Here is a 56446-nt window from a genome sequence, read left to right on the forward strand (position 1 = left end):
ACGCGCCTGGTCGGACAGTTTCAACAGCTGCAGCCGGGTGCCGATGCTGCCGTCGCAGCCCTGGAAACCCATCTCCAGCGCAATGACATGGCGGCCCTCACCACATTTGCCGCCAAGGACATGTACCCCGCACTGGACCCGCTGCAGGATGTGCTGGGAGGCCTGGTGCAGGTGCAACTCGATACCGCGCGCGCCGAATACGACCGCGCCGTGGACTCCTACCGCGAGACGCTGCTTTTTGTCGCCAGTGCGCTTGCCGTGGGCCTGGCCTTTACGCTGGTGTTCGGGTCGGTGGTGACACGCAGCATCATCCACCAGCTGGGTGCCGAGCCGAGCACCGCCGCCCATCTGGCGCACAGAGTGGCGCACGGCGACCTCACGGTGTCCATCGCACTCAAGACGGGAGACACCACCAGCCTGATGGCCCAGCTCAAACGCATGCAGGACAGCCTGGTGACCATGATCGCCCTGGTACACCAAAGCTCTGAGAGCGTTGCCAGTGCCGCAGGGCAGATAGCCCAGGGCAACACCGAGCTTTCCCTGCGCACGGAAGAACAGGCCAGCGCCCTGGAAGAGACGGCCGCATCCATGGAGCAGTTGAACTCCGCTGTGCGCCAGAACGCCGACAGCGCCCGCCAGGCCAATGAATTGGCACTCTGCGCCTCCACGGTGGCACAGCAGGGGGGCGCCGTGGTGGCCGAGGTGGTCGATACCATGAAGCGCATCCACGAAAGCTCGGCGCAGATCACCGAGATCATCGGCGTGATTGACTCGATTGCCTTCCAGACCAATATCCTGGCACTCAACGCGGCGGTGGAGGCGGCCCGCGCCGGCGATCAGGGTCGGGGCTTTGCCGTGGTGGCCACCGAGGTGCGCACCCTTGCGGGCCGTGCTGCTGCGGCGGCGCACGAAATCAGGACCCTGATCGGCGCCAGTGTGGAGCGCGTCGAAGCGGGAACGGCACTGGTCGACCGTGCAGGCCAGACGATGCACCAGGTGGTCGACTCCATCCGGCAGGTGACCCAGATCATGGGAGAAATCAATGCGGCCAGCAGCGAGCAAAGCACAGGGGTGGACCAGATCAACGAGGCCGTGACGCAGATGGACCAGGGTACACAACAGAACGCTGCCTTGGTCGAAGAGATGGCCGCGGCCGCAGCCGGCTTGAGCCACCAGGCCCATGGGCTGGTGGAGACAGTGGCGGCCTTCAAGCTGCCAGGAAGGCACTACCCGGCTTTGGCCTTGCCAGGACGCAAGGCCCACCCCGCCCTCCTGGCCGGCGGCTGAAACGCAGACCGCGGCCTCCAATCCGGTGGCGGGTCAAAGCGCCTTGCCGAAGCGCTCGAAGCGCGGCAGAAAGTAGCGCTCGGTATCGGCCGACACCAGCACGCCCAGCGCCCGGCCGATCAGCAGGTGGCGCGGCACCAGGCCGATGTAGCGCGAATCGGCGCTGTTGTCCCGGTTGTCGCCCAGCACCAGGTATTCGCCCACGGGAACCGTCACCGGAGCGAAGCTGCTGCGCGCCGTCACGCCATGCAGCCACTGCACACGGCGCTCGTGGCCCTGCACCTGCTCCGTCATGCGCGTGGCATCGACGGTGCGACCCAGGCCGACGGCCTCCTGCAACGCCTGCGGTGCGTCGTAGTGGGCGGCTTCGCCGTTGATGATGAGCACTTCGTCGCGCATCTCCACCGTATCGCCGGGCACCGCCACCAGGCGCTTGATGAGGCGCGTGCCGTCCAGCGGCGACGAGAAGGTCACTACGTCGCCGCGCCTGGGCTCGCCCATCGGGGCCAGCACCACGTCGGTCAGCGGAATCTTCACGTTGTAGGCCAGGCGGTTGACGAACACCACATCGCCTTCGACCAGGTTGGGCCGCATGGAGCCCGAGGGAATGGGGTTCCAGTCCGCCACCGCCGTGCGGAACAGGCCGAAGCACATCAGCAGCACGAGAAATCCCTTGTTGGCCTTGATCCAGCGTCCCATCGCTCTGCTCCTCTCCAGTGGTTCTTGGGTCGCGCCAGCGCGATGGCGCTGCCGCAACCATCGGAGCCCGGGCGGCGCCGAAGGTTCCCTTGCGGCATGCCCTCAGGTGTTACCCGTGCGCACGCCCTGCCGGACCGGTGCACAATGGACCTGGCAAGAAAGTGTGTTCCGCCAACCCCTTGGATGTGTGATGACGCAGCCCGCCGAGCCCCCGGTGCCGGCGGCCGCTGCCCCCAACCAACCCGCTTGCATGGCAGAACCCCACGCCCTATCGCTGCTGCCCGCGCGCGTGCAGCAATGGCTGGCCCCTTACGAGGCGGATGAACCGCTGGCCGCGAGCTTTCGCGCCCAGCAACTGCAGGCCATGCTGCGCCTGACCCCGCTGGCCATGGCTGTCAACGTCTTCAATGGGTGTTTCATTGCCTGGCGCCTGGCGACGGTGCCGTCCTGGCTCTGGGCCTGGATGCTGGCCCTGCTGTTCGTGGCGGCGCAGGGGCTGCTCGCCTGGCAACGCGCACGCCAGCGCCCACCGCGCCTGCTGGCCTCCCGCAAGGCCATCCGGCGCGCCGCCCAGCACGCCGGCGTGCTGGGGCTGCTGTGGGGCGCCATACCGGCGGCGCTCTTCGCCACGTCCCCGGCGCCGGACCAGATGATGATCCTGGCAATCAGCTGCGGAATGATCTGCGCTGGCGGCTTCGCGCTGGTGACGGTGCCCGAGGCCGCCCTGAGCTATGTGCTGCTGCTCGCGGGCGGTTCGGCCGTGGGCCTGCTCAGGGCGATGGACCAGCCGGGCACGGTGACCCTGCTGGTGCTGCTGGTAACCTATGGCCTGGTGGTGATCGCCTCGGTGCGCGTGATGGCGCGGTCCTATGGCTCGCGCCTGGCGGCCGAGGCCGATGCCGCCCACCAGCAGCAGATCGTGGGCCTGCTGCTGCGCGATTTCGAGGAAAACACCAGCGACTTCCTCTGGGAGGTGTCCAGCGAAGGCACGCTGCGCCATTCCTCCAACCGCCTGGACCAGGCCCTGCGCTACAGCCGCCAGGACGATCCCGACCTGGGCCTGGTGGAGCTGATCGCCCGCACCCACCAGGGCGCAAGCCATGGCGTGGACCCAAGCAACCACCTGCAGGCATTGCAGGCCGCACTGCAGGGACCGCAGCCGTTCCGCGATCTGCTGGTTCCGCTGGTGATCGGCGGCCAGTTGCGCTGGTGGGCGCTCACGGCCAAGCCCATCTGGCGGCTGGACCAGACGCTGCAGGACTGGCGTGGCGTGGGCGTGGACATCACCCACAAGAAGCATGCCGAGGACGAGATGCACCGCCTGGCGCATTTCGACGTGCTGACCGGGCTGGCCAACCGGCGCCACTTCCAGCACCGCCTGCAGCAGCATTGCGCGCTGGACAGCGCAGGGGCTGGTGCTGCAGCCCTGCTGTGCCTGGACATGGACAACTTCAAGCGGGTCAACGACGCCTACGGCCACGGCAACGGCGACCTGCTGCTCAAGACCGTGGCGCAGCGCATGGCGCAGCAGGTGCGCAGCCGCGACCTGGTGGCCCGCCTGGGCGGCGACGAGTTCGCCATCCTGCTGGACGGCGCCAGCACGCGCGCCGAGGTGCAGGTGTTCTGCGACCGCCTGGTGCGCGCCATCGAGCAGCCCTGCGACCTCTCGGGTCTGGCCGTCACGCCGCACCTGAGCATCGGCATCGCCTTCCTGCCGCACGACGGCAACCACGTGGACGCCCTGCTGCACCATGCCGACCTGGCGCTGTACGAGGCCAAGCAGCGCGGGCGTGGGCAGGTGCAGTTCTTTTCCATCGAGATGGACCAGCGTGCCCACCGGCGCATTGCCCTGGAGGACGGCCTGCGCACTGCATTGGCCCAGGGCGAGCTGCACCTGGCCTTCCAGCCGCAATGGCACCTGGCCTCGGGCCGCATCGCGGGACTGGAGGCCCTGCTGCGCTGGAACAGCGCTCGCTTTGGCAGCGTGTCGCCCGTGGAGTTCATCCCCGTGGCCGAGGAAGCGGGCCTGATCCGCGACATCGGCCTGTGGGTGCTCGAGCGCGCCTGCCAGGCCGCGCGCCAGTTGCCGGGGGACCTGGTGATGTCGGTCAACCTGTCGGTATGCCAGTTCGACGATGCCTTGTTGGCCGACAAGATACTTGCCGTGGTGGAGCGCAGCGGCCTGCCGCCGGGGCGGCTGGAGCTGGAGATCACGGAGTCGGTCTTCCTGCAGGACACGGACGACGTGATGACCACGCTGCACCGGCTGCGCCACGCGGGCATGCGCATTGCGCTGGACGACTTCGGCACAGGCTACTCCTCGCTGGCCTACCTGCGCAGCTTTCCGTTCGATCGGCTCAAGATCGACCGCTCCTTCATCGCCCCCATCGAGGGCAGCCCCGAGTCGGAGGCCATCGTGCATTCGGTGATCGAACTGGCGCAGGCGCTGCACATGGAGACCACGGCCGAGGGCATCGAAACCGCCGAGCAGGCCCACCTGCTGCAGGGCCTGGGCTGTGTGACGGGCCAGGGCTTCTACTTTGCCCGGCCGCTGGACCTGGCGGCAGTGACGGCCTTCATCGCCGCGCAGCCGGTGACAGCGAACTGACCTCGGACTATTCGGAGCCAGGCTTGCGCCGCGCCCTCGGATGCGCCGCGTCGTACACCTTGGCCAGGTGCTGGAAATCCAGGCGCGTATAGACCTGGGTGGTGGTGATGTTGGCGTGGCCGAGCAGCTCCTGCACGGCACGCAGGTCGCCGCTGGACTGCAGCAGGTGGCTGGCGAACGAATGGCGCAGCATGTGCGGGTGCACCGGCGTGGTCAGCCCCGCCTGCTGGCTGCGCTGGCGCAGCCGCAGCCAGATGGACTGCGCCGTGAGCCGCGCGCCGCGCTGGCCCAGGAACAGCGCGGCATCCAGGCGCGCCGCGCCCTCGCCGCCGAACGGCCCGGCGCGCAGCGCCAGCCAGGCCTGGAGCGCCTCGATGGCAGACTTGCCGACGGGCACGCTGCGCCGCTTGCTGCCCTTGCCAAAGACATGGGCCTCACCGGCCTGCAGGTCGATCCAGCCGCGGCCCTGGCGCTCGGTGTCGGCGCTGGCCACGGCATCGAGCCCCGCGAGTTCGCCCACGCGCAGGCCGCAGCCGTAGAGCAGCTCCACCATGGCCGCGTCGCGCGCCTCCAGCCAGGGGTCGGCCCCGGTGTTGTCGAATTCGGCCAGGCGTACGGCGTCGTCCACACCCAGGGCCTTGGGCAGGGGCTTGGGCGCCTTGGGCGCGCGCACGTCCTGCACCGGGTTGTGCGGCACCAGGCCCTGGCGCCCGGCCCAGACGAAAAAGCCGCGCCAGCCCGAGAGGATGAGCGCAATGCCGCGCCCGCTGCGCCCGCCGCTGTGCATCTGCGCGACGAAGCGGCGGATGTGCGCCGTCTGCAGCTGCAGCAGGGGCAGGCCCACGCCGGCCGCAAACTGCGCCAGCTTTTCCAGGTCCAGCGTGTAGAGCGTAAGCGTGCGTGCGGCCAGGCGCTTTTCCACGCGCACGTGCTCCAGGTAGCGCAGCACCTGCGGGTCTGTCGCCGGGGTGCCGGCGCCAGGGGTGGCGGATGCGGCGGAGGTCACGTGCACAGCCGTCCGTCCGCCTGACAGCTCAGCGCAGGCGCACCAGCGCCGAGCTGGCCAGCTCGGCAATGCGCGAGAGGAAGTCCGTGCCCATGGTGGCATCGAAGCGCTGGGGGTCGTGCGAGCCCAGCACCAGCAGGCCGAAGGCCGGGGTGGCGCTGTCGATCGCGCCCTGGCGCAGCGGCAGCAGGGCCAGGGACTGGGCCTGCACGCCGTCGGACGTTTCGAGCCAGCCGGCAGGCTCGAAGCCCAGGTTCGGGCCGCAGAAGGGCATGGTCAGCGACGAGGCAAACGCCCGCGCGTCCTCGCTCGCTCCCTGGGCGAAGTCGGCGTCCACGTAGGGGCCGGCCACGTCCCAGACGCGCACGGTGGCCTGGGGCACGTCGAACAGGGTGCGGATACCCTCCACCACCGCCTCGGGCAGGTCAAAGGGCTCTTTGACCTGCAGCAGCGCGCTGGTCCACTGGTGCACCTTGGCCGCAATGGCGGTGTTCTCGCCGCTGTTGCGCACCATGTCCATCACGCGGTGCTCCAGGCCCTTGATCTTCTCGCGCAGCATCTCGGCCTGGCGCTCCTGCAGGCTCACGGCGCGGGTCCCATGGGGGCTGGTGATCTGCACGCTGGCCAGCACTTCGGCGTGGCGCTCGAAGAAGCCGGGCGTGTTCTCCAGGAAGCGGGCGATATCGTCTTCGGTGATGGGCGGGATGTGGGTGCTGGGGTTGGTCATGCTGCGTCCGGAATGTCGATCTGGCCTTCGAATACGGTGGTGGCCGGGCCGGTCATGAAAAGGGAGTCGGAATCCTGCCCGCTCCAGGCGATGGTCAGGCGCCCGCCGTGCATGTCCACATGCACCTCCTGGTCGAGCAGCCCGAGGCGGATGCCGGCGGCCACGGCCGCACAGGCGCCCGAGCCACAGGCCAGGGTCTCGCCCGTGCCGCGCTCGAACACGCGCAGGCGCACATGGCCCCGGTCCACGATCTGCATGAAGCCGGCATTCACGCGCTCCGGAAAGCGCGCGTGGCTCTCGATCAACGGGCCCCACGACAGCACCGGCGCGGTGTCCACGTTGTCCACCAGCTGCACGGCATGCGGGTTGCCCATGGAGACCACGGCCACCGGCACGGTGACAGGCGCACCCTGCACGTCGAACGCCAGTGGCCAGGTACGACCCCTGCCCTGCACCGTGGGGGTGAGGGCTGCGGCATCGAAGGGCACGCGGGGCTCGTCGAGCACCGGCACGCCCATGTCCACCGTGACCCGGCCGTCGGCATTGAGTTGGGGCGAGAGCACGCCGCTGAGCGTCTGCACGCGGATCGTGTCCTTGTCCGTCAGGCCCTTGTCGCGCACGTAGCGTGCAAAGCAGCGCGAGCCGTTGCCGCACTGGCCCACCTCGCCGCCATCGGCGTTGTGGATCACATATTCGAAGTCGATGCCCTCGGCGGGCGAGGGCCGCACGGTGAGGATCTGGTCGGCGCCCACGCCGAAATGGCGGTCTGCCAGGTAGCGGTACTGGCCGGCCGTGAGATTCAGGCGCGCGCGGGTCTCGTCGAGCACGACGAAGTCGTTGCCCGCGCCCTGCATTTTGGTGAAGTGGATCTTCATGCCCGGATTATCGTCGGTGCAAGGCCGGCCCTGCCAGAGACCGTGGCAATGGCAATACCCCCATCGGGCACGGATCGGCCAAGGCGTTTAGGCTAGCGGCTTCATTCTCTTGCGACACAACGAACGAGGAGCCCATGGCAGACATTTCCGCTTTCCCCATCACCCGCAAGTGGCCCGCCCAGCACCCGGACCGCATCCAGCTGTACTCGCTGCCCACGCCCAATGGCGTGAAGGCCTCGATCGCGCTCGAAGAGCTGGGCCTGCCCTACGAGCCGCACCTGGTGAGTTTCGAGACCAACGACCAGACCTCGCCCGAGTTCCTGTCGCTCAACCCCAACAACAAGATCCCCGCCATCCTCGACCCCGATGGCCCGGGCGGCAAGCCGCTGGCGCTGTTCGAGTCCGGCGCCATCCTGGTCTACCTGGCCGACAAGACCGGCCGGCTGGTGCCCCAGGACGCAGCGGCCCGCTATGAAACCCTGCAGTGGGTGATGTGGCAGATGGGCGGCGTGGGCCCGATGTTCGGGCAGCTCGGCTTCTTCCACAAGTTCGCCGGCAAGGACTTCGAGGACAAGCGCCCGCGCGACCGCTACGTGGCCGAGTCCAAGCGCCTGCTGGGCGTGCTGGACCAGCGCCTGGCCGGCCGCCAGTGGGTGATGGGCGACACCTACACCATTGCCGACATCGCCATCCTGCCCTGGGTGCGCAACCTGGTGGGCTTCTATGGCGCGGGCGAACTGGTGGAGTTCGACCAGTTCAAGGAAATCAAACGCGTGCTGGACGCCTTCGTGGCGCGCCCGGCCGTGGCCAAAGGGCTGAACATTCCCGCACGCGGCTGAGCGGTCGATCTCAGCCCATTCTTTCCTGGAGAAAATCCAGGAAGCACGCAATGCGCACGGCCAGCTGCGTGTTGCGGTAGTAGACCGCGTTGATGGGCTGGCGCACGTCCACCGTGTCGCGCGCCAGCACCTGCACCAGGCGGCCGGCCTCGCGGTCGCCCGCGCTCATGAAATCCGACAGGCACACCAGCCCCACGTCCTGCAGCGCCAGCTGGCGCAGGGTTTCGCCGCTCGACGCGGTGAGGCTGGGCACGATGGGCCATTCATCCCCGTGCACGCCGCGCAGCGGCCAGCGGTTGAGTGACTCGGGCTGGTTGAAGCCCAGCAGCGTGTGGCCGGCCAGGTCGGCGACGCCCTTGGGCTTGCCCATGCGCGCCAGGTAGCCGGGACTGGCCAGCACGCGCAGGCGGCTGGTGCACAGCGGCCGCGCATGCAGCGTCGAGTCCTGCAGCCGGCCGATGCGGATGGCCACGTCCGTGCGCTGCTCCAGCAGGTCGATGTTCATCTCATCCGTATTGAGCTCCAGCGTGATCTGCGGGTAGGCCGCGCGGAACGCCGGTACCAGCGGCACCACGGCGTGCAGCATGAAGGGCGTGGCCGCATTCACGCGCAGCCGTCCAGCGGGCTGCTGACGCCGCGCCGCCATGTGCTCCTCGGCATCGTCGATGGACGCCAGGATGGCGCGCGTGCGCTGCAAAAAGCCCTGCCCCTCCTCGGTCAGCTCGATGCGCCGCGTGGTGCGGCGCAGCAGCGTGGTCTCGAGCTTCTTTTCCAGCCGCGCCAGGGCCCGGCTGATGCCCGAGACCGTCTGCCCCAGCTGGTCGGCGGCAGCGGTGATCGACCCGCCATCGACCACGGCGACAAAGGCCTGCAGCTCTTCCAGGGTGGTTTTCATGGATTTCTCCAGCCTCGATTGTTGATTCACAGTCAAGTATCTATCGAGCGTAACCGTCTTTTTCTGCACGACTGAAAAACCCACACTCCTGTCCATTCCCACAGGAGTGTTTCCATGCCCATTGCCTTGCTCGCGCTGACGCTCAGCGCTTTTGCCATCGGCACGACCGAGTTCGTGATCGTCGGCCTGCTGCCCACCGTGGCGGTCGATCTGGCCATCAGCATCCCCTCGGCGGGCCTGCTGGTGAGCCTGTATGCGCTGGGGGTCGCCGTGGGCGCCCCGGTGCTCACCGCACTCACCGGCAAGCTGCCGCGCAAGGCGCTGCTGCTGTCGCTGATGGCCCTGTTCACTGCCGGCAACCTGCTCGCCTGGCAGGCACCGAGCTACGAATCGCTGGTGGCCGCGCGCATCCTCACCGGCCTGGCGCACGGAGTTTTCTTCTCGATCGGCTCGACCATCGCCACCGGGCTGGTGCCGCGCGAGAAGGCCGCCAGCGCCATTGCCACCATGTTCACCGGCCTCACCGTGGCCCTGGTCACCGGCGTGCCGCTGGGCACCTTCATCGGCCAGCACTTCGGCTGGCGCGAGACTTTCCTGGCCGTCTCGGCGCTGGGTGTGGTCGCCTTCACCGGCAGCGCGCTCTTCGTGCCACGCAACATCGCCCACACCCCTCCGGCCTCGCTGCTGCAGCAGGCCCGGGTGCTGGCCGAGCCACGCCTGCTGCTGGTGTATGCCAAGACGGCCATCGGCTACGGCGGCAGCTTCATCCCCTTCACCTTCCTCGCGCCCATCCTCACCGACATCTCGGGCTTCAGCGCCGGCGCGGTCGGCTGGGTGATGCTGGTGTATGGCGTGTCGGTCGCGGTGGGCAACATCTGGGGCGGCCGGCTGGCCGACCGGCTGGGCCCGATCCCTGCGCTGCGCATCGTGTTCGCGCTGCTGGCCGCCGTGCTGCTGCTGTTGCAATTCACCGCGCCGCACCCCTGGCTGGCGCTGGTGACCGTGCTGCTCTGGGGCGCCGTGGCCTTCGGCAATGTGCCCGGGCTGCAGGTCTACGTGGTCAAGCAGGCCGAGCGCTTCACGCCCCAGGCGGTGGACGTGGCCTCGGGCCTGAACATCGCCGCCTTCAACCTGGGCATTGCCGGCGCCGCCTGGGCCGGTGGCCTGATCGTGACGCACCTGGGCCTCATGCACACGCCCTGGATCGGCGCCGTGGTGGTGCTGGGCTCCCTGGCCCTGGCGCACTACAGCGGCGTACTGGACCGCCGTGCCGGCATCCCGGTGCGCGCCAGCGGACCGGTGCCCGTGGGCCATTGAACCTTTTTTTCCCAATCCCTTTGACACGGAGCTTTCCCATGCATTCTTCTTCCATTCCCGCATTCGGCCTGGGCACCTTCCGCCTGCAGGACCAGGTCGCCATCGACTCGGTGCGCAACGCTCTCGACCTGGGCTACCGCCTGGTCGACACGGCCCAGATCTATGGCAACGAGGCGGCCGTCGGCCAGGCCATCGCCGAAAGCGGCGTGCCGCGCGGCGAACTGTTCATCACCACCAAGGTCTGGACCGAGAACCTGGCCGCGGACAAGCTCATCCCCAGCCTCAAGGACAGCCTCGCCAAGCTGCGCACCGAGCAGGTGGACTTGGCGCTGATCCACTGGCCCTCGCCCGGCGGTGCCGTCCCCGTGACCGAGTTCATGGGCGCCCTGGCCGAAGCCAGGGCCCAGGGCCTGGCCGCGCAGATCGGCGTCTCCAACTTCACCGTGGCGCTGCTGCAGCAGGCCATTGCCGCCGTGGGCGCAGGCGCCATCGCCACCAACCAGGTCGAGCTGCACCCCTACCTGCAGAACCGCGCCGTGGTCGACTTCGCCCGCAGCCAGGGCATCCACGTCACCTCGTACATGACGCTGGCCTACGGCAAGGTGCTGAACGACCCGGTGATCGAAGCCATTGCCCGCGCGCACGGCTCCACCACGGCCCAGGTGGCGCTGGCCTGGGCGCTGCAACAGGGCTACGCGGTGATCCCCTCGTCCACCCGGCGCGAGAACCTGGCCAGCAATCTCCTGGCACAGCAGTTGCGCCTCGCCGATGCCGAGATGGCGCAAATCGCCGCGCTGGACCGCGGCGGCCGCCTCGTGAATCCTGACGGCCTGGCTCCCGCCTGGGATTGATTCGGTACATCCCCCTGAGTCGCTTCGCGCCTTCCCCCTTCTCTCGAATTGCTGCGCAATTCGGGAAGGGGGACACTGCCAGCGCGGCGGGGCGGCCCTTGCGCGGCAGTCCCGGCATGGGCAGCGCCAATTTTCTCGGCCTGTGAGCAAGCGACACATGACGTCGTGACGCTGCAAGGAAAGCTTGCCTCAGACGCCTGCCACCACGCGCACGAAGGCCGGCACCACGCCCAGATGGTCGTCGCGCCGCTGCAGCGCATGCACGTCGGCACGCGGCGCCTTGGCCCCTAGAGTTTTGAGCACCACGCGGGCGCCGAACAAGTTGCCAAGCGACGATGGCACCAGGGCCACGCCCAACCCTGCAGCCACCAGGCTCAGCAGGGCCGCCAGCTCCACCGTGGTCTGCGCCACCCGGGGCGCAAAGCCGGCCTGCACGCAGCACTGCACCATGTGCTCGGCATGGGCCGACGAGTCGCGGCGCAGCATCACGAAGGCTTCGCTGCGCAGGTCCCTTAAGGCCAGCGCCTTGCGGGCCGCCAGCGGGTGGCCGGGCGGCAGGGCCGCGACCACGGGGTCGGGCCACAGCAGGGTGCTGGCGAGCTGGTCGTCGTTGACCGCCGTGCGCGAGATGCCCACGTCGATGCGCTTGTCGCGCAGGGCCGCCTGCTGCAGCGAGGGCTGCATCTCGTGCAGCACCACGTCCACGCCGGGGTGGCTTTGCCGGTAGCGCGCCAACGCCGCAGGAAACGGCCCCAGAAAGTGCGAGCCCGAGAGCCCCACCTCGATGCGCCCGGCCTGCCCCTGGCCGATGGCCGCCACCCGCTGGCGCGCCGTGTCCAGCCGCTCCAGCACGGCGCGTGCATCGACCAGGTAGGCCTGTCCGGCCAGCGTCAGCTCCACGCGCCGGCTGGTGCGCACGAACAGCTGGGCGCCCAGTTCGGTCTCCAGCTGGGCGATCTGCAGGCTCAGCGGCGGCTGCGAGACATGCAGGCGCTGCGCGGCGTGCGTGAAGCTCAGCTCTTCTGCCAGGGCGATGAAGTAGCGCAGGTGCCGCAGTTCCATTGATACCCCAAAAGTCTTGATCAAGACCAACAATATATTGGACTGCGGGTTCGCTTGTTTCCACAATACCCCCTGACAACAACACCAGGTGGAGACAAACATGACGATCAAGCACAGCCTGCTGGCTGCCACGCTGGCCCTTTCGGGCCTGGCCTCGGCGCAGGACAACTACCCCAGCAAAGCCATCACGCTCACCGTGCCCAACCCGCCCGGCGGGGTGGTGGACACCTCGGCCCGGCTGCTCAACGAGCCGCTGGCGCGCGTGCTGGGCCAGCCCGTGGTGATCGACAACAAGGCCGGCGGCAGCGGCAACGTGGCCTACGGCGCCGTGGCCCGCGCCAAGGCCGACGGCTACAACCTGCTGATCTCGTACTCGGCCTACCACGTGGGCAACCCGACGCTCACCCCGAACCTGCCCTGGGAGGCCAAGGACTTCACCCCGGTGGCCCTGCTCACCGTGGCCACCAATGTGATTGCGGCCCACCCTTCGGTGCCGGCCAACACCCTCAAGGAATTCATCGCCTACCTCAAGGCCAACCCGGGCAAGGTGAACTACGCATCGCAGGGCAATGGCTCGCTCTCGCACATCGGCACCGAGATCTTCAAGCAGCAGAGCGGCACCTTCATGACCCACATCCCCTACCGCGGTTCGGGCCCGGCCGTGGCCGACGTGCTGGCCGGCCAGGTGCAGGTTTTCATCACCACCCCGCCCTCCGTGATGCAGCATGTGGTCAGCGGCAAGCTCAAGGCCTTTGCCGTGACCGGTACCAAGCGCCACCCCGGCTTGCCCAACGTGCCCACGGTGGCCGAGTCCGGCATGCCCGACTTCAAGCTCGAAGCCTGGGTGGGCCTGTTCGCCCCGGCGGCCACGCCGCCCGCCGTGGTCACCAAGCTCACGGCCGACGTGAAGAAGGCGCTGGAGATGCCCGAGACGCGCCAGCGCGCCGACGCCGCCGGCATCGAGCTGCGCTACCTGCCGCCCGAGGCGCTGGGCGATCTCGTGAAAACTGAAACCGCCTACTGGGCCAAGACCATCAAGGGCGCGGGCATCAAGGCCGACTGACCCGCCAAGGTTTCTCCCTGCGTGATCCCGTCCCCGGCGCCTCCAGCGCCGGGCAGGCAGCGCTTTGCCATTTTTCCTGAAAGACCACCATGCAACGCACCTACCGCATCGGGCAGATCGTGCCCAGCTCCAACACCACCATGGAGACCGAGATCCCCGCCATGCTGCGCGCCCGGGAGCAGATCCTGCCCGAGCGCTTCAGCTTCCATGCCAGTCGCATGCGCATGCAGAAGGTCACCAAGGAAGAGCTGGCCGCCATGGACCGCGACTCCGACCGCTGCGCGCTGGAACTGTCCGATGGGAAGATGGACGTGATGGGCTATGCCTGCCTGGTGGCCATCATGAGCATGGGCCTGGGCTACCACCGCACGTCCGAAAAGCGGCTGCACGAGATCACCGTGGCCAACGGCAAGCCCGCGCCCGTGGTATCGAGCGCGGGCGCGCTGGTCGAGGGCCTGAAGGCCATGGGTGCCAAGAGGGTCTCGGTGCTCACCCCCTACATGAAGCCGCTCACCCAGCTGGTGGTGGACTACATCGAGCACGAGGGTATTGCCGTGCACGACAGCCTGTCGCTGGAGATCGCGGACAACCTGGAGGTGGGCGCACAGGACCCCGCCGCCCCGGCGCAGATCGTGCAGCGCCTGGACACCCGCGGCGTGGACGTGGTGGTGATCTCCGCTTGCGTGCAGATGCCCTCGCTGGCCTCGGTGCAGGTAGCGCAGGACCGGCTGGGCATCCCCGTGGTGTCCGCTGCCGCGTGCACCACCTGGGCCATGCTCAAGCGCCTGGGCCTCGAAACCCGGGTGCCCAACGCAGGCGCCCTGCTCTCCGGCAGGTATTGATCCCCAGGGCAAAGCCCCGCATGTTCCAGCAGCGGGCGGCCGGCAGGTGGCCGGGCAACACCCGATAATGGCCCCATGCCCCGCCTCAGCCAGCAACTCCACCCCCACCGCGAACCCGTACCCACCCGCCTGGCCGCCACCGTGCTGCTGCTGCGCGATGCCGAGGGCGACGGGACGCTGGAGGTGCTGATGACGCGGCGCTCGCCCAACGCGAGCTTTGCCCCGGGCGCCTACGTCTTCCCGGGCGGCGGTATCGATGCGCTCGACGCCCAGTCGCACCCGGTGGCGGACCGCCGCCCGGCCCAGACCGACCTGCACCTGACCCAGGCCATCGCCGCCATCCGCGAGAGCTTCGAGGAACTGGGCGTGCTGCTCGCGCGCCACCCCGACGGCCGCATGGCCGATGCCGCCGACATTGCCGCGCTGGACCGCAGCGCGCCGTTTGCCGCGCAGTGCGAGGCCCGTGGCCTGCGCCTGGCGGCCGACAGCGTGTACCTGCTGGCCTACTGGACGGCCGACCGCGACCTGCCGCGCCGCTTCGAGGTGCCCTTCTTGGCGGCGCGCATGCCCGAAGGCCAGACCCCGGTGGCCGACGAGGCCGAGCAGTTCGAGCCGGTGTGGGTGCGCCCCGCCGATGCGCTGGCGCGGCACGAGGCGGGCCAGTTCTTCATGATCTTCCCGACCATCCGCACGCTGCAGCGGCTGGCCAAGTTCAAGAACACCCAGGCCGTGCTGGACGCCCTCGCGGGCGAACAGCCCCTGTGGGTGAGCTGCCCGCGCGCCGGCCTGCTGGCCGGCAAGGAGTCGCGCTACATGGAAGACGAGATGCCATTCGGCGAGCTGGCGCTGGTCTGCCCCGACGGGCAGATATTGCACCCGCTGGACTGGCAGACCGACCACCCCGTGCCCTTGCTCAAGAATGTGCAGCGCCTCACGGCGCCCAACTCGGGGGTGATGACCGGCCCAGGCACCAACAGCTACCTGGTGGGCGATCCGACCACGGGCTTCATCGCCATCGACCCGGGCCCGGCCGACCTGGAACACCTGGAAAAACTCTGGCGCGCCGCCGGTGGCGATATCCGCGCCATCGTGTGCACGCATTCGCATCCCGACCATTCCCCGGGAGCCGCTCCGCTGCAGGCCCTGTGCGCGCGGGCCGGCCAGAGCGCCCCACCCATCCTGGGCCTGCGCTCGGCCCCCACGGCCCGCGTGGCCAGCACCTTCACACCCGAACGCGAACTGGCCCATGGCGAGCGCCTGGTGCTGTCCACCGAGGCAGCCGATGCCACCACCCACCACACCCTGCTGGTGATCCACACCCCCGGCCATGCGGCCAACCACCTGTGCCTGCTGCTCGAGGAAGACGGCCTGCTGTTCAGCGGCGACCACATCCTCAACGGCAGCACCACGGTGATCGACCCGCCGGACGGCAACATGGCCGACTACCTCGATTCGCTGGACGCGCTGGATGCCGCCTGCGAGCAGCATGGCGTGCACTTCATCCTGCCCGCGCACGGCTACGTGCTGGGCGAAGCGCGCGGCGCGATCGCCCGCCTGAGGGCCCACCGCCTGGCACGCGAGGCCAAGGTGCTGGCTGCCATGCAGGCCCTGCCCCAGGGCAGCATGGACGACTGGGTGCGCCATGCCTACGACGATGTGCCCCCGCGCATGTGGCCCGTCGCCCAGCGCTCGCTGCTCGCCCACGTAGAGCGCATCCGCGCCATGGAACCCGGTAATGACTGAAAAAAATCCTGAAGCCGGCCATGTGCGCCTGGCCAAGCGCGTGGCCGAGCAGCTCAACTGCTCGCGCAGCACGGCCGAACAATTCATCGAGGGCGGCTTCGTGAGCGTCGAGGGCGCCGTGGTCGAGGCGCCCGGCGCGCGCGTGGCGCCGCACCAGAGCGTGGCCGTGGACCCGGACGCGAGCCTGCTGGAGCTCACCCCCGTCACCCTGCTGCTGCACAAGCCCGCCGGTTTCGAGGCGGGCCTGGGTGCCCCGGGCCAGGCTGGCGCCGCCCACGCGAGCCGCAGCCAGGGCGCGACGCCCGCAGTGACTCTGCTGTCCCTCGCCTCGCACCTGCCCGAGGACGCCTCGGGCATCCGCGTGCTGCAGCGCCATTTCCGCCAGCTCGAATGCTTCACCCCTCTGCCCACCGAGGCCAGCGGCCTCGTGGTCTACACGCAGGACAAGCGCATTGCACGCAAGCTGGCCGAGGACATCGAATCGCTGGAGCAGGAATGCCTCGTGGAGGTGGCCGGCGAGATCGCGCCCAACGGGCTGCAGCGGCTGTGCCACGGCCTGTCGTTCAACGGCCGCGCGCTGCCGCCCATCAAGGTGAGCTGGCAGAACGAGACCCGGCTGCGCTTTGCGCTCAAGGGCATCCGCCCGGGGCAGATTCCGGCCATGTGTGAGGCCGTGGGCCTGCGCGTGGTGGCCATCAAGCGCCTGCGCATCGGCCGCGTGCCCCTGGCCAAGGTGCCCGAGGGCCAGTGGCGCTACCTGCAGCCCTGGGAGCGATTCTGATCGGCACTCGTCAGCTATCAAAAGGTGAGCAATCACCATTTCGAGGGATGGCGATCCACCACAGGCCGCTGATACACTGCCCGCCATAACAGGAGGGAGTCCATGGACCATCAGCAATCAGGGGCCGCAGCGGCGCCCGTCTCGGGCTTCGCGGCACAGGAGATCGACGCGCATCCGCTCGAATTCACCGGCAGCGGCGGCGAATACTTCCGGGTCTGGATCGTCAACGTGCTGCTGACCATCCTCACCCTGGGCATCTACACCCCCTGGGCGCGGCGGCGTACTGCGCAGTATTTCTATGGCCATACCCTGGTGGCCGGCAGCCCGCTCGAATTCACGGCCCCGCAAAGCCGCATGGTGAAGGGCTTCATCATCCTGGTGATGCTCACCATCGCCTACCAGATCGCCGTCAACACCGGGCAGGACACGGCGGTCGGCGTGTTCCTGCTGGTGGGCGCCCTTCTCTCGCCCTTCATCTGGGGCAGCGCCATGCGCTTTCGCCTGGGTTCCACGCGCTGGCGTGGCCTGCGCCTGCAGTTCACGGCCTCCTGGGGTGAAGTCTACAAAGCCAGTTGGCCCGTGTTCGCCATTGCCCTGGTGTGGTTCGGCGTGTTCTTCGGCATCCAGTACCTGGCCCCCGAGTCGGCCAACGCCCTGCAGGAGCTGGCAGCCGAAGACAGCAGCGATCCCGGCCTGCCCAGCATGACGGCCGGCATCTGGGGATTGCTGGCCATGGGCCTGCTGCTGTCGATCATGTGCGTTATCCGCCTCGAATACAACTACAAGAGCCTGCTGGTGCTGCGCGCCCAGGTGGGCGCCGAGGCCGGCCGCTGGAAGCCGGTGTACATGGATTTCATCAAGGTCTGGCTGGCCACGGTGGCCGTTTTCCTGCTGTTCGTGCTGGGTGTTGTGGTGGTGCTGGGCGTGCTGGCCGGCGGGACTATGGCCCTGTTCATCGACGATGCCAAAACCCGCTCGTTCGCCTTGATCATGGTGGCCATCATCGTGGGCATCTTCGGCGGTATCTTCATGCTGCTGCTGACTTCCGCGCCGGCACGCGCCTACCGCGAAGCGCGCATGTTCCAGCTGATGTGGGACAACATCGGCCTGAGCCAGGTGGCGCGCTTCAAGTGCGGTTTGCGCACGCACAGCTTTGTGCTCCTGCGCGTCAAGAACCTGTTCCTGACCCTGCTCACGCTGGGCCTGTACCGTCCGTTCGCCCGGGTGAGCGAGTACCGCATGAAGGCCGAATCCGTCACGCTGCACGTCAAGGGTGGCGTGGACCAGGTGACCGGCGCCATGGTGCGCCAGCAGCAGCAGGGGGGCATCGGAGACGCGCTGGCCGATGCCGCCGGGCTCGACCTGATCGGCTGATGGCCGCAGCGACATCCCCTGTGGCAGAACCCGGCGGCAAGCTGGTGCCCGGGCGCTGGTTCGACGGCCTGAGCAGCCAGGCCAAGCCGGTGCTCGTGGGCCTGCAGCCCACGCCCAAGGGCCCATCGCTGGCCCTGCACCCGCTGTCACAACCCGGCGCGACCCCGACGGTGTTCACCTCGGGCGAGGTGGGTTGGCCCGAGGCCTGGAGCGAGCGCCGCCCGCAGCAGCGCGTGGTCGTGGACCTGCGCGACCATGGCAGCCTGGAAATCGATGCCGTGGCCCAGTGGCATGCGGCCCTGGCAGCTGCGGGTGGACGCCCCAGCCTGGCGGGGCGCATGCAGACGCGCTGGCCGGTGCTGCTGGGGGTGACCGCAGTCGCCATCGTCGGCCTGACCCTGTTCTACCGCTACGGCACCCCCTGGGCCGCCACCGAGCTCACGCGCTTCGTGCCCGTCTCCTGGGAAGCCAGCGTGGCCAGCAATGTGCTCACGCAGATGGACAAGGGCACGCTCAAGCCCAGCAAACTGTCCAAGGAACGCCAGGCCCAGCTGCAGGCACGCTTCGACACCCTGGTGCAGCAGGTGCCCACCGGCCTGCAGCGCTACCCGGGTTATCGGCCGACCTACACCCTGTCGTTCCGCTCAGGCATGGGGGCCAATGCCTTTGCCCTGCCTGGCGGCACGGTGGTGATGACCGATGGCCTGGCCAAGGCGGCCGAGAAGCAGGGGCTCGATGACGATGCCCTGATCGGCGTACTGGCCCACGAGATTGGCCATGTGGCGCAGCGCCACACCACGCGCATGATCGTGCAGCAGGGCGTGCTGCAGATGGGCATGGGCCTGGCGCTGGGCGATGTGTCGGGCATCGTCGCCACGGGTGCCTCGGTGCTCACGGGCCTGGCCTACAGCCGCAACCACGAGCGCGAAGCCGACTGCTTTGCCATCGCCCTCATGGGCCACGCCAAACTGCCCACGGCCCCCATGGGCAAGCTGCTGCTGGCGATTGCCAAGGACGAGGACGACGAAGAGAAGGCAGAAAAGAAAAAAACCGCCACTGCAGCCAAGGAAGGTGCCAGCGCCCCGGCCGAAACAACGGCACCCAGGAAGGATTCGGAGGCGCTGGGCACGGTATGGTCCCTGCTCAGCAGCCACCCCGATACCGTGGAGCGCGCCAAGGAGCTGGAGCAAGGGCACGCGCAGCACTGCCCCAAGCCTGCCTGAGGTGCCGGGATGCGCCGGTGAGACCGGCGATGGAATTGATAAGTGTGAAGCGCGCCGATAAGCCGGATTCTGTGCACCGCGGTTGCCCGCGGCGTGACCGCCATTACTCTGGGCCGGGTGTCGCCACACCGGCTCGATGCTACCTACCCGCCAACTCTGCGGAACCACATCAACGTTGGCCTACTTGGTATTGCTGCGCGTAGAGATTGCCCGTTTCACCTCGGGCGCGGAACGCGCCCGAGGTGGCTGTGGGATTTCCCGGCTTGCGCCGGGAACCGTCTGGCTTGCGCCATCCGCAGCCAGCTTGCGCTGGCGTCCCACAGAACACCCCTGGTGGTCCCGTGTCCGAACTCGTCTCTGTTGCTCTGATCCTCACCTCACGGTGGGCAGCCGTTAGCTGCTACGCTGTCCTGTGCAGTCCGGACGTTCCTCCAGTGCCTGGTTTCCCAGATTGCACCAGCGGCGGTCTGGCGCGCTTCACAGGGTGGATTATCGTTCACCGGAGCTGGCGCGTTCCCATGTAAGGTCAAAGCGCGCCAGGTATTTGCGCAGGCGGTCGGCATCGTTGACCACCGCGCGCTGCGCGCGCGAGGCCTGGAACAGCTGGCGCCCCGCCTCGGACAGGGTGCGAGCCTGGCGGCACACGCGCAGCACGGCGGCCAGTTGCAACTGGTCGAACAGGTCCATCGCGTCCAAGGCGTCTTCGCCCAACAGGACGCGCAGATCGATGGCATCGGCAGCCCGGGCACCCAAAAGGCCATCGCGTGCATCCTTGGCCGGCTGCCACAGCCACTGCAGGCGCGCGATCTCGGCCTCCACCAGGGGCAGGCCGATGCGGCCGCTGTCGGCCAGGGTGGCCAGGCGCGTGGCGCTGGCCGATAGGTCGCGGAAGTTGCCGCTCCACAGCGCATCGGGCGACTGGGCATAGCGCAGGTAGACCGTGCGCGCCTCGGCCGAGAGGCGCACCGTGCGGCCCAGTTCCGTGCCGGTGCGGGCCAGCAGGTGATCCAGGTTGGGCTCGATGTCCTCGGGGCGCTGGGCCAGGCCGGGCAGCTGGTAGCTCCAGAGGTTGATGCGCGCATACAGGTCTTCGCGGAAGCGCCCGGCCGCCACCTCGGTGCGCAGGTCGCGGTTGGTGCCGGCGATCAACTCGAAATCGCTGGCCACCTCGCGGTCGCTGCCCATGGGGTAGAAGCGCTTTTCCTCCACCGCCTTGAGCAGCATGGCCTGCTCGTCCAGGCCCAACTCGCCGATCTCGTCAAGGAACAGCACACCCTTGTGCGCCGTGCGCAGCAGGCCCGCGCGGTCGGCCGCGGCGCCCGTGAAGGCGCCCTTCTTGTGCCCGAACAGCGTGGACGCCGCCCCGTCGCCATGCAGGGTGGCGCAGTTCACTTCGACGAATTCGCCCTCCACCTGGTGGCGGGCCTTCTTGAGCTCGTACATGCGCCGCGCCAGGTGCGACTTGCCCGCCCCCGTGGGCCCTGTGAACAGGATGGGTGCGCGCGAGCGCACCGCCACACGTTCCACCTCGTCGATCAGCGCGTTGAAGCGCGCATTGCGCGTGGCGATACCGCTCTTGAGGAAGTCGACCGCATCGCGCTGCTCGGCACCGAAGCGCTGGGCGATCACGTCGTAGCGCGACAGGTCCAGGTCGATCAGCGCATAGCTGCCCGGGTCGCCCATCTGCTGGCGCCGCGGCGGCGAGGTCTGCGCCAGCACGCCCGGGATGCGCCGCGACTCCACCAGCAGGAACAGGCAGATCTGCGCCACGTGCGTGCCGGTGGTGATGTGGGTCCAGTACTCCTCGCGCTCGGTGTCGAAGCGGTAGGCCTGGGTCCAGTCGAAAAGCTTGGCGTAGACCTCGCCGAAATCCCAGGGGTCGGCGATCTCCATGGGGACCAGCCGCACCGTCGTTTCGGGCGAAGCGATGGCGATGTCGTTGCGCACCTGGTGCGCCAGCTCGTGGTGGGCCGGCGTGTACAGCAGCTCCATGCGGTGCACCACCATGTCCTCGTGCTGCACCAGCGAGACGGTGGGCCGCCATTTTTCCCACCGGCCTGCGCCCTTGCCGGAGTCGAGCTGGGTACCGATGAAACCGACGACCACCCTATTCTTGCGCATCTCTAAATTTCTATAAAGCTATCCCCCATTCTAGTTAATCAAGATCCTGGTGCAAAACCAGATCTTCTTGAAAACGAAAAATCCATTTCCAATCAACAGCTTGCAGAAAATTTTGCGCATCGACAGCTGCCTGGCACGCAATTCGCAAATAGAAAAGCACTCGGCGCAAACAGTGAACGCTCACAGGCCAGGGTTGGGGCACAGGCCCGCCCTGCCGGTGCCGGGAGTCCGAAGCTTCAGGCTTTTTGGATTCCCCGCATGCCGCACGCTGCGAGCGCCGGGTGACGGCAGGGCTGTGGAAGCCAGCCCCGAAAGGGGCTGTCGGGTTCGACTCCCGGCCTGCACCACTGGTAGCTCAGTCTGGTAGAGCACCCCTGAAAAGGGACTGTCGCAGGTTCGACTCCTGCCCATTCTTCCGGCCTTCGGGCCGGCTATCGAAGACGGTCGAAAGACCACCCGCCGGACGCGGGGTGAAGGACCAAGGGTTGCGCCGCAGCCTGCAAGCCATTGCCCCGTCAGCGGTGGCGGTTTGTGCCAGCACCCGGCACGGCCCGCGCCCGCAGCCAGCCCAAGCGAAGGCCCTCGGGGCCGCCGCCACGGCGCACTGCAGGGCCCGAGCCGCGCCCCCTGGGACCACTGCCCCGCTGTAACGGCCCCTTTGCAAGAAGTTTGATGCGGCGACCAACGACATTGAAAAAAGAAAGAACGAGGGTAGACACATGCTGAAGATCCAACGCACCACCGTCAAGAAAAACGAACGCGCCCTGCTGCTGCGCAATGGCGATTTCGACCGTGTGCTGCACAGCGGCACGCACTGGCTGTTTGCCGGCCTGGACCAGCTGCGCGTGGAGACCTTCGCGCTGGAACAACCCGCCTTCACCCACGCCCTGGCCGACTACCTGATGGCCCGTGAGCCCGAGGTGGTGGCCGCCGAATTCGTGCGCGTGGAGCTGGCCGAGAACGAAGTGGGCCTGCGCAGCGAGAACGGCGTACTGGTAGAGATCCTGCCCCCTGGCACCCGCCGCCTGTACTGGAAGGGCCAGGTGGAGGTGTCCGTGCAGGTGATCGACCTGAACGCCGGCCCCGAACTGCCTGCTGCACTGGTGGCGCGCCTGACGCAGCCCCAGCTGCGCCACCGCACGGTGACCGGCCTGGCCGGCCTGCTGCAGGTGCAGGTGCCCGAGTCGTCCTGCGCGCTGCTGACGGTGGACGGCAAGGTGGAGCGCCTGCTCGCCGCAGGTGCGTACGCCTTCTGGAAGTACGGCCGCACGGTGGCGGTGGAGCAGGTGGACCTGCGCCTGCAGTCGGTGGAAGTCTCGGGCCAGGACATCATGACCCGCGACAAGGTGGGCCTGCGCATCAACCTGAGCGCCACTTTTCGCTACACCGACGTGCTGCGCGCCTGGAGCCAGTTGCAAAAGCCTGCGGAGCACCTGTACCGCGAGCTGCAGTTCGCGCTGCGCGCCGCCGTGGGCACCCGCACGCTCGATGAGCTGCTGGAGAACAAGACGGTGATCGACGAGGTGGTGGGTGCCCACATGGCCGCCAAGCTCGCGCCCTACGGCATTGCGCTGGAGAGCGCCGGCGTGAAGGACATCGTGCTGCCTGGAGACATGAAGGCCATCCTGACCCAGGTGGTGCAGGCGGAGAAGCAGGCCCAGGCCAACGTGATCCGCCGCCGCGAGGAAACGGCCGCCACGCGCTCGCTCCTCAACACCGCCAAGGTGATGGAGGACAACCCCGTCGCCCTGCGCATGAAGGAGCTGGAAACGCTGGAGCGCGTGGCCGAGCGCATCGACAAGATCTCGGTGTTCGGCGGCCTGGACCAGGTGCTCAACGGCCTGGTGAAGCTGCGCTGAGCAAAGAGCCAAGAGGAATACGGGCGCGCTGGCACAGAAGGGAGCGCCACTGCCAAAAATGTTGTTATTGCCGGCAGGTCGGGTAACACCGAGTGCAGCGGGAGAGTCGGTGAACGGGCAAGGTTGAGGATGCAGGTGCTGGCTCCGATGACGGGTCTGCCACTGGCGCGCGTTTCCAACCGTTCACTGGGCCAGCGGAGTAAAGCACCCTGGTCGCTGCAAAGATGCGGGTTCGAATCCCGTCGCGTCCACCAAACAGAGAAAGAAGTAAAAGAGGAACGCCATGAAACAGACTGCACGTGAAAAACGACTGGCAAGGCAGGCGCCGTTGCCAGTGACACCCGGGTCCCTGGGACTCGATGCCACGCTGTATGCCGACGCCGTCCGCTACCTCTTCGACCGGCCCGTGCCGGGCAAGAAGGAGCAGGAGTGGTACTGGGACAACGATGGGCCGGATTTTCAGGCCACGCCCTTGCAGTGGACGCATATCCAGACCGTGTTGTTCGCCAACGCGGGCACCGATCTCGCGCCCTACAGCGACGAGCAGGTGGGCATGGGCCTCACGCATGTGATGAGCAACAACGCCGGCGACATACCGGCCATGGTGCTAGACCCATCGGTTCCGCTGGCGGATGCGATGCGCATGATGCAGGCCTTCCCGCGCCTGTGGAGCGAATGCTTCGCACCGCGCATGGCCCACGTGCAAGCGGCCATCGGCAGCGGCAGCGACCGGCTGCACTTTGCCTGCTACATGTGGTTCGACGTGTGGCCGACGTTCTGGAATGTCAAAGAAGTTCCTGAATGGCGCGATGCGATGTGGGCTGTGTTCTGCCACATGCTGGAGGTGCCCTGCCGCGAGGTACAGGTCTCTGCCCTGCATGGCATCGGCCACGAGGGCCGCTATCTGCAGCGCCCGAGGGAATTGCAGGAACGGGTGGAGCTATTCATCCGCAGCGTGCCGGCGCACGACGAGGAACTGAAGAACTATGCACGCGCTGCCGCCCTGGGAATGGTGCAGTAGATGCGATGGATGACAGCACGGCGCACAAGACGCCATGGAGAGTACGACGATGGAAGCCCGTCAAATCGCTGAAGAGGAAGCCACGACCCTGCCACCCGCCCTGCGCGAGGCGGTGGATGCCGCGTATGCCGCCTTCCAGCACCACCGCGCGCCGACGCAGATGCTGGATGTGTGCATCGCCTGCTGCATGGACGAGGCCATGGAGCGCGAGATGCGCCGCCTGCCGCTGCGCCAGGTCACCAACCGGCATTTTTACGAGTACAACGGCTCGGCCAAGAGCAGCGAGCAACCTGCGGATGAGCTGCTGTACTTCCTGCCCCGCATGCTGGAGCTGCTGGCCCAGGGCAAGGAGTTGCACCATTCGACCGAGCTGTACCTGGACCGGCTGGGCAAATGCCCCGCAGATGCACTGTCGCCCAAGGAACGTGCCGCCGTGGACGCCTTCGCACTGGCCTTCTTCCGCGAGGGCCTGGGCTCTACCGGGCGCGAGGCCAGCCCGTTCGACGGCGCGAATGCGTTCGATATCCTGCTGATGTTCCACAAGGGCGGCGTGTCCATCGCCCCGCTGCTGGCCCACTGGCTGGCGGACGAGCGGGAAAGCGCCGTGCAGCACTATGCGAATGCCAGCTACTGGGATTTCTGGGGCCAACACGAGATCCAGAACGCTTTTGCGGAAGACCAGCCGGATTTTCGCGAAACCATGAAGGCCTGGCTGCTCGATGAAGGCAACCGCCAGCGATTCGCACAGCAGATCTTGGCGATGGACACGAGCGCCATGGGTCCGCCCGCGCACTGCACCTGCGGCAACTGCATGGGTCCGCGGCAGATCCTAGAAGCGGTGTTCGATCTGGTCTGTGGATGAAGAAGACTGTGCGGCGCCCTGAAGCCCCACCCCAAGAACAACGAATGGAAACGGACACCATGGAAGCCCAAGCCAAGAAAGACATCAAGATCAAGCAGCCTCCCGTGCTCTTCAGCAAGACACAAGCGGTGATCGGCCAACTCACGGTGCTGCTTGGCGGCCCTGTCATCAGCTACTGGAACAGCCCCCGGGGCTCGGTCTGCCACTCCGACGTGGTGGCCCTCTACGACATCCTTGGAAAGTTGGGCCAGCACGAGACGATCTACCTGTTCCTGAAATCCGATGGTGGCAGCGGCCAGGTGTCGTTGCGCCTGGTGAACCTGCTGCGCCAGCACTGCCGACGCCTGGTGGCGTTGGTTCCGCTGGAGTGCGCCTCCGCCGCCACGATGATCGCGCTGGGCGCTGACCGCATCCTGATGGGCCCGACGGCCTATCTCACGGCGGTCGACACCTCACTCAGCCACGCGCTGTCGCCGCTGGACAGGGACAATGACCGCGTGAGCGTGAGCCTGAACGAACTGCAGCGCGTCATTCGTCTGTGGCGCGAACAACAGGGCGAGACCATGGACAACGCCTACAAGTCGCTGTTCCAGTACGTACACCCGCTGGTCATCGGTGCGGTGGATCGCGCGGAGTCGCTGTCCATCATGCTGTGCCGCGAACTGCTCAGCTACCACATCGAAAAGGAAGAAACGGCGGAACTGATTGCCACAACGCTCAATTCCAAGTACCCCTCCCACAGCTACCCCATCCTCATGGATGAGGCCGTGAAGATCGGTCTCAAGGCAGAGCGTCTGCCCGACGACGTCAATCGCCTGTTGCTGCAGCTCAATGGCTGCTACAGCGAGATGGGCCAGAAGGCCACGACGGACTTCGACGAGTTCCGCGCCCATGGCAACGAAATCGTCAACATCTGGGAAACACAAGGCGCACAGGTTTTCTACCAACAGGACAAGGACTGGTTCTACCGCGCCGAGGAGCGCCGATGGATCACGATGAACGACAACAGCAGCTGGCGTCGGATCGACCGCCACGGCAGCAAGATCCGCAAGACCGCACTGCACGTGGCCTGAAGGGCAAATCTGGCCGAACTGGCCACCCGGTAAAGACAGAAGAGAAAGACAAGGAAAGCAACATGCAAAAGAACAACTACATTTACAAGCCCGTGGAAAACGGCGTCCCCATCAAGATGTGGACCCAGGGCGTCCCCGTCGAAGACGAGGCCCAGAGGCAACTGGAGAACGCGGCACGCCTGCCCATCGTGTTCAAGCACGTGGCAGCCATGCCCGACGTGCACTACGGCATCGGCGCCACGGTGGGCTCGGTGATCCCGACCTTCAAGGCCATCATCCCGGCCGCGGTGGGCGTGGACATCGGCTGCGGCATGATGGCCTGCAAGACCACGCTGCACGCCAACGACCTGCCCGACAACCTGGGCCCGCTGCGCTCGGCGATCGAGAAGGCCGTGCCGCACGGCAGCAACCCGCGCCGCATGGGCCGCGACAAGGGTGCGTGGGAAACGCCGCCCGACGAGACCGATGTGGCCTGGTCCGCGCTCAAGGGCGAGTTCGACGCGATCTGCGAGGACTACCCGCGCTTTCGCAACACCAACAACCACAAGCACCTGGGCACGCTCGGTACCGGCAACCACTTCATCGAAGTCTGCCTGGACGAGCACGGCAGCGTGTGGTTCATGCTGCACTCGGGTTCGCGCGGCGTGGGCAATGCCATCGGCACGCACTTCATCGAGCTGGCCAAGAAGGATGCCGAGCTGCACCAGCGCAACCTGCCCGACCAGGACCTGGCCTACTTCGAGGAAGGCGCCAAGTACTTCGGCGACTACGTGCGTGCGGTGGGCTGGGCGCAGAAGTTCGCGCGCGCCAACCGCGAGGTGATGATGCAGCGCGTGATCGCGGCCGCCCGCAAGGTGATCACCAAGCCGTTCGAGGCGCATGTGGAGGCGGTGAACTGCCACCACAACTACGTGAGCCGCGAGACCCACTTCGGCGAGGACGTGCTCGTCACCCGCAAGGGTGCCGTGAGCGCCAAGGCCGGCGAGCTGGGCATCATCCCGGGCAGCATGGGCGCCAAGAGCTTCATCGTGCGCGGCAAGGGCAACCCCGAGAGCTTCATGAGCTGCAGCCACGGTGCGGGCCGCAAGATGAGCCGCACCAAGGCCAAGAAGATGTACACCATCGCCGACCAGATCGCCGCCACCGAGGGCGTGGAATGCCGCAAGGACGCCGACGTGATCGACGAGATCCCGATGGCCTACAAGGACATCGACGCCGTGATGGCCGCCCAGCAGGACCTGGTGGAGGTGGTCTACACGCTCAAGCAGGTGGTGTGCGTGAAGGGATAGACCCCTTTGCACCTCCCCGGCAACCATTGAACGGAGCCGGCGCTGGCCAGACCAGCGCCGGCATCAGCACATGCACAAAGAACAGCAACTGGAAGAATTCCTGCAATCGGCCCACCCCATCGATCCCGCCATGCGCGTGCAGATCATGGAGAACCTTTGCGCCATCGAGGCACAGCACCAGGTCACCATCCTCTTCGCCTGCGAGTCGGGCAGCCGGGGCTGGGGCTTTGCCTCGCCCGACAGCGACTACGACGTGCGCTTCATCTACGTGAACCGGCTGCCCTGGTACCTCACCGTGGCCCCGGGGCGCGACGTGATCGAGGTGCCGATCAGTGGCGACCTGGACATCAACGGCTGGGACCTGCGCAAGGCGCTGGGTCTGATGCGCGAGTCCAACCCCACGCTGCTCGAATGGCTGCGTTCGCCCGTGGTCTACCGCGAGGACGCCGGCACCATGGAGCGTTTTCGTGCGCTGGCCGAGACCGTGTTCTCCAACGCCAAAGGCTGGCACCACTACGCCTCCATGGCCAAGAAGAACTTCCGCGAGCACCTGCAGGCCGACGAGGTGCGCTACAAGAAGTACCTCTACGTGCTGCGCCCGCTGCTGGCCGCGCGCTGGATACGTGCGCGCCCTGGCGTGCCGCCCATGCGCTTTGCCGAACTGGCCCAGCACACGCTGGACCCGGTGGCCGACGCCGCGCTGATCGCCGAGATCAACGCCTTGCTGGAGGTGAAGATGCGCGCGGGAGAGTCCGCGACCAGCCCGCGCTGGCCCGGCATCCACGCCTTCATCGAAGCCGAATTGGCGCGCAACGCCGCCGAGCCGGTGCAGCCCCTGCCCGTGCCGGGCCATGGCGCGCTCGACACCCTGCTGCACGACACCGTGCTGCGCTTCAACGCGCCCCCATCGCAGGAGGCACCATGCTGAAGCTCGACGGCTCCCAGGGCGAAGGCGGCGGCCAGATCCTGCGCACCGGCCTGGCGCTGTCCATGGTGACGGGCCGGCCGCTGCACATCGAGCGCATCCGCGCCGGGCGTGCCAAGCCCGGGCTGATGCGCCAGCACCTGGCCTGCGTGCAGGCAGCGGTGCAGGTCAGCGGCGGGCAGGCCCAAGGGGCGGAGCTGGGCTCGCAGTCGCTGCAGTTCACGCCCGATGCGGTGCGTGCGGGGGACTACACCTTCCGCATCGCCGGCGCAGGCAGTTGCCTGCTGGTGCTGCAGACCGTGCTGCCCGCGCTGATGCTGGCCGACGGGCCCAGCCGCATCCAGCTGGCGGGCGGCACGCACAACCCGATGGCGCCGCCGTTCGACTTTCTGCAGCGCGCGTATGCGCCGCTGCTTGCGCGGCTGGGCGTAGGACTGGAACTGGCGCTGGAGCGGCGCGGCTTCTACCCGGCCGGTGGCGGGCTGCTGCACGCGCAGATCACGCCGGCAACGCAGGCCCTCACTCCGTTCGATCTGGTGGAACGCGGGGCGCCCGTGGCCGCCTGGGCCGAGGCCCTGGCACCCGGCCTGGCGCGCAGCGTGGCCACACGCGAGCTGGAGGAACTGGGTCGGCGCCTGGGCTGGACGCTGGAGGCCGGCCAGCTGCGCGCGCCCGGCGTGCGCCAGCACGAAGGGCCGGGCAATGTGCTGATGGCCACGCTGGAGTACGCGCAGGTGACCGAGGTGTTCTGCCAGTTCGGCGAACGCGGCCTGTCGGCCGAGACCGTGGCGCGCAAGCTGGCCGAGGAGGTGCAGGCCTACGAGCGCAGCACCGCAGCCACCGGCCCCCACCTGGCCGACCAGTGGATGCTGCCGCTGGCCCTGGCCGTGTGGCGCACGGGGCAGGAGGCCCGCTACACGGCGAGCGAGCTCACGGACCACACGCGCACGAATTCGGCGGTGATCAATGCCTGCCTGCCGGTGCGGGTGGCGACAGAGCCGGGTGCAGGCGGCAGCGTTCTGGTGCGGGTGAGCCCGGCGTAGCAGGTGCGGCCGTGCGGGAGAAGGCCGGACTGGGCCACAATGCCGCCTTGCACTGTCACCCACCCTTTTCTTGACCAGGAGACGCCATGAAAGTCGACAACATTCTGCAGACCATCGGCAACACGCCGCACGTGCGCATCAACCGCCTGTTCGGCAGCGCGGCCAATGTCTGGGTCAAGGCCGAGCGCGGCAACCCCGGCGGCTCGATCAAGGACCGCATTGCCCTGTCCATGGTGGAAGACGCCGAGCGCTCGGGCGCGCTGCAGCCCGGCGGCACCATCATCGAGCCCACCTCGGGCAACACCGGCATCGGCCTGGCGCTGGTGGCCGCCGTCAAGGGCTACAAGCTGGTGCTGGTGATGCCCGACAGCATGAGCATCGAGCGCCGCCGCCTGATGCTGGCCTACGGCGCCACGTTCGACCTGACCCCGCGCGAGAAGGGCATGAAGGGCGCGATCGCCCGCGCCCAGGAACTGCTGGCCCAGACGCCCGGCGCCTGGATCCCCCAGCAGTTCGAGAACCCCGCCAACATCGACGTGCACGAGCGCACCACGGCGCAGGAGATCCTCCAGGACTTCCCCGATGGTCTGGACGCCCTCATCACCGGCGTGGGCACGGGTGGCCACATCACCGGCGTGGCGCGCGTGCTCAAGGCGAAATTTCCACAGCTCAAGGTGTTCGCGGTGGAGCCCTCGGCCTCGCCGGTGATCTCGGGCGGCGCGCCCTCACCCCACCCCATCCAGGGCATCGGCGCGGGCTTCGTGCCCAAGAACCTCGACACCACCCTGCTCGACGGCGTGATCCAGGTCGATGCCGAGCCCGCACGCGAATACGCGCGCCGCTGCGCACGCGAGGAAGGCATGCTCGTGGGCATCTCCTCGGGTGCCACGCTGGCCGCCATTGCCCAGAAGCTGCCCGAGCTGCCCGTGGGCGCCCGCGTGCTGGGCTTCAACTACGACACGGGCGAGCGCTACCTGTCGGTCGAAGGCTTCCTGCCCGCCTGACCTGGGCCCGCGCTTTGGGCCGCCGCTGCACGCGCTGACGGCAAGCCGTCCTACAGAAGCCCCGGCCACGGGCCGGAACAATCAAGGCACAACCCCTGACGGCGCATGCCCGAGGGGGCACGCACCGCCGCGGTGCGGCACCCTTTTCAGATTGTTTCCATGGCGCACACCTCCGCATCCCAGCCCATTGCCTTCAAGGTATTGACCGTGAATGTGCACAAGGGCTTCACCACCTTCAACCGGCGCTTCATGCTGCACGAGTTGCGCGATGCCGTGCGCCACGTGTCCGCGGACCTCGTGTTCCTGCAGGAAGTGCTCGGCACGCACCACCGCCATGCAGGCCGGGTCGAGAACTTTCCGCAGGAGCCCCACTACGAGTTCCTGGCGGACACCATCTGGACCCAATTCGCCTATGGCCGCAATGCGGTGTACGACAACGGCCACCACGGCAATGCGCTGCTGTCCAAGTTTCCCATCACCCACTACGAGAACCATGACATCTCGGTGAGCGGGCCGGAGCGGCGCGGCATGCTGCATTGCATCCTGCAGCCGCCCAACCACCACAGCCCCGTGCATGCGATCTGCGTGCACCTGGGTCTTCAGGAGGCGCACCGCCAGCGCCAGTTGCGCAGCGTGTGCGATCTGGTGAACACCTTCGATCCCGAGGAGCCCGTGGTCGTGGCCGGCGACTTCAACGACTGGCGCGGCCGCGCGCACGAGATCCTGCGCGACCGCGCCGGCCTGCACGAGGTGTTCGTGCAATCCACCGGGCGCGCGGTGCGCACCTTTCCGGCCTCCATGCCCCTGCTGGCGCTGGACCGCATCTATGTGCGCAATGCCGCTGTGCATGCGCCGCTGCACCTGCCCAAGAAGCCCTGGGACAAGCTCTCGGACCACGCCCCCCTGGCCGCGGAGATTTCGCTATGAGCCGGGCCTCGCAGTCATCGCGCTGGGTACCGGGCAACCAGTTCGAGCTGCTCGAAAACGGGGAGGACTTCTTCCCCCGGGTGTTCGAGGCCATAGCCAAGGCGCGCCGCGAGGTCATGCTCGAAACCTTCATCCTGTTCGACGACAAGATCGGCCAGGAGCTACATGCCGTGCTGCTCGCCGCAGCGCAACGTGGCGTGCAGGTGCATGTGCTGGTGGACGGTTTCGGCTCGCCCGACCTGCCGGACCAATACCTGGATGCGCTGGTGCAGGCCGGCGTGCACTTTCGCATCTTCGATCCTGGCAAGCGGGTGCTGGGCCAGCGCCTGAACATGCTGCGCCGCATGCACCGCAAGATCGTGGTGGTGGATGGGGAGCACGGTTTCATCGGCGGCATCAACTACTCGGCCGACCATGTGGCCGACTTCGGCCCGGAAGCCAAGCAGGACTATGCCGTGGAAGTGCGCGGCCCCATCGTCGCGCAGATGCACCAGTACACGCACGAGGCCGTTCTCAGCCCCGCAGAGCGCCGCCGCAGCCGTGCCAAGGCGCTGCCGGCGCGCGGCCAGCCGTATGCGGGCACCGCGCACGCCATTTTCGTCACCCGCGACAACCACGACCACACCAACGACATCGAGCGCCACTACCGCATCGCCCTGCGCTCGGCGCGCAAGCGCGTGGTGATCGCCAATGCCTACTTCTTCCCGGGCTACCGCTTCATCCGCGAGATGCGCCGGGCCGCGCGGCGGGGTGTGGACGTGCGCCTGATCCTGCAGGGCCAGCCCGACATGCCCATCGTGAAGACGGCCGCCGGCCTGCTCTACGACCATCTGCTGCGCGCCGGTGTGCGCATCTATGAATACTGCGACCGCCCGCTGCACGGCAAGGTGGCGCTGGTGGACGACGAATGGTCCACCGTGGGATCGAGCAACCTCGATCCGCTGAGCCTGTCGCTGAACCTGGAAGCCAACGTGATCATCCGCGACCGCGCGTTCAACGCCACGCTGTACAGCCGCATGGCCCACCTCATGGACAACTGCTGCAAGCAGGTCGAGCCCTCGCCCAAGGGGCCGTGGGAAGGGCTGCGCCTGGTGCGCAGTTACTGCGTGTTCCACCTGATGCGCTGGTTTCCGGCATGGGCCGGCTGGCTGCCGCGCCACGAGCCCACCATCTCGCTGGTCAAGGCCCAGGAGCAGGCCGAGGCCTTGCGCACGGACAACCCCCAGGCGGCGTCGGCCACCTAGGATACCGGCCATGAGCGCGCCCGCCACCCATTCACTGCGCGGGACCGCCACGCCAGCGCCCACGGCCCCGGCCCACAGGCCGGGCGCGCGCAAGGAAGCCCCGGCAGCCCCCAGCCGCTGGAACACCCTGCGCAACAGCCGCTGGTGGCCCTGGGCCATCACGCTGGTCACGGGCGCATTCGTGCTGCTGATCGGGGCCCTGCTGTTCCGGCAGGCACGCACCGTGGACTGGGGCGCCGTATGGAATGCGCTGGTCGAGTTGCCCAGCACCGCGCTGCTGGGCGGCGCCGCGCTGGCCTTCGCCAGCCATGGCATCTACAGCACCTTCGACCTGTTCGGGCGCTACTACACCCGGCACGGCCTGCCGGTGGCGCGCACGGTGGGCACCACGCTGATCGCCTACCCGTTCACCCTCAACCTGGGCTCGCTCATCGGCGGTGTCACCGTGCGCTACCGGCTGTACTCGCGCCAGGGGCTGTCGGTGGGCGACATCGGCCAGGTGGTGGCCATCAGCATCATCACCAACTGGCTCGGCTACTTCGTGCTCGCGGGCGCCGTATTCTGGCTCTGGACACCCCAGCTGCCCGAAGGCTGGGACATGGCCGGCCACCAGCTGCGCTGGATCGGCAGCGCCATGGCCGCGGTGACCGGGCTGTACCTCGTGGTCTGCGTGCTGCGCCGGGGGGAACCGATCACGCTGCGCGGGCATGCCTTTCCCATGCCGCACTGGTCCGTCGGGCTGCTGCAGCTGGTGCTGTCGGCGGTGAACTGGATGGTCATGGCCGGCGCCATCTGGCTGCTCACGCAGCAGCAGGTGCCCTATGTGGCGGCCCTGGCCACCGTGCTGCTCGGGGCCGTTGCGGGCTTGATCTCGCGCATTCCCGCAGGCCTCGGTGTGCTGGAAGCCGTGGGCACGGCCGTGCTGTCGGCCTACATGCCGGCGCCGCAGGCACTGGCCGCCATCCTGGCCTACCGCAGTCTGTACTTCTTTGCGCCGCTGGTCCTGGCCGCCCTGGCCTTTGGCCTGGTGGAGCTGCGCTGGCGCCACCACCAGGGCGGCAGCCGCACGGTCTGACCCGCCTGGGCCGTGCAGGCAAAATCCGGGGGCCTTCGCCTCCCCTTTGCACCTCCAATGCCCCCTTCTCCCGCCGCCACGCCGCTGCGCATCGGCCGCCAGCCTGGTGACCCATCGCTCACCCCCGCGCAGCAGTCGTTCAATGCGCTGCTGGCCCAGATCGCCGACCAGCGCGCCATCCTCGCCGCCTGGAACCAGGCCATCGACGCCTACCACCAGCGCTACGCCAAGGACGTGGCACCCCTGCTTGAGAGGTACTACGCCGCGCACGCCGCCCTGGTCAACGCCCTGGTCGAAGCTTCGGCGCGCAAGGGCCTGGGCCGCACGCTGCTGCGCGATCTGCATGCCGTGATCGCCCGGCTGGCCCGGGACCTGGCCGACAACGTGCGCGACCCGGCCACCCGCGCTGCGATGCAGGCGCTGCAGGCCCAGTATGCGCAGGAGCAGCTTGCGGATGTGCCCGACACCCCGGACGCATTGCAGATTGCGCCGCCCGGCGGGCCGGAATCGCCCGAGGACATCGTGCGCCGCGTGGAGGAGGAAATGCAGGCGCGTCAGGCGCGCGCGCAGCAGGAGCGCGAGCGCCACCATGCCCGCCGGGCCCGCAAACCCAGCGCGCAGCAGCGCCAGCAGCAGGAAGCTGCGCAGGAGGCCAGCCAGTCGGTGCGCTCGGTGTACCGCAAACTGGCCAGCGCCCTGCACCCCGACCGCGAGCCCGACGAGGCCGAGCGCCTGCGCAAGACCGCGCTCATGCAGCGCGTGAACCTGGCCTACGCCGCAGGCAGCCTGCTCGACCTACTGCAATTGCAGCTCGAGGTGGAGCAGATCGACGCACAGCACATGGCCACCGTGGGTGACACACACCTGCAGCGCTACAACCAGGTGCTCACCGACCAGTTAGCCGAGCTGCAGCAGGAGGTGGCCACGCTGGAGGCCAGCATGCGCGAACAACTCGGCAGCACCTCGCGGCGCAAGCTGCAGCCCGGTCAGCTGATGGCCCAGCTGCGCAGCCAGATCCAGGCGCTGGAGCATGACATTCCGTTGCTGCGGCGGGAGGTGCAGGCGATGGACGACAACGACTACCTGAAGCAGTGGCTCAAGGCCCAGCGCGAAGACCTGTTGAACGGCGACTAGCACCTGGCAGGACCGCCTCCTTTAAAATACCAGCCCCACGACATTGCCACCGCCCGATCGACACGGGCCTGCAAGACCATGATCCGCCTTTCCGAACTCAAGCTGCCGCTGGCAGCCGTGCCGGCCGACGCCGCCGAGCACCCGCTGGACGCGCTGCGCGCCCAGGCCGTCCAGATCCTGGGCATCGCCCCGACCGACATCGCCGCCGTGCAGGTGCACAAGCGCAGCTTCGATGCGCGCAAGGCCGACCTGTTGGCGGTCTACATCATCGACCTGACTCTGGCCGATCCTTCGGGCGAGGGCGCACTGCTGGCCCGGCATGCCGGTCGCCCGCACATCCAGCCCACACCCGACATGGCCTGGCAGCCGGTGGGCCAGGCGCCCGCCGACCTGCCGCTGCGCCCGGTGGTGGTGGGCTTCGGGCCCTGCGGCATCTTCGCCGCGCTGGTGCTGGCGCAGATGGGCTTCAAGCCCATCGTGCTGGAACGCGGCAAGCCGGTGCGCGAGCGCACCCGGGACACCTGGGGCCTGTGGCGCAAGCGTGAACTGCATGCCGAGAGCAATGTGCAGTTCGGCGAAGGCGGCGCCGGTACCTTCAGCGACGGCAAGCTCTACAGCCAGATCAAGGACCCGCGCCACCTGGGCCGCAAGGTCATGGGCGAATTCGTCAAGGCCGGCGCGCCCGAGGAGATCCTCTACGTGGCGCACCCGCACATCGGCACCTTCAAGCTCGTGAAAGTGGTGGAGAACCTGCGCGAGCAGATCATCGCCCTGGGCGGCGAGATCCGCTTCGAGCAGCGCGTGACCGACGTGATCGTCGAGGGCACGGGCGAGCGCCGCCACCTGCGCGGCCTGCAGGTGCTGAACCAGGCCACGGGCGAGACCACCGAGCTGCGTGCCGACCACGTGGTGATGGCGCTGGGCCACAGCTCGCGCGACACCTTTGCCATGCTCTACGAACGCGGCGTGGCCATGGAATCCAAACCCTTTTCCATCGGCTTCCGGGTGGAACACCCACAGGGCGTGATCGACCGCGCGCGCTGGGGCCGCCATGCCGGCCACCCGCTGCTGGGCGCGGCCGACTACAAGCTGGTGCACCACGCAGCCAACGGGCGGGCGGTCTACAGCTTCTGCATGTGCCCGGGCGGCACGGTGGTGGCCGCCACCAGCGAACCCGGCCGGGTGGTGACCAACGGCATGAGCCAGTACTCGCGCAACGAGCGCAATGCCAACGCCGGCATGGTGGTGGGCATCGACCCCACGGACTACCCCACGGACGCCGAAGCCTTCGCGCGGCACCTGGGCGGCACCTACGGAGCCGAAGCGCAGCCGGCCGGCCAGCACCACCCACTGGCGGGCATCGTGCTGCAACGCCAGCTCGAATCCAATGCCTATGTGCTGGGTGGGCGCGACTACAGCGCACCCGGGCAACTGGTGGGTGACTTCATCGCCGGGCGCGACTCGACACAGCTGGGCGACGTGGAACCGTCCTACAAGCCCGGCGTGGCACTGGGCGACCTGCACGCGGCCCTGCCCGGCTATGCCATCGAGGCGCTGCGCGAGGCCCTGCCGGCCTTCGGCCGCAAGATCAAGGGCTTCGACATGCACGATGCGGTGCTCACAGGCGTGGAGACGCGCACCTCGTCGCCGCTCAAGATCGGGCGTGGCGAGAACCTGCAGAGCCTGAACACCGGCGGACTCTATCCGGCCGGGGAAGGCGCGAGCTACGCGGGCGGCATCCTGTCCGCAGGGGTCGATGGCATCAAGGTCGGCGAGGCCGTGGCCCGCGCCATGCTGGGCATTGCTTGAGGCGGGTGGCCATGCTGTTCACCGCCCCCACGCGCGCGCAGTTCACCATCGCTGCACTGGCCATGGCCGGCGTGGTGCTGGCCTCCAACATCCTGGTTCAATTTCCCATCAACGACTGGCTCACCTGGGGCGCCATCACCTACCCGGTGGCCTTCCTGGTCAGCGAGCTGGTGAACCGCCGCCATGGCCCGCAGCAGGCGCGGCGTGTGGCCTGGGTGGGGTTTGCGGCGGCCGTGGCGGCCTCGCTGGTGCTGGCGCCAGCGCGCATTGCCGTGGCCTCGGGCACCGCCTTCCTGCTGTCGCAGTGGCTCGATATCGGCGTCTTCGATCGCCTGCGCCACGGCAGCTGGTGGCGCGCGCCGCTGGTCGCCACACTGCTGGCGGCCATGCTGGACACGGCCGTTTTCTGGAGCATCGCCTTCGCAGGCACCAGCGACCCGTGGATCACCTGGGCCCTGGGCGACCTGGCTGTGAAGCTCACTCTGGGCGTGGCGTTGCTGCTGCCGTTTCGCCTGTTCATCGGCAACCGGGCAGCAGCGCTGCGCTGACGCACCTACCTACTTGCGCTGAAGGAAGTCGACCGCCAGCGCCGCCAGGGTGCGTGCGCCCACGGGCAGTTGGTCTTCGTCGATGTCGAACAGCGGCGAGTGGTTGGACGGCGCCTTGGTGAAGTCCGCCCCCTTCGGTGGCGCGCCCAGGAAGTAGAAGAAGCCCGGCGCCACCTTCTGGAACTCCGAGAAGTCTTCCGAGCCGCTGACCTTGGGAATGATCATGGCCTTGCCACCCGTGGCCAGCTTGAGCGCGGGCAACGAGGCCTCGGTCAGCGCCGCGGGGTTGGACGTCACGGGATAGGCCACGGGGCCGAAACGCACCTTGGCCTTGGCACCGCTCGACGCCGCAATCGACTCGGCCGTGGTGGTGATGCGCTTGATCGCCTCCTGGCGCATGCCTTCGTCGAAGGTACGCAAGGTGCCCAGCAGCTCCACGTTGTCCGGAATGATGTTGTAGCGCGTGCCGCCATGGATGGAGCCGATGGTGATCACGGCCGGCTCCTGGCTGATGTTGAGCTGGCGGCTCACCACCGTCTGCAGGCCCAGCACGACCTGGCTGGCAGCCACCACCGGGTCCACCGCGTTCCAGGGCGACGAGCCATGGCCGCCGCGCCCTTCGACCTGGATGCTGATGTTGTCCGACCCTGCCATCAGCGGGCCGCTGCGGTAGCCCACCACACCGGCCGGCAGGTTGGCCGTGATGTGCAGGCCGTAGATCGCCTGCACGTCTTTCAACGCGCCCTCTTCCACCATGGCCTTGGCGCCGAAGCTGGGCACCTTGCCATTGGCATCGGCTTCCACGGGCGCGCCTTCCTCGGCGGGCTGGAAGATGAACTTGATGGTGCCTGGCAGCGTGGCGCGCATGCCGGCCAGGGCCTCGGCCGCGCCCATGAGCATGGCCACGTGGGCATCGTGCCCGCAGGCATGCATCACCGGCACTTCCTTGCCCAGGTAAGTGGCCTTGACCTTGGAGGCAAAGGGCAGCTTGGTGTTCTCGGGCACGGGCAGCGCGTCCATGTCGGCGCGCAGGGCCACCACCTTGCCTGGCAGGCCGCCACGCAGCGTGCCCACCACGCCGGTGCCGCCCACGCCGGTCTGCACGTCCATGCCCAGGCGCTTGAGGTGCTCGGCCACGAGCTTGGCGGTGCGCACTTCCTGGCCCGAGAGCTCGGGGTGGGCATGGATGTCGCGGCGCCAGCCGACCATCTTGCCGGCCACGCCGTTCACGGCGGCATCGATGGCCTGCAGGCCGGCGGCATCGAGTGCCTGGGCATGGGCGGGGGTAAGCAGTGCCAGGTTGCCGGCCACGAGGCCGGCAGCGATGGCGATCGACGAGAGGGTTTTGTGCATGAGGCGGGGTCCGTGCAGGGGATTAAAAAAGAACGAGCATTCATGCTACGAGTGGCCAGATGTTTCATGACAAGCGAAAATCGCCATCTGCAAAGCCGATATCGCCATGCCCGCCACCCCCTTCCGCATCGACATTCCGCTGGTACCCGAGTCCGCCCTGGGCAATGCCCTGCACTTCATCGACCTGCTGCGCAGCGCCAACCTGCTGGCACGCCTGCGCTCGGGCCACCAGGCACCGCGCATGGACTGGCGGCTTCTCGACGCCGACGGCCGACCCCTGCCCGCCCTGCCTGGGCCCTGGGCCCCGTACACCGCCGCCGCGCCGCCCGCCGAGGGGACCGCGGGCCCGGCACAGGCCACGTTCATCCCTTCGTTCCTCGCGGCCGACATCCCGGCCATCCGCCAGGTGGTGGCGCGCCACCCCGCGCTGGTGCGCCAGGTCGGCATTGCGGTGGATGCCGGGCAGAAGCTGCTGACGATGGGGGACGGGGCCTGGCTGGCTGCGGCCAGCGGTCGTCTGCAGGGGCGCACGGCCAGCCTGCCCTGGTTCTACATGGCCGGCTTTGCGCGCGACTTTCCCGGCATCGCGCTGGTGCCGGGCCGGGACTGGACCGACGATGGCCCCTGGCTCAGCGGCGCCCTGCCCCACAACCTGGTGGACCTGGCGATCGCCCTGGTGCGCCACGCCTTCGGCGAGGAACTGGCCCGGGCCTGTGCCACCGTGATGGCGCCCGACCACCAGCGCGCGCAGGCGGCGCTGCAGGCCAATGCCCAGCAGCACATCCCCGCCACGCGCGACAGCACCCTGGCGCGCGCGATCGCCTGGATGGAAGCCCATCTGGAGGAACCCTATTCGCTGGAACGTCTGGCGCAGGCCGCTTCGGTGAGCACGCGCACCCTGCTGCGGCATTTCCAGGCCGAGCTGGCACAGTCGCCGCTCGACTACCTGCATGCCCTGCGCTGCGCGCGTGCGAAGGTGATGCTCGAGGTGACGCTGGAGAGCGTGAGCAGCATCGCCGTGGCCTGCGGCTACGCAGACCCTGCCGCCTTTCGGCGCATCTTCGTGCGCCATGTCGGCACGCCACCGGCCGAGTACCGCAAGCGCCACGCCTTGCGCGCGCCGCGCCGGCGCTGGCGGGTGGACGTGGCGGGCGGCTGAACAGGTTCTAAGGGAGCAATCCGGCTCAGCGCAGCCCGATGGTGCTGGCCGGCAGGCGGAAGGCTTCCACCAGCTCGGCCAGTTGCTGTGCCTGCATGCGCAGGCCCTGGGCGGCGGCGGAGGATTCCTCCACCAGCGCTGCGTTCTGCTGCGTCATCTGGTCCAGCTGCGAGACGGCCTCGCCCACCTGGCTCAGGCCCGTGGTCTGCTCGCGCGCCGCCGTGCTGATCTCGCCAATGATGGTCGCCACCTGCTTCACGGAGTCGACGATCTCGCCCATGGTGCCGCCGGCCGCGTGCACCAGGGCCGAGCCCTCGTCCACCTGGCGCACGCTGTCGCTGATCAGGCCACCGATCTCCTTGGCGGCCGTCGCCGAGCGCTGGGCCAGGCTGCGCACCTCGCTGGCCACCACGGCAAAGCCGCGGCCCTGCTCGCCGGCCCGCGCAGCCTCCACGGCTGCGTTGAGCGCCAGAATGTTGGTCTGGAAGGCAATGCCGTCGATCACGCTGGTGATGTCGGCAATGCGGCGCGAGGACTGGGCGATGCCGTCCATGGTGCCCACCACGCGGTCCACCGCTTCGCGCCCGCGCTGGGCCACGCCGCTGGCACCGGTCGCCAGGCTGCTGGCCTGCGCGGCGGCATCGGCGCTGTGGCGCACGGTGGCCAGCAGCTCTTCCATGCTGGCGGCGATCTCCTCGAGGTTGGAGGCCGTCTGCTCCGTGCGGGCCGACAGGTCGCTGTTGCCCGCCGCGATCTCGCCGCTGGCATCGGCCACCGAGCTGCTGGCCCCGCGCATGCCCACGACCAGCGTCGCCAGGCGCGCCTGCATGCCCCCCAGGCGGGCCATCAGGGCTTGCAGCTCATCGCGGTTGCCGGCATCCACGGCAGGGATGTGCGAGGTCAGGTCGCCCTCGGCGATACGGTCGGTCACACCCGACGCCAGGGCCAGCGGCCGCAGGATAGAGCGTGACAGCAGCCAGGCACACACCAGGCTCAGCAGCAGCCCCACCGCCGAGCCCGCGGCCAGCAGCAGCTTGCCCTGCCGTTCGCTGCGCAGGGCGGCCTCGCGCGCATCGGCCACGCGCTGGCGCTGGTACTCGGCCAGTTCGTCCACCGCCTTCGCATAGGCGTCGGCGGCAGGGCGCAGGCTGCCGGATATGGCGTCGGCGGGCAGGGCCTCGCCCGCCTTGCGGCGCTTGACCAGGTCGTCGCGCACGCTGCGGAACTGGTTGCCCGCCTTGTCGATGGCATCGAAGAGGCGCTGGGACTGCGGGTCTTCGGCCAGTTCGTCGAGCCGCTTGCGCACCTCACTGGAACGGGCGGAGGTGACTTTGCGGTCGGCATCGATGCGTGCCGCATAGGCCGGGTTGTCGATCTCCAGCAGCGTCTCGGCGCGCACCGAGCTGAGCACCACGATGGCATGCAGCTCGCGCGCCAGCAGGGCACGCTCGGAGGAGTTGCCGCCCAGGTCATCGGCGATGTCCTGCAGCTCCGCCAAGCGCCAGATGCCCACGGCGGCCGACAGGGACATGACAAGGCAGACGACGCCAAAGGCCAGGGCCAGGCGGAACGCGACACGCGTCTGGGAGAGGGACATGGTGGGACTCTGTTCGTTCAGTCAAAGAGGTCCGGGGCAGCGCACAGTCAATGACCCGGGTTTACCCTTATATCGTCAATCCATGGCACCGACTTGAGCCCCATCTGGTCCCGACCATCCCTGTGGCTGGCAAAAGCCCCAAAATCATCCAGCCGCGTGCTCCCTCATCACCGCAGCACCCGCCGCGGCACGCAGGTCCCTCGACAGTTCCGGGCTGCGGACGGCCCGCGCCAGCACCAGGGATCCGACCAGCTGCGACAAGGTGGACAGGGCCTGCTCCCTGCGCTCTTCCGGGCCATCGGCCTGCATCAGCGGCTCCAGCACCCGCAGAAAATTCTCGACACCCGCCTCGAAGGGACCCTGCAGCGAAGGACCGGCACGGGCCACATCGCCGGCCAGCGCGGCCATCGCACAGCCATTGGCCAGGCGCTGGCAGTGCAGGTCCGAAAGGTAGAAGCCCACCAGCGCCTGCAACGCCTCGGCCGGCGGCTTGGCAGACAGCTCCTCCCAGTAATGGTTGTTGGCCGAGAGTGCGCGCTCACATGCCAGGCTGGCCAGTTCGTCCTTGGACTCGAAATGCCCATAGAAGCCGCCCCGCGTCAGCCCGGCGGCCTGCATCAACTCGTTCAGGCCGATGCCATCGAAACCTTTTTCGCGGAACAACTCGCCTGCCACATCGACGATGCGTTCGCGGTTGGCCTCGGCCTGCGCCCTTGTCACTTTCATGGTTGCCTCCTGGTGCTTGACTTATTTTACATGTTGATTGACATTTATATTTATTCATGTCGATTGACATTTAACCAACCGGGACTTGCCCATGAAAGCCTTGATCTCCGCGTACGCCCGCACCCCCTTCCACTTCGCCCGCAAGGGCGCATTGGCCCCGGTGCGGCCCGACACCCTGGCCGCCGAACTCATCAAGGAGCTGGTGCAGCGCACCGGCATCGACCCGGCCACGCTGGACGACGTGATCGCCGGCTGCGCCTACCCCGAGGGCGCGCAGGGCAACAACATCGCGCGCATCGCATCGCTGCTGGCCGGGCTGCCGCACGAGGTCGGCGGCATGACGGTGAACCGCTTTTGCGGCTCGTCCATGTCGGCGGTGCACATCGCCGCCGCACAGATCGAGGCCGGCCTCGGCGATGCCTACCTGTGCCTGGGCATCGAGTCGATGACCATGGTGCCGCAGGGCGGCCTGAGCTTCTCGCCCCACCCGGTGCTGTACGAAGAGACCGATGCCTATATCTCCATGGGCGAGACGGCCGAGAACGTGGCCGAGCGCCATGCGGTGTCGCGCACCGACCAGGAACAACTGGCCTTCGAGTCACACCGCAAGGCCGCCGCCGCGCGCGAGGCCGGCCTGCTGCGCAGCGAGATCGTGCCCATCGCACTGCCCGACGGCCAGGTGGTGGCCGAGGACGGCTGCATCCGCCCCGGCACTTCGCTCGAAGCCCTGGCCGGACTCAAGCCCGCCTTCCGTGAAACCGGCTCGGTGACGGCCGGCACCTCGTCGCCGCTGACCGATGGCGCTGCCGCCGTGCTGGTGACCAGCGAGGCCTATGCCGCGCGCCACGGCCTCGCCCCGCTGGCCCGCATCGTGGCCATGGCCACGGCAGGTGTGGACCCGGCCTTCATGGGCCTGGGCCCCATTCCCGCATCGCGCAAGGCCTTGGCCCGCGCCGGCCTGACCGCGGCCGACATGGACGTGGTCGAGATCAACGAGGCCTTTGCCTCCCAGGCCCTGGCCTGCATCCGCGAACTGGGCCTCAAGCCCGAGGCCATCAACCTCGACGGCGGCGGCATGGCCATCGGCCACCCGCTGGGCGCCACGGGCGCGCGCATCACCGGCAAGGCCGCCGCCCTGCTGCAGCGCCAGGGCGGGCGCTACGCGCTGGCCACGCAGTGCATCGGCGGCGGCCAGGGCATTGCCACGGTGCTGCAGGCACTGTGACCGCCGCGCCCACCTTCTCCCCCCTCCCTTTTCCTCCAAGGACTGCTTCCATGAACCTTCAGAACTCCGTCGTCTTCATCACCGGTGCCAACCGCGGCCTGGGCCTGGCCTTTGCCCAGGCGGCCCTCGCCGCGGGTGCCCGCAAGGTCTACGCGGCCGCTCGCGACCCCGCCACCGTGACCTTGCCCGGCGTCATCCCCGTGCAGCTCGATGTCACCAACCCCGCCCAGATCGCCGCAGCCGTGACCGCCTGTCCCGATGTGACGCTGCTGGTGAACAACAGCGGCATCTCGCGTGGATCGAGCTTCCTGGGCACGCCCGATGCCATGGCGGCGGCCCGCGCCGAGTTCGAGACCAACTTCTTCGGCCCCTGGGCCGTGGCGCAGGCCTTTGCGCCGGTGCTCCAGGCCAACGGCGGCGGCGCGGTGCTCAACGTGCTGTCGGTGCTGAGCTGGCTCACGATTCCCGGCGCAGCCACCTACAGCGCGTCCAAGGCGGCCGCCTGGTCGCTGAGCAACGGCCTGCGCAGTGAACTGCGCGGCCAGGGCACGCAGGTGACCAGCCTGCATGTGGCCTACATGGACACCGACATGGCGCGCGGCCTGGATGTCCCCAAGGCCGCACCGCTCGACGTCGCGCGCCTGGCGTTGCAGGGCGTGGAAGCAGGCCTCGCCGAAGTGCTGGCGGACGACACCACGCGCCATGTGAAGCAATCACTGTCCAGCGCCACGCCCGCCTACGCAGGCTGAAGCCCGCCGATCCGAAAAAGAAAAAGCCGCCGGGCGTGCACCCGGCGGCTTTTTTTCGGTTCCGTCCAAGCAGCACGGCGCGGGCCGTGCGTGCATCAACCCTGCTTGTTCTGCAGCGCCGCAATGCGCTCCTCGATGGGCGGGTGGGTGCTGAACAGCTTGCCGATGCCGCCGGCGATGCCCATGGCGGCCACGCTCTTGGGCAGCTCGCCCGGGTGCATGCCGCCCAGGCGGGCCAGGGCGTTGATCATGGGCTGGCGGCGGCCCATCAGTTGGGCGGCACCTGCGTCGGCACGGAACTCGCGCTGGCGGCTGAACCAGGCCACGATGATGGCCGCAGCAAAGCCCAGCACGATGTCGAGCACGATGGTGGTCACGTAGTAGCCAATGCCGGGGCCCGAGCTGTTCTCGTCGTTCTTGCGCAGGAAGCTGTCGACCGCGTAGCCGATGACACGCGACAGAAACACCACGAAGGTGTTCATCACGCCCTGAATCAGCGTCATGGTGACCATGTCGCCGTTGGCGATGTGGGCCACCTCGTGGCCGATCACGGCCTCGACCTCTTCGCGCGTCATGCCCTGCAGCAGGCCGGTGGACACCGCCACCAGCGCCGAGTTCTTGAAGGCCCCCGTGGCGAAGGCGTTCGGGTCGCCCTCGAAGATGCCGACTTCGGGCATGCCGATCTTCGCCTGGTCGGCGAACTTGCGCACGGTCTCGACGATCCAGCGCTCGTCGGCCGAACCGGAGCCGTCGATCACGCGCACGCCCGAGGTCCACTTGGCCATGGGCTTGCTGATCAGCAGCGAGATGATCGCGCCGCCAAAGCCCATGATGAGCGCAAAGCCGAGCAGCGCGCCCAGGTTCAGCCCGTTGGCCGTGAGGTAGCGGTTCACGCCCAGCAGGCTCGCCACCACCCCCAGCACGACGACGACGGCCAGGTTGGTCAGTACAAACAAAATAATCCGCTTCATGTTCTGTTCTCTCCGTGGGTAGACAAGGAACTGCGGTCTAGATGGGGGGTGGGCCGGCGCGATTCAAGCGCCAGCCTCCCAGGGACCGCACGCCGCAGTTTCCCGTCGCGGTATGGTAGGGCGAATCGAGAAAAGGCCCTTATCACACAGTCGCCGACGGGAATTAGGCGCTGCGAGGGGGGCGGAACACCTGCGGGTCCGCGTAGAACTGCGGATCTTCATTCGCCGGCCACCAACCCGGTACACCCAGCACCGGCAGCGGGGTGAAGGGTTTGCCGGCCCAGTGCCCCGGCTCCATCTGCTGCGCCAGCCAGGCGTCGGCATCAGTTGTCGAATCCATAGCGGACTGGGTTCGGTAGACATGGGCCACGATGGGTTTGCGGGGCGCCACCAGCTTTTCGAGCAGCGCATGGCCGAACAACAGCAACCGTGTCTCGCGCCACAGTGGGCGCAGGTCCACGAACAAGCGCGTCCACTCGCGCGCCTGCAGCGCCTGCCAGATCGGCGCGGGCGCATCGAGCAAGGCGCCGTTCTCGTCGAACACGGTGAGCGCGTCGCGCAGCGGGCCGCGCACCGCACCAATCCCGTGCGCGGCGATGGCGCCGGCCTGCAACTCGTTCAGCCGCCGCTTGGCCCGCGGGAAATGCAGCCACACCAGGCCGTTGAAGAAGTCGTGCAGGTTCTCGCGCGTGGGCACGCGGCGGGTGTCGAAGATGTGCTGCTCGTAGGCCGCGCCCTCGGGCAGGTCATCCTGGGGAACGAACTGCACGGGCGCCGCAGTGCATTGCAGTGCCTGGTGCACGGGCTCACCCTGCAGCAATACCTGCTGCGCCACGGTCTGCCCGGCAACCCGCCATGGGGCCAGCCAGGCCGCGGCCCAGTCGATGGCCTCTAAACCAGACGCCACGGCAGCGCTTCACCCGCGCGCAAAGGCTTGAGCTCGGCCTCGCCAAAGGCAAAGCTGTCCGGTGGCGTCCAGGATTCGCGGCGCAGCGTGATGGTGCCGGTGTTGCGCGGCAGGCCGTAGAAGTCAGCACCATTGAAGCTGGCAAAGGCTTCGAGCTGGTCCAGGGCGCCCGCGTTGTCGAAGGCCTCGGCGTACATCTCCATCGCCGCATGGGCGGTGTAGCAGCCGGCGCAGCCGCTGGCGTGCTCCTTGAGGTGCGCAGGGTGCGGGGCGCTGTCGGTGCCCAGGAAGAACTTGGCGCTGCCGCTGGTGGCGGCCTGCACCAGGGCCACGCGGTGGGTTTCGCGCTTGAGCACGGGCAGGCAGTAGTAGTGCGGGCGCACACCGCCGATGAAGATGGCGTTGCGGTTGTAGAGCAGGTGGTGCGCCGTGATGGTGGCGGCCGTGAAGCGGTCCGACGCATTGACGTAATCGGCCGCATCCTTGGTGGTGATGTGCTCGAAGACGATCTTCAGTTCGGGGAAGTCGCGGCGCAGCGGGATCAGTTGCTGCTCGATGAACACCGCCTCGCGGTCGAACAGGTCGATGTCGCTGCTGGTCACCTCGCCGTGCACCAAGAGCAGCATGCCGCTCTTCTGCATGGCTTCGAGGGTCTTGTAGGTCTTGCGCAGGTCGGTCACGCCGGCATCGCTGTTGGTGGTGGCGCCGGCCGGGTAGAGCTTGGCCGCGACCACACCGGCTTCGCGTGCGCGCACGATTTCCTCGGGCGGCAGGTTGTCGGTGAGGTACAGCGTCATCAGCGGCTCGAACTGCACGCCCGCGGGCACGGCGGCCAGGATGCGCTGCTTGTAGGCCAGGGCCTGCTCGGCCGTGGTCACGGGCGGGCGCAGGTTGGGCATGATGATGGCGCGGCCGAACTGGGCGGCCGTGTGCGGCACCACGGTGCGCAGGGGCTCCCCGTCGCGCACGTGCAGGTGCCAGTCGTCGGGGCGGGTGATGGTGAGGGTGTTGGTGGGGGCTGCTGCGGTCATGGGCGCTATTGTCCCATTCCCGGCCACCGCCCCCTGCCCCGCACAGGTCACTCGGCGGTGATGCCGGCCTTGCGCACCACGTCGCCGAACTTCACCATGCGCTCGGCCATCATCTTCTCGAAGGCCGCGGGGCCCATCTCCTCGGGCACGATCACGCCGCGCTCCTTGAGATTGGCCACCATGGCCGGCGCCGTGGCCGCCTGGCGCACGGCCTTGTACAGGGTCTGCACGATGGCGTCGGGCGTACCGCCCGGCGCGGCCAGACCCGTCCAGGAGGTGAGGTTGAGCTCGGGGTAGCCGGCCTCGGCCATCGTGGGCACATCGGGCAGTTGCGGCAGGCGCTGGTCGGAGGCCACTGCCAGGGCGCGCACCTTGCCCGACTGCACGTGCGGCAGCATGATGACCAGGTTGTCCAGGATGAACTGCACCTCGTTGGCCAGCACGGCGGTGATCAGCGGCGTGCCGCCGCGGTAGGGGATGTGCGTGGTGAAGACGCCCGTGACGGCCTTGAACATCTCCACGTTGAGCTGGCCCATGCTGCCGATGCCGCCGCTGCCGTAGTTGAGCTTGCCCGGGTTCTTCTTGGCGTAGTCGACGAACTCCTTGACGGACTTGATGGGCAGGCTCGAATGCACCACCAGCGCATTGGGCTGGCGGCCCAGGATGGCGATGTTCTCGAAATCCTTGATCGGGTCGTAGCCCACCTTGGGCTGTGTCAGCGGGTTGGCCAGGTGGCTGCTCTGCGAGGACACGACCAGGGTGTAGCCATCGGGCTTGGCGCGTGCCACGGCCAGCGAGGCGACCGATCCGCCCGCACCGGCGCGGTTTTCGACCACGATGGGCACACCCAGGATGCGCGACAGCGGCTCCGAGTACTGGCGCGCCATGATGTCCACCGAGCCGCCGGGCGGGAAGGGCACGACCAGCGTGATGGGGCGCGATGGAAACTTGTCGTCGGCGCGGGCCGCCAGCGGCGCGAGGCCCGCCAGGCCCAGCCCGAGGCCGGCGTTGAGGATATGGCGGCGATTGGGTTGCATGAAGGAGTTCACGGGGTCTTCTCTCAAGGTCTTGCAGGAAACGGACATCAGGGATGGTCGAGGATGGCCAGCGCCACGGCCTGAGCGCGCGGCACCAGGGTGGACAGCTCGCAGTACTCGCGCTCGGTGTGCGGGTGGCCGCCCACGGGGCCGGTGCCGCACAGCGTGGGGGCGCCCACCGAGGCCGTGAGGCCGCTGTCGGCCGCACCGCCGGTGAATTCGCCCTGCACCGAAAAGCCCAGGGATTCGGCACCCCGCTGGTACAGCGCGAGCAACTCGCCGGGCGTGGGCTTCATGGGCAAGGTGCGGCGCATGCCGGTGATTCGCCCCATGGTGCGCGGCAGGCTCTCGGATTCGACGATGGCGCGCACGCGCTCGAAGAGCTCGTCGGGATCGGTTTCGGCGGTGTAGCGCACATCGAGCTCGGCCTTGGCCAGCGGCGCCACCATGTTGGGCACGATGCCGCCCTGTACCACGCCCACGTTGGTGGTGGTGCCGACGTCCGGATCGGTCAGCGCGTGCAGGGCCAGGATCTTGTGCGCCAGGGCGCCGATGGCGCTGGCGCCCGCTGCGGGGTTGATGCCCGCGTGCGCGGCCACGCCGTCCACCTCGAACTCCACGGCCATGGAGCCCTTGCGGCTGGTGACCAGGTTGCCGCTCACGCGGCCGGGCTCGGCATTGAGCACGGCGCGGGCACCACGGGCCGCGGCCATGATCTGCTCGCGCGTGGCGGGCGAACCGATCTCCTCGTCGCACGAGAAGAACAGCCGCAGCGGCGCCGTGAGCCCGCCGCAGCGCGCAAAGGCCTCGGCCACGAAGGCGTTCATCACCAGGCCCGACTTCATGTCGGCCACGCCGGGGCCGTAGGCCCGGCCATCCGCCACACGGAAGGGGCGGCGGGCCACGGTGCCCGCGGGGTAGACGGTGTCCATGTGGCCCATGAGCAGAATGGGCGCGCCCTCGGTGGGCCCGGGCACCTGGGCCTGCAGCAGCACGCCATAGCCAGGCACGGGCACGAGTTCCACCGCCACCCCGGCGGCCACGAGCCGCTCGCGCAGCACACTGGCCACCGCCGTCACGCCGGCCTCGTCGCGGCTGCCGCTGTCGATGTCGACCACTTTCTGCAACAGGTCTTGCATCGCCTGCTGCTGGTCCGCCAGCCAGGCCAGGATGCGTTCGCGCACCTGTGCGCGGCTCTCTTCAAGGGTATCCTGCATGTTGTCCTTTGCGCCCATGCCCGAAAACGGCAGGGTGATGGGACGAAAGTGTTGCACGCACCGCCGCTGTTTGCAATACATTTTTCATAAAATGGACATCAATGAAATTACCATTGCAATCCGCCGACGGCCTGTTGCCTGAGCGCCTGGCCCGCCAGGGCGCGGGCCTGACCGCCAGCGAACGCGCGCTGGCCGAAGCACTGGAGCGCGACTACCCCCATGCGCTGCTCGAATCGGCCACCTCGCTGGCCACCCGCACGGGCACCAGCGCCTCCACCGTGGTGCGGCTGTTCGCCAAGCTCGGCTACGGCAGCTACGCCGAGGTCCAGCGCGAGGCCCGCGCCGAGGTCACGGCGCTGTTGCAAACCGCCGGCCAGCGCGCGCCGGTGACCATCGGCACCCGGCGCAGCCTGCAGCAGTGCGTGGACGACGCCTTGCTGCACGACCAGCACAACATCGGCGCCACGCGCGACGGCCTGGACATGGCGGCCTTCGAGGCGATTGCCAACCGGCTGGCCCAGGAGAAGGGCCGGGTCTTCGTGCTGGCGCAGATCAACAGCGCGCCCGTGGCCGCCTGGCTGGCATTGCACCTGAACATGTGCCGCCCCGGCGTGCACGAACTGGGCGCGGGTGCCGTGGCCGCCACCGACCAGTTGCTCTGGGTGCAGCCCGACGATGTGCTGCTGGCTTTCAGCATCCGCCGCTACGCGAGCGGGCCGGTGAAGGTGGCGCAGCGCTTTCGCGAGGCCGGTGGCCAGGTGCTGGCCCTGACCGACAGCGCCTCGGCGCCCCTGGCCACGCTGGCGCACGAGCGCATCCTGGTGCGCACCTCCAACGCCTCGCCGTTCGACTCCTACACGGCGGCCTTCTTCCTGTGCAATGCGCTGGTGTCGGCCGTGGCGCAACTGCGCCACGCAGCGGTGTCGGAGGCGCTCAAGCGCCGCGACACGCTGTGGAAGGATGTGGAGGACCAGCAGCTCATCGTGGAGGGCATGCCGGGGCGCAAACCTGCCCGGAAATAAGCCAGCCGCTGCCGGCCACTCAGCGTGCCGGCTCCCGCTCGATCACCGCCAGCACCTGGCCCTGCAGGTTGGCAATGCGCACCTGGTAGCCCTTGCCCGCGCGCACCGACTGAGCCATCACGGAGACCATGGCACGCTCCTCGAAGCCGTCGGGTTTGAGCGTGCGGTTCTCGAACACCAGCAACACCGAGTCGGCGTGCGTCTCCTGTGTCTCGAAGCCCGAGGCGGCGATGAAACGGTCCACGTCGCGCACGCCGCGAAACAGCTCCTTGGGCAGCACGAAGGGCTGGCCCTGGTGCGTGACCTGGTAGTAGTGCTCTCGCGTCTGCCAGGTGGGCTTCTCGCGCACGTAGTAGACCTTCCAGGGGTGCACGGCGCTTTCGAACAGCAGGGTCTTTTCCATGGGAGCAGCCTGGGTGGGGGTAGAAAAGGCCGCCATGCCCGCGCATGCGCACACGGAGCCCCATGCCAGAACGGAGCGGCGCTGCGGCATGCCGTCACCCCTGCGGCGCCTTGCGGCGCCATGCCTCGAAACGGCGTGCGATCTTCGGCGCAATGCGGTCGAAGGCCTCCCAGCTGTCGGGCGTCATGGCCTCTTCCGGCTCGCGGAAGTGGTTGGACGACCCGAACACGGTCTTGACGTCGCTCACCCAGCGCTCGGCATCGGGCGTGCCGAAGCCCCGGTAGTAGCGGTCCCAGAAGTCCGAGGCGCCCGGCGCCAGGTCGTCGGTCCAGACGATGCGCCCGCAGGGGCCGTGCAGCAGTTGCAGCGGCGTGGCGCTGCGGGCGCGCCAGGGCGCAAGCAGGTCGGCCGGGTAGCGCGCCGGATCGAGCAGTCCCTGCAGCGCGCACCAGGTCACGAAGAATGCGTCCTCGACATAGACCAGGGGCTTGGTCTGCTCGTAGTCGGCACTGGCCTCCATGAAGTCGCGCTCCGTGGGCAGCCGGGCGTCGATGCGGGCGATGCCGCCGCCCTTGTCCGCGCGCAGGAAGGCCAGCTCCAGCGTGTCGCTGACCGCCTGGTCCATGAAGCCATGGCCATCCACGGTGCCGGGGAAATGCGCCCAGGACAGGCCATCGGGCAAGGGGATGAGCCCCGCCGCCTTCACGGGCACGATGATGCGCGTGACATAGGTGCGCCAGATGCGCCCGTCCTTGCGCGGCGGCCAGAAGCCGCGGTGCTTGGGTGCCATCTCGGCACTGACCTCGATGCCCGTGGCGCGCACGCTGACGTAGGTGCTGTCGTTGTGCGGTGTGGCGGGCTTGAGGGGCTTGGCCCCCACGGCAGCCAGCCACTGCAGCACCAGCGGATCGTCGATGCGCCGGCCGATGCAGGCCAGCATCTGGTCCCAGAGATTGCCCCCGGCGGCTGCGGCCACAGGCGCCGCGGCCGGGGATGGCCCCGCAGGCACCGGCGTCACCACCCGCCCGGCGATCGCATCCTCCACCCAGCCATCGAAATCGGGCCAGCGCTGCTCAGCCTCGGCCAGGATGTCTTCCCCCGTTGCGGGCACCGACAGCCCTTGCGCCGCAAGCCACGCCAGCAGCTCCGGGGCCACCTCGCCGTCTTCCTCGGGCGGCTCGTCCAGGTTGCCATACAGCGCGAATTCGCCATAGCCCACGCCCAGCAGACGCAGGAACTGCAGCGCATCGCTGGCCAGCACCCGCCCACCTCCTTCAGAGCCGAGATAGACCACCGGCAGGCCGCCCTGCGGTGCACGCCAGATGGCAATGGCCGAGCCATCGGGCTCCACACCGAACACGCCCAGGTGCTGCGCAGCTGCCTGCCCACCGGCATGGCCTGCCTCGCCGAAATAGCGCGCCACCGCACCGGGCGGCTGGGCATGGAAGGCAAAGGAGCCGCTCACCGGCGCGGAGGGCTGGCGCAACTGCGGGAAGGCGCGCAGCAGGTCACGCAGGGGTTGCGGTACCGGCAGGCCCGCCGGAAATTCGAATTCGTCGCTCTCTGGGGTGCTGCTCATGGCCGTGCGCTCTCCTCTCAGTCCACCGCCCCGCATGCATCACCGCGATACCCCGGCGCAGGCAAGTCATCCGGCGTTGTATCAGGGCTCGTCGCCGGAACGCCCGGCGGCGCGCAAACTTTTGCAGAAAATCCGGCATTCCGTCACACCGCCAGCGGAATCGTCCGCGGGGGGATCCACCAGCACCACGGCCAGTTGGGGCGTGAGCTGCATCAGCACGGCCTGCGTGGTGCCTGTGCCGGCATAGATCGACTCGGAGGATTTGATGCGGGTCCGGTACCAGGACATGCGGGTCACCGTCTCACCTCGATAGGCCCGCTTGCCAAAGAAACGAAAGCGCTCCGCGGCCTCCGCATCGGCCTGGGCATTGGGCAAGCGCCAGGCTCCGTTCTCGAACTGAAAGGGATCCACCTGCTTGTGGTCGATGTCGATCCGGGTGCGCGCCACCTGCACGGTAGGCCAGGCCTTGGCACCGTCAATGGCCCAGTCGCACACCTTGTAGGGCGGCGAACCGCCCTCGTCCTTGTCCTTGCATTCCAGTTCTCTGGGCGGCATTTTCGCAGGCACCACATCGAAAGCGCACAGGCGCATACCGTCCACCCCCTCCGTGCGGCGCGGCTTGGTGACGCGGTAGTGCACGGGCAGTTCGAAAGCCAGGCCGCAGGCCATCACGGTGGGCGGGGGCATGGCATCGGCGGGCAGTGGCTCGGCTGCACGCTTGCCGGTGGCCAGGTCCCAGGGGTGCACGGCTTGGGTGCGGCGGTCCACCTCGTAGTAGCCCACCAGGTTGCTGCTGCCATCGCGCACTTCGGGGCCCTGGTAGCGCAGGGCAAACACCTGGCCCACAGGCGTGCGCTGCTGCAGATCGCACTGGTAGCGGCCGGCTGTGCCAGGCCCCGCCAGGTGGAGGGCCTGGGCCACCTGGGCCAGCCGCGCGCACCCCGGTGGTGGTGCGGCCTTGTCCTGCGCCATGGCGACAACCGGTGCCAGCACCAGGAGCAGCCAGGCACTCCCTGCAATGCAGCGCCCCCCGCGGCGGGTCGGCACAGGAAGGCAGGGGGAAGAGGGGTGCGTGGGACGCATGGCGAATGCACCGAAAAATGGACAAGCAGCGAACGTAGCACGGCACACCTTCTACGCCGATGGCCCACACGAACAAAAAAGGCGCCCGAAGGCGCCTTGTGTGACTTCCTGCACACTGCGCCCGGGCAGAGCACAGTGTGTGCAGCTCAGTGCTGCAGGATCTTGTTGAGGAAGTCTTTGGTGCGCGGCTGGCGGGCTTCGGGGTGGTTGAAGAAGTCGTCCTTGGAGCAGTCCTCCAGGATCTTGCCGCCCACGTCCATGAAGATCACGCGGTTGCTCACCTTGCGGGCGAAGCCCATTTCGTGGGTCACGCACATCATGGTCATGCCTTCGTTGGCCAGGCCCACCATCACGTCCAGCACTTCGCCGACCATTTCGGGGTCGAGCGCCGAGGTGGGTTCGTCGAACAGCATCACGATGGGGTCCATGCTCAGGGCACGGGCAATCGCCACGCGCTGCTGCTGGCCGCCCGAGAGCTGGCCCGGGAACTTGTCCTTGTGGGCGATCAGGCCCACGCGCTCGAGCATCTTCAAGCCGCGCTTCTTGGCATCGTCCGGGGTGCGGCCCAGCACCTTGATCTGGGCAATCGTCAGGTTCTCCGTCACCGACAGGTGGGGAAACAGCTCGAAGTGCTGGAACACCATGCCCACGCGGCTGCGCAGCTTGGGCAGGTCGGTCTTGGGGTCGTGCAGCTTCACGCCGTCCACTGTGATCTCACCCTTCTGGAAGGGCTCGAGCGCGTTGATGGTCTTGATCAGCGTGGACTTGCCCGAGCCCGAGGGCCCGCACACCACCACCACTTCACCCTTGTTGATGACGGCCGAGCACTCGTTGAGCACCTGCACGGGGCCATACCACTTGGATACGTTCTTGAGTTCGATCATTTCTTGTTCCTCAATCCAATCTCTTTTGCATCAGCGAATGATCGCGATCTTCTGGTGCAGGCGTTTGACCATCCAGGACAGCGCATAGCACATCACAAAGTACAGAACCGCTGCGGCCAGGTAGGCCTCGATGGGGCGGCCAAAGTTCTTGCCCGCCACTTCAAAGCCCTTGAGCATGTCGTAGGCGCCGATGGCGTAGACCAGCGAGGTGTCCTGGAACAGGATGATGGTCTGCGTGAGCAGCACCGGCAGCATGTTGCGGAACGCCTGGGGCAGCACCACCAGCTTCATGTTCTGGCCATAGGTCATGCCCAGGGCCTGGCCCGCATGGACCTGCCCACGCGCGATGGACTGGATGCCGGCGCGCATGATCTCGCTGAAGTAGGCGGCCTCGAAGGCGATGAAGGTCACCACCGCCGAGACTTCCGCGCCGATGGGCCGCCCGATGATGGCCGGCACCAGCAGGAAGAACCACAGGATCACCATCACCAGCGGAATGCTGCGCATGCCGTTGACGTAGATGGTGGCTGGCACGTCCAGCCACTTCTTGCCCGACAGCCGCATGAGCGCGAGCACGGTCCCGAAGATCACGCCACCGATGGTGGCCACGAACGTGAGGATCAGGCTGAAATACAGCCCCTTGAGCACGAAGTTGGAGATCAGGTCCCAGTTGTAAAAGCCAAAGTCGAGATTCATTTGTCAGTGCCCTCCACCTGCGCCGCTGGGCACAACCACCCCGGGGATGCGTGCACGCTTCTCGATGAACGCCATGATGCGGTTGATCGCAAACGCGGAGATGACGTAGAGCGCCGTCACGGCCAGATAGACCTCGATGCCGCGCGAGGTTTCTTCCTGCGCCTGCATGGCGAACATCGTGAGCTCAGCCACCGACACGGCAAACGCCACGGAGGAGTTCTTGAAGATGTTCATCGTCTCGCTGGTCAGCGGCGGGATGATGATGCGAAACGCCATCGGCAGCAGCACGTAGCGGTAGGTCTGGAAGGTGGTGAAGCCCACGGCCATCCCTGCATAGCGCTGGCCACGGGGCAGGGTATTGATACCCGAGCGCACCTGCTCGGCAATCCGCGCCGACGTGAAGAAGCCCAGCGCCAGCACCACCAGCGTGAAGCCGGGAACGCCCTTCATGACTGGAAAGAGGCTGGGGATGACGTGGTACCACAGGAAAATCTGTACCAGCAGCGGAATATTGCGAAACAGCTCGACCCAGGCATTGCCCAGGCGCACGATCATCGGCCGGTCCTGCAAGGTACGCAGGGTGCCGATCACGGAGCCCAACACGAGCGCCAGCACCAGGGCCAGCAACGAAACAGACACCGTCCAGCCCCAGGCCGACAGCATCCAGTCCAGGTAAGTGATGTCGCCGCCCTTGCCAAAGCAGCTTTGCACGACTTCCCTGTCCATGGTGTCCTGGCAGAACACCTGCCAATCCCAACTCATAGGATCACCCCTTTATTGTTTGGTATTGAATTGGGCGCAATCCTTTGCGGACCCAACAAAAAAGCCCCTTCAAACCATGGCGGCCGAAGGGGCGCAAGCATCCCGAAGATTACTTCTTGGCGTAGTCTTCCATGGGCTTGTCGTTCGGGCTGGCCCAAGCCGCCTTGGTGGCGTCGGACATGGGCAGGCCGATCTTGGTGTTGGTCGGAGGCACGGGTTGCATGAACCACTTGTCGTACAGCTTGGCCAGCGAGCCGTCGGCGATCTGGCGCTTGATGCTGTCGTCCACGGCCTTCTTGAAGCCGGCGTCATCCTTGCGCAGCATGCAGGCGATAGGCTCCACCGACAGCACTTCGCCGACGATCTTGTAGTCGGCAGGGTTCTTGGACTTGGAGACGTTGGCGGCCAGGATCGAGCCGTCCATCACGAAGGCGTCGGCACGGCCGGTTTCCAGCATCAGGAAGCTGTCGGCGTGGTCCTTGCCGAAGACTTCCTTGAAGTCGATGCCGCCAGCGCGCTCGTGCTTGCGCAGGGTCTGCACCGAGGTGGTGCCCGTGGTCGTGGCCACGGTCTTACCGTTCAGGTCCTTGATGGAGGTGATGTTGGAGTTGGCCTTCACGACCGTGCGGACTTCTTCCACGTAGGTGGTCACGGCAAAGGCCACGTCCTTCTGGCGCGCGGCATTGTTCGTGGTGGAGCCGCACTCCAGGTCCACGGTGCCATTGGTCACCAGGGGAATGCGGTTTTGCGAGGTCACGGGCTGGTACTTGGTTTCCAGCTTGGCCAGGCCCAGTTGCTTCTGGATGTCGGCCAGGATGATTTCACCCATTTCGGTGTGGAAACCCACGTACTTGCCATTGCCCAGAGTGTAGGAAAGACCCGAAGACTCGCGCACACCCAGCGTCACGCTGCCCGAGGC

General features: G+C 67.9%; 51 protein-coding genes and 1 other RNA gene (2 of these 52 only partly in view). 29 read left to right on the forward strand and 23 right to left on the reverse strand.

Going from position 1 to position 56446, the window contains the following annotated elements:
- Positions 1–1287, forward strand: the 3' portion of a protein-coding gene (locus AC07PA_RS06960; RefSeq protein WP_494608611.1) for a methyl-accepting chemotaxis protein. It extends 330 nt beyond the left edge of the window; 1287 of the gene's 1617 nt are visible here — the last part of the coding sequence; its start codon lies off the left edge, out of view; the stop codon is at positions 1285–1287.
- A 33-nt stretch (positions 1288–1320) separates the two neighbouring features.
- Here the strand turns inward: AC07PA_RS06960 and lepB are convergent, their stop codons facing one another.
- Positions 1321–1986, reverse strand: a complete 666-nt coding sequence (gene lepB, locus AC07PA_RS06965) for a signal peptidase I (protein ID WP_007857369.1) — start codon at positions 1984–1986, stop codon at positions 1321–1323.
- Positions 1987–2236: 250 nt separating this feature from the next.
- On the opposite strand from lepB, the gene AC07PA_RS06970 reads away from it, so the two are divergent.
- A complete protein-coding gene (locus AC07PA_RS06970) occupies positions 2237–4594 on the forward strand; it encodes a putative bifunctional diguanylate cyclase/phosphodiesterase (protein WP_494608610.1) in 2358 nt (785 codons plus the stop codon).
- A 7-nt stretch (positions 4595–4601) separates the two neighbouring features.
- Here the strand turns inward: AC07PA_RS06970 and AC07PA_RS06975 are convergent, their stop codons facing one another.
- From AC07PA_RS06975 to dapF, 3 genes are read right to left on the reverse strand one after another with little or no spacing between them, the layout of a single operon-like run.
- A complete protein-coding gene (locus AC07PA_RS06975; RefSeq protein WP_494608609.1) occupies positions 4602–5600 on the reverse strand; it encodes a tyrosine recombinase XerC in 999 nt (332 codons plus the stop codon).
- Between the two features lie 28 nt (positions 5601–5628).
- Positions 5629–6327, reverse strand: coding sequence for a DUF484 family protein (locus AC07PA_RS06980; protein ID WP_494608608.1), 699 nt, complete (start codon positions 6325–6327; stop codon positions 5629–5631).
- Positions 6324–7202 carry a diaminopimelate epimerase gene (gene dapF, locus AC07PA_RS06985; protein ID WP_494608607.1) on the reverse strand — a complete coding sequence of 293 codons (879 nt, stop codon included), beginning with the start codon at positions 7200–7202 and terminating at the stop codon, positions 6324–6326. Before dapF ends, AC07PA_RS06980 begins: the two co-directional genes overlap by 4 nt.
- A gap of 134 nt (positions 7203–7336) precedes the next feature.
- Here dapF and AC07PA_RS06990 point away from each other — a divergent pair, with 134 nt between their 5' ends.
- Positions 7337–8041 carry a glutathione S-transferase N-terminal domain-containing protein gene (locus AC07PA_RS06990; protein WP_007857364.1) on the forward strand — a complete coding sequence of 235 codons (705 nt, stop codon included), beginning with the start codon at positions 7337–7339 and terminating at the stop codon, positions 8039–8041.
- Between the two features lie 10 nt (positions 8042–8051).
- On the opposite strand, the gene AC07PA_RS06995 is transcribed toward AC07PA_RS06990, so the two are convergent.
- Complete coding sequence (locus tag AC07PA_RS06995) at positions 8052–8936, reverse strand: LysR substrate-binding domain-containing protein (RefSeq protein WP_494608606.1); 885 nt, start codon at positions 8934–8936, stop codon at positions 8052–8054.
- A 114-nt stretch (positions 8937–9050) separates the two neighbouring features.
- Here AC07PA_RS06995 and AC07PA_RS07000 point away from each other — a divergent pair, with 114 nt between their 5' ends.
- Together AC07PA_RS07000 and dkgB are read left to right on the forward strand one after the other, a co-directional pair.
- Positions 9051–10253 carry an MFS transporter gene (locus AC07PA_RS07000; RefSeq protein ID WP_494608605.1) on the forward strand — a complete coding sequence of 401 codons (1203 nt, stop codon included), beginning with the start codon at positions 9051–9053 and terminating at the stop codon, positions 10251–10253.
- A gap of 38 nt (positions 10254–10291) precedes the next feature.
- Positions 10292–11104 (forward strand): 2,5-didehydrogluconate reductase DkgB, encoded by an 813-nt coding sequence (gene dkgB / locus AC07PA_RS07005; protein WP_007857361.1) that lies wholly within the window; start codon positions 10292–10294, stop codon positions 11102–11104.
- A gap of 189 nt (positions 11105–11293) precedes the next feature.
- Here dkgB and AC07PA_RS07010 read toward each other — a convergent pair whose 3' ends face one another.
- On the reverse strand, positions 11294–12166 hold the full coding sequence (locus AC07PA_RS07010) for a LysR substrate-binding domain-containing protein (protein ID WP_494608604.1): 873 nt from the start codon (positions 12164–12166) through the stop codon (positions 11294–11296).
- Between the two features lie 100 nt (positions 12167–12266).
- Between AC07PA_RS07010 and AC07PA_RS07015 the strand changes: the two genes are divergently transcribed.
- The 6 genes from AC07PA_RS07015 to AC07PA_RS07040 all read left to right on the forward strand — a co-directional run bounded on the left by AC07PA_RS07015 (position 12267) and on the right by AC07PA_RS07040 (position 19192).
- Positions 12267–13229: a Bug family tripartite tricarboxylate transporter substrate binding protein gene (locus tag AC07PA_RS07015; protein WP_494608603.1), complete on the forward strand. Its 963-nt coding sequence runs from the start codon at positions 12267–12269 to the stop codon at positions 13227–13229.
- 89 nt (positions 13230–13318) lie between these two features.
- Positions 13319–14071, forward strand: a complete 753-nt coding sequence (locus AC07PA_RS07020; protein WP_007857357.1) for a maleate cis-trans isomerase family protein — start codon at positions 13319–13321, stop codon at positions 14069–14071.
- A 75-nt stretch (positions 14072–14146) separates the two neighbouring features.
- Entirely contained in the window at positions 14147–15814 is a 1668-nt protein-coding gene (locus AC07PA_RS07025; protein WP_494608602.1) for an MBL fold metallo-hydrolase, read from the forward strand.
- Positions 15807–16595 carry an rRNA pseudouridine synthase gene (locus tag AC07PA_RS07030; protein ID WP_007857355.1) on the forward strand — a complete coding sequence of 263 codons (789 nt, stop codon included), beginning with the start codon at positions 15807–15809 and terminating at the stop codon, positions 16593–16595. The genes AC07PA_RS07025 and AC07PA_RS07030 overlap by 8 nt, the downstream gene beginning before the upstream one ends.
- Before the next feature lie 102 nt (positions 16596–16697).
- Positions 16698–17969: a YjgN family protein gene (locus AC07PA_RS07035; protein ID WP_007857353.1), complete on the forward strand. Its 1272-nt coding sequence runs from the start codon at positions 16698–16700 to the stop codon at positions 17967–17969.
- Positions 17969–19192 carry a M48 family metallopeptidase gene (locus AC07PA_RS07040; RefSeq protein ID WP_494608601.1) on the forward strand — a complete coding sequence of 408 codons (1224 nt, stop codon included), beginning with the start codon at positions 17969–17971 and terminating at the stop codon, positions 19190–19192. The genes AC07PA_RS07035 and AC07PA_RS07040 overlap by 1 nt, the downstream gene beginning before the upstream one ends.
- A 42-nt stretch (positions 19193–19234) precedes the next feature.
- Here the strand turns inward: AC07PA_RS07040 and rnpB are convergent.
- Together rnpB and rtcR are read right to left on the reverse strand one after the other, a co-directional pair.
- Positions 19235–19671: RNase P RNA component class A (gene rnpB, locus AC07PA_RS07045), an RNA gene on the reverse strand.
- A gap of 10 nt (positions 19672–19681) precedes the next feature.
- Positions 19682–21313, reverse strand: coding sequence for an RNA repair transcriptional activator RtcR (gene rtcR / locus AC07PA_RS07050; RefSeq protein ID WP_494608600.1), 1632 nt, complete (start codon positions 21311–21313; stop codon positions 19682–19684).
- A gap of 719 nt (positions 21314–22032) precedes the next feature.
- Between rtcR and AC07PA_RS07055 the strand changes: the two genes are divergently transcribed.
- From AC07PA_RS07055 to AC07PA_RS07120, 14 genes are all read left to right on the forward strand, one after another.
- Positions 22033–23172 (forward strand): slipin family protein, encoded by a 1140-nt coding sequence (locus AC07PA_RS07055; protein WP_494608599.1) that lies wholly within the window; start codon positions 22033–22035, stop codon positions 23170–23172.
- 283 nt (positions 23173–23455) lie between these two features.
- Positions 23456–24193, forward strand: coding sequence for a hypothetical protein (locus AC07PA_RS07060; RefSeq protein WP_007857348.1), 738 nt, complete (start codon positions 23456–23458; stop codon positions 24191–24193).
- 49 nt (positions 24194–24242) lie between these two features.
- Positions 24243–25055, forward strand: a complete 813-nt coding sequence (locus tag AC07PA_RS07065; protein ID WP_494608598.1) for a hypothetical protein — start codon at positions 24243–24245, stop codon at positions 25053–25055.
- A 59-nt stretch (positions 25056–25114) separates the two neighbouring features.
- Complete coding sequence (locus tag AC07PA_RS07070; protein ID WP_494608597.1) at positions 25115–26128, forward strand: hypothetical protein; 1014 nt, start codon at positions 25115–25117, stop codon at positions 26126–26128.
- 62 nt (positions 26129–26190) lie between these two features.
- On the forward strand, positions 26191–27417 hold the full coding sequence (locus AC07PA_RS07075; RefSeq protein ID WP_494608596.1) for an RtcB family protein: 1227 nt from the start codon (positions 26191–26193) through the stop codon (positions 27415–27417).
- A 70-nt stretch (positions 27418–27487) separates the two neighbouring features.
- The gene (locus AC07PA_RS07080) at positions 27488–28345 is read left to right on the forward strand and encodes a nucleotidyltransferase domain-containing protein (RefSeq protein WP_494608595.1); all 858 of its coding nucleotides are present in this window, start codon (positions 27488–27490) and stop codon (positions 28343–28345) included.
- On the forward strand, positions 28339–29385 hold the full coding sequence (gene rtcA / locus AC07PA_RS07085; RefSeq protein WP_494608594.1) for an RNA 3'-terminal phosphate cyclase: 1047 nt from the start codon (positions 28339–28341) through the stop codon (positions 29383–29385). Before AC07PA_RS07080 ends, rtcA begins: the two co-directional genes overlap by 7 nt.
- An 86-nt stretch (positions 29386–29471) precedes the next feature.
- A complete protein-coding gene (cysK, locus tag AC07PA_RS07090) occupies positions 29472–30389 on the forward strand; it encodes a cysteine synthase A (protein WP_007857343.1) in 918 nt (305 codons plus the stop codon).
- 159 nt (positions 30390–30548) lie between these two features.
- Positions 30549–31316 (forward strand): endonuclease/exonuclease/phosphatase family protein, encoded by a 768-nt coding sequence (locus AC07PA_RS07095; RefSeq protein WP_186457762.1) that lies wholly within the window; start codon positions 30549–30551, stop codon positions 31314–31316.
- A complete protein-coding gene (clsB, locus tag AC07PA_RS07100) occupies positions 31313–32560 on the forward strand; it encodes a cardiolipin synthase ClsB (RefSeq protein ID WP_145694640.1) in 1248 nt (415 codons plus the stop codon). Before AC07PA_RS07095 ends, clsB begins: the two co-directional genes overlap by 4 nt.
- A 10-nt stretch (positions 32561–32570) precedes the next feature.
- Positions 32571–33635: a lysylphosphatidylglycerol synthase transmembrane domain-containing protein gene (locus AC07PA_RS07105; RefSeq protein ID WP_494608593.1), complete on the forward strand. Its 1065-nt coding sequence runs from the start codon at positions 32571–32573 to the stop codon at positions 33633–33635.
- A 57-nt stretch (positions 33636–33692) separates the two neighbouring features.
- The gene (locus tag AC07PA_RS07110; protein ID WP_494608592.1) at positions 33693–34769 is read left to right on the forward strand and encodes a J domain-containing protein; all 1077 of its coding nucleotides are present in this window, start codon (positions 33693–33695) and stop codon (positions 34767–34769) included.
- A gap of 78 nt (positions 34770–34847) precedes the next feature.
- On the forward strand, positions 34848–36578 hold the full coding sequence (locus AC07PA_RS07115; RefSeq protein ID WP_494608591.1) for an NAD(P)/FAD-dependent oxidoreductase: 1731 nt from the start codon (positions 34848–34850) through the stop codon (positions 36576–36578).
- A gap of 11 nt (positions 36579–36589) precedes the next feature.
- Positions 36590–37126 carry a VUT family protein gene (locus tag AC07PA_RS07120; RefSeq protein ID WP_494608590.1) on the forward strand — a complete coding sequence of 179 codons (537 nt, stop codon included), beginning with the start codon at positions 36590–36592 and terminating at the stop codon, positions 37124–37126.
- Between the two features lie 9 nt (positions 37127–37135).
- Here the strand turns inward: AC07PA_RS07120 and AC07PA_RS07125 are convergent, their stop codons facing one another.
- Complete coding sequence (locus tag AC07PA_RS07125) at positions 37136–38479, reverse strand: amidohydrolase (RefSeq protein ID WP_494608589.1); 1344 nt, start codon at positions 38477–38479, stop codon at positions 37136–37138.
- A gap of 106 nt (positions 38480–38585) precedes the next feature.
- Between AC07PA_RS07125 and AC07PA_RS07130 the strand changes: the two genes are divergently transcribed.
- Positions 38586–39638 carry a GlxA family transcriptional regulator gene (locus AC07PA_RS07130; RefSeq protein ID WP_494608588.1) on the forward strand — a complete coding sequence of 351 codons (1053 nt, stop codon included), beginning with the start codon at positions 38586–38588 and terminating at the stop codon, positions 39636–39638.
- Positions 39639–39663: 25 nt separating this feature from the next.
- On the opposite strand, the gene AC07PA_RS07135 is transcribed toward AC07PA_RS07130, so the two are convergent.
- Both AC07PA_RS07135 and AC07PA_RS07140 read right to left on the reverse strand, forming a co-directional pair.
- Positions 39664–41235 carry a methyl-accepting chemotaxis protein gene (locus AC07PA_RS07135; protein WP_007857334.1) on the reverse strand — a complete coding sequence of 524 codons (1572 nt, stop codon included), beginning with the start codon at positions 41233–41235 and terminating at the stop codon, positions 39664–39666.
- Between the two features lie 144 nt (positions 41236–41379).
- Complete coding sequence (locus tag AC07PA_RS07140) at positions 41380–41961, reverse strand: TetR/AcrR family transcriptional regulator (protein ID WP_007857333.1); 582 nt, start codon at positions 41959–41961, stop codon at positions 41380–41382.
- A 91-nt stretch (positions 41962–42052) separates the two neighbouring features.
- On the opposite strand from AC07PA_RS07140, the gene AC07PA_RS07145 reads away from it, so the two are divergent.
- Positions 42053–43186 carry a thiolase family protein gene (locus AC07PA_RS07145; RefSeq protein WP_007857332.1) on the forward strand — a complete coding sequence of 378 codons (1134 nt, stop codon included), beginning with the start codon at positions 42053–42055 and terminating at the stop codon, positions 43184–43186.
- A gap of 50 nt (positions 43187–43236) precedes the next feature.
- Positions 43237–43935 (forward strand): SDR family oxidoreductase, encoded by a 699-nt coding sequence (locus AC07PA_RS07150; RefSeq protein ID WP_494608587.1) that lies wholly within the window; start codon positions 43237–43239, stop codon positions 43933–43935.
- Positions 43936–44030: 95 nt separating this feature from the next.
- Here AC07PA_RS07150 and htpX read toward each other — a convergent pair whose 3' ends face one another.
- From htpX to AC07PA_RS07175, 5 genes are all read right to left on the reverse strand, one after another.
- Positions 44031–44906, reverse strand: coding sequence for a protease HtpX (htpX, locus tag AC07PA_RS07155; RefSeq protein WP_007857330.1), 876 nt, complete (start codon positions 44904–44906; stop codon positions 44031–44033).
- 163 nt (positions 44907–45069) lie between these two features.
- Positions 45070–45813, reverse strand: a complete 744-nt coding sequence (locus tag AC07PA_RS07160; RefSeq protein WP_494608586.1) for a DUF3025 domain-containing protein — start codon at positions 45811–45813, stop codon at positions 45070–45072.
- Positions 45798–46844: a dihydroorotase gene (pyrC, locus tag AC07PA_RS07165; protein WP_494608585.1), complete on the reverse strand. Its 1047-nt coding sequence runs from the start codon at positions 46842–46844 to the stop codon at positions 45798–45800. The genes AC07PA_RS07160 and pyrC overlap by 16 nt, the downstream gene beginning before the upstream one ends.
- A gap of 47 nt (positions 46845–46891) precedes the next feature.
- Positions 46892–47881: a Bug family tripartite tricarboxylate transporter substrate binding protein gene (locus tag AC07PA_RS07170; protein WP_035204905.1), complete on the reverse strand. Its 990-nt coding sequence runs from the start codon at positions 47879–47881 to the stop codon at positions 46892–46894.
- Positions 47882–47928: 47 nt separating this feature from the next.
- Entirely contained in the window at positions 47929–49098 is a 1170-nt protein-coding gene (locus tag AC07PA_RS07175) for a M20 family metallopeptidase (protein ID WP_035204902.1), read from the reverse strand.
- 101 nt (positions 49099–49199) lie between these two features.
- Here AC07PA_RS07175 and AC07PA_RS07180 point away from each other — a divergent pair, with 101 nt between their 5' ends.
- On the forward strand, positions 49200–50120 hold the full coding sequence (locus tag AC07PA_RS07180) for a MurR/RpiR family transcriptional regulator (RefSeq protein ID WP_494608584.1): 921 nt from the start codon (positions 49200–49202) through the stop codon (positions 50118–50120).
- 19 nt (positions 50121–50139) lie between these two features.
- Here AC07PA_RS07180 and AC07PA_RS07185 read toward each other — a convergent pair whose 3' ends face one another.
- The 7 genes from AC07PA_RS07185 to AC07PA_RS07215 all read right to left on the reverse strand — a co-directional run.
- The gene (locus AC07PA_RS07185; RefSeq protein ID WP_007857324.1) at positions 50140–50523 is read right to left on the reverse strand and encodes a hypothetical protein; all 384 of its coding nucleotides are present in this window, start codon (positions 50521–50523) and stop codon (positions 50140–50142) included.
- 94 nt (positions 50524–50617) lie between these two features.
- Positions 50618–52102 (reverse strand): hypothetical protein, encoded by a 1485-nt coding sequence (locus tag AC07PA_RS07190; protein WP_494608583.1) that lies wholly within the window; start codon positions 52100–52102, stop codon positions 50618–50620.
- An 81-nt stretch (positions 52103–52183) separates the two neighbouring features.
- Positions 52184–53149, reverse strand: coding sequence for a hypothetical protein (locus AC07PA_RS07195; RefSeq protein ID WP_494608582.1), 966 nt, complete (start codon positions 53147–53149; stop codon positions 52184–52186).
- A gap of 182 nt (positions 53150–53331) precedes the next feature.
- Positions 53332–54069, reverse strand: coding sequence for an amino acid ABC transporter ATP-binding protein (locus AC07PA_RS07200; RefSeq protein WP_007857321.1), 738 nt, complete (start codon positions 54067–54069; stop codon positions 53332–53334).
- 30 nt (positions 54070–54099) lie between these two features.
- Positions 54100–54765: an amino acid ABC transporter permease gene (locus tag AC07PA_RS07205; protein ID WP_007857320.1), complete on the reverse strand. Its 666-nt coding sequence runs from the start codon at positions 54763–54765 to the stop codon at positions 54100–54102.
- A 3-nt stretch (positions 54766–54768) separates the two neighbouring features.
- A complete protein-coding gene (locus AC07PA_RS07210; RefSeq protein WP_007857319.1) occupies positions 54769–55527 on the reverse strand; it encodes an amino acid ABC transporter permease in 759 nt (252 codons plus the stop codon).
- Positions 55528–55636: 109 nt separating this feature from the next.
- On the reverse strand, positions 55637–56446 hold the 3' portion of the coding sequence (locus AC07PA_RS07215; RefSeq protein ID WP_007857318.1) for an amino acid ABC transporter substrate-binding protein. It continues 90 nt past the right edge of the window; the window shows 810 of its 900 coding nt (coding positions 91–900); the start codon falls outside the window, past its right edge; it ends in the stop codon at positions 55637–55639.

It is taken from the genome of Acidovorax sp. GW821-FHT09B03 (genome assembly GCF_059418305.1).

Bases quoted from the DNA above. Each gene is read 5' to 3' on its own strand.
- AC07PA_RS07180 (WP_494608584.1), top strand. From the start codon at position 49,200: ATGAAATTACCATTGCAATCCGCCGACGGCCTGTTGCCTGAGCGCCTG.
- AC07PA_RS07040 (WP_494608601.1), top strand. From the start codon at position 17,969: ATGGCCGCAGCGACATCCCCTGTGGCAGAACCCGGCGGCAAGCTGGTG.
- pyrC (WP_494608585.1), bottom strand. From the start codon at position 46,844: ATGACCGCAGCAGCCCCCACCAACACCCTCACCATCACCCGCCCCGAC.
- AC07PA_RS07065 (WP_494608598.1), top strand. From the start codon at position 24,243: ATGGAAGCCCGTCAAATCGCTGAAGAGGAAGCCACGACCCTGCCACCC.
- AC07PA_RS07095 (WP_186457762.1), top strand. From the start codon at position 30,549: ATGGCGCACACCTCCGCATCCCAGCCCATTGCCTTCAAGGTATTGACC.
- cysK (WP_007857343.1), top strand. From the start codon at position 29,472: ATGAAAGTCGACAACATTCTGCAGACCATCGGCAACACGCCGCACGTG.
- AC07PA_RS07060 (WP_007857348.1), top strand. From the start codon at position 23,456: ATGAAACAGACTGCACGTGAAAAACGACTGGCAAGGCAGGCGCCGTTG.
- AC07PA_RS07210 (WP_007857319.1), bottom strand. From the start codon at position 55,527: ATGAGTTGGGATTGGCAGGTGTTCTGCCAGGACACCATGGACAGGGAA.
- AC07PA_RS07055 (WP_494608599.1), top strand. From the start codon at position 22,033: ATGCTGAAGATCCAACGCACCACCGTCAAGAAAAACGAACGCGCCCTG.
- AC07PA_RS07080 (WP_494608595.1), top strand. From the start codon at position 27,488: ATGCACAAAGAACAGCAACTGGAAGAATTCCTGCAATCGGCCCACCCC.
- AC07PA_RS07145 (WP_007857332.1), top strand. From the start codon at position 42,053: ATGAAAGCCTTGATCTCCGCGTACGCCCGCACCCCCTTCCACTTCGCC.
- AC07PA_RS07140 (WP_007857333.1), bottom strand. From the start codon at position 41,961: ATGAAAGTGACAAGGGCGCAGGCCGAGGCCAACCGCGAACGCATCGTC.
- AC07PA_RS07190 (WP_494608583.1), bottom strand. From the start codon at position 52,102: ATGAGCAGCACCCCAGAGAGCGACGAATTCGAATTTCCGGCGGGCCTG.
- AC07PA_RS07035 (WP_007857353.1), top strand. From the start codon at position 16,698: ATGGACCATCAGCAATCAGGGGCCGCAGCGGCGCCCGTCTCGGGCTTC.
- AC07PA_RS06990 (WP_007857364.1), top strand. From the start codon at position 7,337: ATGGCAGACATTTCCGCTTTCCCCATCACCCGCAAGTGGCCCGCCCAG.
- rtcR (WP_494608600.1), bottom strand. From the start codon at position 21,313: ATGCGCAAGAATAGGGTGGTCGTCGGTTTCATCGGTACCCAGCTCGAC.
- AC07PA_RS07135 (WP_007857334.1), bottom strand. From the start codon at position 41,235: ATGTCCCTCTCCCAGACGCGTGTCGCGTTCCGCCTGGCCCTGGCCTTT.
- AC07PA_RS07105 (WP_494608593.1), top strand. From the start codon at position 32,571: ATGAGCGCGCCCGCCACCCATTCACTGCGCGGGACCGCCACGCCAGCG.
- AC07PA_RS07075 (WP_494608596.1), top strand. From the start codon at position 26,191: ATGCAAAAGAACAACTACATTTACAAGCCCGTGGAAAACGGCGTCCCC.
- AC07PA_RS07170 (WP_035204905.1), bottom strand. From the start codon at position 47,881: ATGCAACCCAATCGCCGCCATATCCTCAACGCCGGCCTCGGGCTGGGC.
- AC07PA_RS07205 (WP_007857320.1), bottom strand. From the start codon at position 54,765: ATGAATCTCGACTTTGGCTTTTACAACTGGGACCTGATCTCCAACTTC.
- AC07PA_RS07185 (WP_007857324.1), bottom strand. From the start codon at position 50,523: ATGGAAAAGACCCTGCTGTTCGAAAGCGCCGTGCACCCCTGGAAGGTC.
- AC07PA_RS07025 (WP_494608602.1), top strand. From the start codon at position 14,147: ATGCCCCGCCTCAGCCAGCAACTCCACCCCCACCGCGAACCCGTACCC.
- AC07PA_RS06980 (WP_494608608.1), bottom strand. From the start codon at position 6,327: ATGACCAACCCCAGCACCCACATCCCGCCCATCACCGAAGACGATATC.
- AC07PA_RS07125 (WP_494608589.1), bottom strand. From the start codon at position 38,479: ATGCACAAAACCCTCTCGTCGATCGCCATCGCTGCCGGCCTCGTGGCC.
- dkgB (WP_007857361.1), top strand. From the start codon at position 10,292: ATGCATTCTTCTTCCATTCCCGCATTCGGCCTGGGCACCTTCCGCCTG.
- AC07PA_RS07110 (WP_494608592.1), top strand. From the start codon at position 33,693: ATGCCCCCTTCTCCCGCCGCCACGCCGCTGCGCATCGGCCGCCAGCCT.
- AC07PA_RS07175 (WP_035204902.1), bottom strand. From the start codon at position 49,098: ATGCAGGATACCCTTGAAGAGAGCCGCGCACAGGTGCGCGAACGCATC.
- AC07PA_RS07000 (WP_494608605.1), top strand. From the start codon at position 9,051: ATGCCCATTGCCTTGCTCGCGCTGACGCTCAGCGCTTTTGCCATCGGC.
- htpX (WP_007857330.1), bottom strand. From the start codon at position 44,906: ATGAAGCGGATTATTTTGTTTGTACTGACCAACCTGGCCGTCGTCGTC.
- AC07PA_RS07030 (WP_007857355.1), top strand. From the start codon at position 15,807: ATGACTGAAAAAAATCCTGAAGCCGGCCATGTGCGCCTGGCCAAGCGC.
- AC07PA_RS07120 (WP_494608590.1), top strand. From the start codon at position 36,590: ATGCTGTTCACCGCCCCCACGCGCGCGCAGTTCACCATCGCTGCACTG.
- AC07PA_RS06970 (WP_494608610.1), top strand. From the start codon at position 2,237: ATGGCAGAACCCCACGCCCTATCGCTGCTGCCCGCGCGCGTGCAGCAA.
- AC07PA_RS07200 (WP_007857321.1), bottom strand. From the start codon at position 54,069: ATGATCGAACTCAAGAACGTATCCAAGTGGTATGGCCCCGTGCAGGTG.
- AC07PA_RS07020 (WP_007857357.1), top strand. From the start codon at position 13,319: ATGCAACGCACCTACCGCATCGGGCAGATCGTGCCCAGCTCCAACACC.
- AC07PA_RS07070 (WP_494608597.1), top strand. From the start codon at position 25,115: ATGGAAGCCCAAGCCAAGAAAGACATCAAGATCAAGCAGCCTCCCGTG.
- AC07PA_RS07010 (WP_494608604.1), bottom strand. From the start codon at position 12,166: ATGGAACTGCGGCACCTGCGCTACTTCATCGCCCTGGCAGAAGAGCTG.
- dapF (WP_494608607.1), bottom strand. From the start codon at position 7,202: ATGAAGATCCACTTCACCAAAATGCAGGGCGCGGGCAACGACTTCGTC.
- AC07PA_RS06995 (WP_494608606.1), bottom strand. From the start codon at position 8,936: ATGAAAACCACCCTGGAAGAGCTGCAGGCCTTTGTCGCCGTGGTCGAT.
- lepB (WP_007857369.1), bottom strand. From the start codon at position 1,986: ATGGGACGCTGGATCAAGGCCAACAAGGGATTTCTCGTGCTGCTGATG.
- AC07PA_RS07150 (WP_494608587.1), top strand. From the start codon at position 43,237: ATGAACCTTCAGAACTCCGTCGTCTTCATCACCGGTGCCAACCGCGGC.
- AC07PA_RS07130 (WP_494608588.1), top strand. From the start codon at position 38,586: ATGCCCGCCACCCCCTTCCGCATCGACATTCCGCTGGTACCCGAGTCC.
- clsB (WP_145694640.1), top strand. From the start codon at position 31,313: ATGAGCCGGGCCTCGCAGTCATCGCGCTGGGTACCGGGCAACCAGTTC.
- AC07PA_RS07015 (WP_494608603.1), top strand. From the start codon at position 12,267: ATGACGATCAAGCACAGCCTGCTGGCTGCCACGCTGGCCCTTTCGGGC.
- rtcA (WP_494608594.1), top strand. From the start codon at position 28,339: ATGCTGAAGCTCGACGGCTCCCAGGGCGAAGGCGGCGGCCAGATCCTG.
- AC07PA_RS07115 (WP_494608591.1), top strand. From the start codon at position 34,848: ATGATCCGCCTTTCCGAACTCAAGCTGCCGCTGGCAGCCGTGCCGGCC.